The following is a 57,104-nucleotide window of genomic DNA, read 5'->3' as shown; positions in this document are numbered from 1 at the left end:
CCCGGCCCGGCGTGAGCGGGACCCGGCTCTGGTCGGAGCGCGAGAGGTCGAGCAGGTCGCCGACGAGGGCACCGAGGCGCTCGGACTGGGCCAGCGCGCGCTGCAGCGCGTCGTCGCCGGGGGCGATGACGCCGTCGACGAGGTTCTCCAGCAGCGCCTGCTGCCCGGCCAGCGGGGTGCGCAGCTCGTGCGCGACCGTCGCCACTAGCCGGCGTCGGTGCTCCTCGGCCGCCCGGATCTCCCCGGCCATCGCGGTGAAGGACCGAGCCAGCTCGCCGACCTCGTCCTGGCGGGTGGTCTCGAGCGCGATCTCGTACCGCCCATCGCTCATCGCCCGGGTCGCTCGCGTCATCTCGCGCAGGGGAGCGGTGATCCCCGTGGCGAGCCACCGCGTGACGACGAGGGCGAGCGCCACCGTCGCGGGCACCGCCAGCCACAGCGGCACCCCGGCGCTGGTTCCGACCGCGCCGACGACCGCAGCGAGCAGGACGCTGACCCCGACGAGCACGGCCAGCCGGGTCTTGATCGAGCCGAAGGCGCTCGACAGGGGCGCCTGCGCGCTCACCGAGGCTCACCCCCTTCGCCGTCGGCCAGGGCGTAGCCGACCCCGTGGACCGTCCGCACGCGGTGCCCGCCGACCTTGGCGCGCAACGACTTCACGTGCGAGTCCAGGGTGCGGCTGCCGAGGGACTCCTCCCAGCCCCACAGCTCGTGCACGATCCGCCCGCGGCGGACGACGGTGCCGGGGTCTGCGGCGAGCAGGGCGAGCAGCTCGAACTCGGTCGGGGTGAGATGGACCTCCTCCCCGTCGACGGTGCATCGGCGGGTGCGGGGATCCAGGCGCAGCCCGTCGTGCTCGACCGCCGCGCCGGTGGGCGGCGTGGCGGCCGCGAGCTCGTTCGCGCGGTCGACGCGTCGCAGCAGCGCCTCGACCCGGGCGGTCACCTCCCGCATCCGGAACGGCTTGGTGATGTAGTCGTCGGCGCCGACCCCGAGGCCGAGGACGATGTCGGCCTCCTCGTCACGGGCGGTGATCATGAGCACCGGCACGGGGTGCTGCGCCTGGATCCGTCGGCACACCTCAAGCCCGTCGAAGCCCGGCAGCATGAGGTCGAGCAGGACCACGTCGGGTTCGTGCTCCGCGAAGGCGGTAACCGCGCCGGGGCCGTCCCACGCCTGGTGCACCGCGTACCCGCAGGCCCGGAACCTCTCGGCGAGGGCGTCGTTGATGATCCGGTCGTCCTCGACGACGAGGACGGAGCGCGAAGGGGGATCGCCGGCGGTCGTGGTCATGCCAGCAGGCTATGGAGGGCGGTCTGCAGGCGGCGTGAGCGACGTGTGGAGATCCCCTGGAGATCTCCTTCGCTCGGTGGGCCGGGGGGTCTCCTGGCCCCGCACGCGGAAGGGACCGGGACCTAGACTCGGCACCGTCGGCCTCCTACGAAAGGGCGAGACAGTGAACATCGCGGAGCAGATCGTCTCTCAGCTGGTCGAGGCAGGGGTCTCGCGGATCTACGGGATCGTCGGCGACTCGCTCAACCCGGTGGTCGACGCCGTGCGCCGCACCGGCGGAGCAGCGAACGGCGGCATCGACTGGATCCACGTCCGGCACGAGGAGGCAGCCGCCTTCGCCGCGGCCGCCGAGGCGCAGCTCACCGGCAAGCTGGCGGTGTGCGCCGGCTCGTGCGGGCCGGGCAACCTCCACCTCATCAACGGGCTGTACGACGCGAACCGCAGCCATGCCCCGGTGCTGGCGATCGCCTCGCACATCCCCACCCCCCAGATCGGGATGGGCTACTTCCAGGAGACCCATCCCGACCGGTTGTTCCTCGAGTGCTCGGTGTTCTGCGAGATGGCCTCCGCAGCGGAGCAGGTGCCGCGTCTGGTCGGCTCGGCCATCCGGCACGCCGAGGCGCTACGGGGTGTCTCGGTGCTGACCCTTCCCGGCGATCTCGCCGACGGGGACGCCACTCAGCCCACGCCTCCTTACCTTGCCGTGGATCGCCCCACCCTCACCCCGGGGGATGACGTCGTCCGTCAGGTGGCCACCGCGATCAACCAGGCCTCGACGGTGGCGATCTTCGTCGGCGCCGGAGTCGAGGATGCACGCGAGGAGGTGCTTGCCCTGGCGGAGCGGGTCAAGGCGCCGGTCGGGCACTCGTTGCGCGCCAAGGACCTCATCCAGTACGACAACCCGTACGACGTCGGCATGACCGGCCTCCTCGGCTACGGCGCGGCCGCCGAGGGGATGAAGGGCGCGGACCTGCTGATCTTGTTGGGGACGGACTTCCCCTACGACCAGTTCCTCCCCGACGTCACCACCGTGCAGATCGACGCGCACGGGGAGGTGCTGGGTCGGCGCACCGAGGTCACGGTGCCGGTGCACGCCGATGTCGCGCCCACGCTGGCGGCGGTATTGCCGCTGGTCGAGGCGAAGTCTGGCACCTTCTTGGAGAAGACCCTCGAGCGGCACGACAAGCTCATGACCAAGGCGGTCGGGGCGTACACCAAGAACGTCGAGGACACCACGCCGATCCACCCCGAGTACGTCGCCTCGATCCTCGACGAGGTGGCCGCCGACGACGCCGTCTTCACCGCTGACACCGGCATGTGCAACGTCTGGACCGCGCGCTACGTGACCCCCAACGGTCGGCGCCGGTTGATCGGCTCCTTCCTCCACGGATCGATGGCCAACGCGCTCCCGCAGGCCATCGGCGCCTCCCTCTCACACCCCGGTCGCCAGGTGATCTCGGTATCCGGAGACGGAGGCCTGTCCATGCTCCTCGGTGAGCTGATCACCGCAGCGGCCTACGACCTGCCGATCACGATCGTCGTGTTCAACAACTCCACGCTCGGGATGGTCAAGCTCGAGATGCTTGTCGACGGGCTGCCGGACTTCGGTGTCGACGTCCCCGGCGTCGACTATGCCGGCATGGCGGCGGCGCTGGGCTTCCACACCGAACGCGTCGACCACCCCCGAGGGATCCGGGAGGCCCTCACGAGCGCGCTGGCGCACCAAGGGCCCGCACTCGTCGACGTCCGGACCGACCCGATGGCGCTGTCGATCCCGCCCGAGATCACCGGTGAGCAGGTGCTCGGCTTCGCGACGGCGATGAGCCGGGTCGTGCTCAACCGTGGAGCCGGCGAGGCGGTGGCCATGGCCCGCTCGAACCTGCGCAACATCCCCCGCTGACGCTCGCTGGTCAGACCGGCAGGGACCGGGAGACGAACTGGCGCAGCTGCTCGACGTTGCGACACTCGTGCATGTCGACGACCTCGCCGTACCGGCTCGCCACGGAGTCTCCGGTGTCCCATGCGCTGGACCGCTCCGGGTTGAGCCACACCACCTGCCGGGCGTGCTCGGTGATCGTGCGCAGGGCGGCCACCTTGGGGTCGCTGCCGTTGGTCCGGGCATCGCCCAGGACGAGGACGGTTGAGCGGGGACCGACCGCGCCGAGCCACCGGTCGACGAAGTCTTCGAGCGCGCTGCCGTAGTCGCTGCTGCCGTGCCAGCGCGCGATCGTCGCCTGCTCGGCGACCCGGGTGCGGATGTCCTCGCCCATCTCCGCGCCGACCACGAGGTCGGTGATGTCGTCGCAGATGTTGACGAAGCCGAAGAAGCGCACCCGGCGGAACTGGGTCGAGAGCGCCTGGAGGAGCAGCATCGTGAAGCGGGAGAAGCCGGACACCGACCCCGACATGTCGCACAGCAGGACGATGTCGGCCCGGGAGCGGTGCCGGTACTTGTACGCCGGCCGGATCGGGACGCCGCCGGTGGACATCGCCCGCCGCAGCGTCCGCCGCACATCCACCGCGCCCCGGGAGTGGCGGCGCTGCTTGGCCGAGAGGCGCGCCGCGAGCTTGCGCGCCAGAGGTCGGATGGCCGACTGCAGCTCGACGGCCTCCTCCCTGCCCGTCAGCAGGAAGTCCTTGCGCTCCAACGGGTCTCGCACCCCGTACCGGCTGATCCGCTCAGTGCCGCGCGCCTCGATGTTCCTCCGCGTCGCCTCTCGCTCCACCCTTCGCCGGAAGGCTGCCACTCGGCTGCGGATCTCGTCTCGGTCGAAGCGGTCGCTCAGCTCTTCCGCCCGCCAGGGCGACCCGGTGCCGTCGGCGCCGCCGCTTCCGGACCCGCTGCCGCCACCCCCTTCGCCGGACCCGGCAGGGGTATCTGCGCCGTCGCGCGCCCGTTGCAGCGCAGCCGCGATCGCCGTCTGCGGCGCCAGCCGGTCCAGGGTCTGACTGGCGGAGTAGCCGCCCATCGTGGAGTCGTTGGCCAGCGCGCCCAGCTCGGCCACCGCCCGTGCCGCGAGCCGGTCCAGCTCGCGCTCGTCGGCAGTCGCAAGCGCGGTGGCCAGATCGTCCCGGAGCTGCTCGGCGGCGGCGCGCACCTCGGCGCCGCCCGTCGCGGCGGTCACCTCGCCGACGGTTTGACGGTCACCGACGCCGGCCGGGAAGTAAATGTCGAAGAGCTGGTCGAAGATCTCGCGATCCCCTTCGCGGCGCAGCATCGCCGCCGCGATCCCGGCTCGGAGGCGCCCCCGGTCGCTCACCCCGAGTGCCGCGCAGGCCGCGGCGGCGTCGGCCGACTCCGAGGGGCCGACCGCGATGCCGTGCTGGCGCAGCGACCGGGAGAGGTCGACCAGGCGCCGCGTCAGGGCGTCGTCAGGCGAGCCCACGGGTCAGGTCCAGCTTCGCCGTCGCGGTGTCGATGTCCTCCTGGTGCTTGAGCAGCACGCCGAGCGTGCTCGAGACGAGCTCGGGGTCGAGCCGGTCCCCGCCGAGGGCGATGAGGGTGCGCGCCCAGTCGATCGTCTCGGCGACCGAGGGCGACTTGCGCAGCCGCATCTCGCGCAGCGCGCCGACGAGGCGGACGACCGACTCGCTGAGCGTGGCGTCGAGGTCAGGGACCTTGAGGCTGACGATGCGCTGCTCCAGCGCGGCCTCGGGGTAGTCGATGTGTAGGTAGAGGCAGCGGCGGCGCAGCGCCTCGGACAGCTCCCGGGTCGCGTTGGAGGTGAGGACGACGAAGGGGGTGTGCCTGGCCTGGATCGTGCCCAGCTCGGGGACGGTGACGGCGAAATCCGAGAGGACCTCGAGGAGCAGCCCCTCGATCTCGACGTCGGCCTTGTCGAGCTCGTCGATGAGCAGGACGGTGGGGTGGTCGGCCCGCACGGCCTTGAGCAGCGGCCGGTCGAGGAGGAACTCGTCGGTGAAGATGTCCTCCTTGACCCGGCCCCAGTCGGCCTCGTCGGCCCCGCTGCCCGGGTCGTGGTGCGCGCCGGCGGCGGTGATCCGCAGCAGTTGCTTCGCGTGGTTCCACTCGTAGAGCGCTCGTGCCTCGTCGACCCCTTCGTAGCACTGGAGGCGGATCAGCTCGGCGCCGGTCGCGGTCGCGACGGCCTTGCTCAGCTCGGTCTTGCCGACCCCGGCGGGGCCCTCGACGAGGAACGGCTTGCCCAGGGCGTCCGCGAGATAGACGGTGGTGGCGATCGGGTCGGAGGCGATGTACCCGGCCTGCTCGAGCGCGGAGCTGGCGGCCTCGACGGAGCTGAAGCGTGACGGCATGGCCCCCAGTCTGCCCGTACGCTCCGGGCATGCCGCGACGTGTCATCCATACCGCACAGGCCCTCGTCGACGTCGTCCTGCCGGTGCCGCACCTCCCGCGCCGCGGCGCGAACGTGATGGTCGGCGAGCACGAGCGCTACGCCGGGGGAGCGGTGACGACGCTGCTCGCGGCGGTCCGCTCGGGGGCGGTGTGCGTGCACGCAGGGGCGCACGGCGAAGGGCCGAACGGAGACCTCGTCCGGGAGGTCCTCACCGGCGATGGGGTCGAGCTGTCCAGCCCGATGGTCGAGGGCGTCGACACCGGGATGTGCCTGGTCCTGCTCGAGCCGAGCGCCGAGCGGACCTTCATCACGACGCAGGAGGCCGAGCGGCAGATCAGCGTGGAGTCGTTGCAGCGCAGCGCGTCCTGCAGCGGTGACATCGTCTGCGTCAGCGGGTACAGCCTCGTCGGACAGACCCAGGAGCCGATGCTCGCCTGGCTCGAGCAGCTGCCGGACGGCGTGGTCGTCGTCCTCGACCCCGGCGCCGTCTTCGCCGACCTGGACGGTGCCGTGCGGGAGCGGGCGCTGGCCCTGACCGACGTCTGGACGAGCAACGCCGAGGAGGCCGAGGCGCTCACCGGTGAAGGCGAGATGGCCGCGGCCGCGGCGGCCTCCCTTCGCCATCTGCCGCAGGGGGCGGTGGCCGTGGTCCGGGACGGGGCGAAGGGGTGTGCCGTCGCCCAGCCCGGCGAGCCGGTGGTCGTGGTCCCGGGCTATCCGGAGAAGGCGGTCGACACCAACGGGGCGGGGGACACCCACACCGGGGTTCTCGTCGCGGAGCGGTCAAAGGGCACGGGCTGGGTGGAGGCGTGCCGTCGGGCCAACGCCGCGGGCGCGATCACCGTGACCCGGCCCGGGCCGTCCACGGCACCGACCGCGGCCGAGATCGACGCCTACCTCTCCTCCCGCTGACCCCACCCCTTCGCAGATCCCCGGGGAACCTCAGACGAACGGCTCACCCCACCCCTTCGCAGATCCCCGGGGAACCTCAGACGAACGGCCACCTGTGGAAAACCCCGAAGGACGATCCCGCGGTCTTGCCAGGCTTCGACCATGAAGCCACGACTACGTCTCGACCTATCCACTCTTAGCGACATCCCCTACTTCAGCAGGGCGCAGGCGCGGGAGTGGGGCATCTCTGACCATGACCTGCGTCTGCTGATCGCGAGGGGGTTGATCGTGCGCCTGGACCGGGGGTGGTTCACCACTCGGGTAGGAGCGACCCCCGAGGAGCTCCACCTGCTGCGGACGATCGCCGCCCTCTCCATGCATCCGGGCGCCCTTGCAGCAGCGCGCCACTCGGCGGTGATCCTGCACGGACTTCCCCTGGCGCGAGCCGACCTGTCGCTGGTCGAGCTGGCCAGGCGGTCCGGCGGCCACGGCCGAAGTCGGGCAGCGGTGCGGGAGACCCAGATGGCTGCCGTCCCGGTGAGGCAGATCGAGCTGGATGATCCGAAGACACGCGTGCTGGTGACTGATCCCGCGCACAGCATCGTCGCGACCGCGATGACCAACAACCCGGTCTCTGCCGTGGTCGCCGGCGACGCCGCGTTGCGCGCACGGTTGGTGTCCGACGCTGATCTGCGTAGCGCCCTCGACACCTACAGCGGCTGCCCGGGGATCGAGGCCGCTCGCGCCGCCGTCGGGGTCATGGACCGGCGACACGAGTCGCCCGGCGAGACGTTGCTGGCCGACATCCTGCGCCAGCTCGGGTGGCTGGTGACGCCGCAGTTCCAGGTGCGGAGCGCTTCTGGACGCCGCTACCGGGTGGACTTCGTGCTGGAGGGGCACCGGGTGGTCATCGAGTTTGACGGCCAGATCAAGTACAAGACGCCTGGCGCGCGGGCAGCGCAGGAGCGAAGGGAGCTGGACATCCTGGCGACCGGGTGGGTGGTGGTGCGTATCGACTGGGGCGAGCTCGATCCGGCCGCCGTCGACGCGAAGGTGCGCGAGGGCATTCGACTGGCAACCCTGGCCGCGTGAACGACCGGTCGTCTGAGGTTCCCCGGGGATCTGCGGAGGGGGACGTGGGGCCGTTCGTCTGAGGTTCCCCGGGGATCTGCGAAGGGGAGGTGGGGCCGTATTCGCAGGGGTCGCTGACCATGCAATACGTTGGCTCTCACCACGACGAATGTGGCGTGGACCACCCCAGCGCGATCCGCGGGTGCGTCACCGCGCCAGCGAGAGGACGACGATGTTCGAGCTGAGCCAGGACCATGAGGACTTCCGCAAGGCGGTCCGTGACTTCGCCGCGAGCGAGATCGAGCCGCATGTCGCGCAGTGGGACAAGGAGAAGCACTTCCCGACCGAGCTGGTCGGGCGGATGGGTGAGCTGGGGCTCTTCGGGCTCGTCGTACCCGAGGAGTACGGGGGCAGTGCCGAGGTCGCGGACGGCACGGTCCAGTCCGACTTCACCGCGCTGTGCGTCGCGATCGAGGAGCTCGGCTACGTCGACCAGTCGATCGGCATCACCCTCTCTGCCGGGGTGGGACTCGGCATCAACCCGATCCTGTCCTTCGGCGACGAGGAGCAGAAGCAGACCTACCTGCCTGACCTCGTCGCCGGACGCGCCCTCGCCGGGTTCGGCCTGACCGAGCCAGAAGCCGGATCCGACGCCGGCGGCACCCGCACCAAGGCGGTCCGGGACGGCGACGACTGGGTCATCAACGGTGCCAAGTCCTTCATCACCAACTCGGGTACCGACATCACCTCGGTCGTCACGGTGACCGCCAAGACGAGCGAAGGGGAGGACGGTCGGCCTCAGATCAGCGCGATCATGGTGCCGAGCGGCACCGACGGATTCACGGTCGAGCCGCCGTACGACAAGCTCGGGTGGCACATCTCGGACACCCACGGCCTGACCTTCGAGGACTGCCGCGTCCCGGTCGGCAACCTCCTCGGCGAAGAGGGCAGCGGCTTCCGCCAGTTCCTCAAGACTCTCGACGACGGACGCATCGCGATCTCCGCGCTGGCGCTCGGGCTGACCCGCCGGATGCTCGACCTTGCCACCGACTACGCCTCGACCCGCGAAGCCTTCGGCCGCCCGATCGGCGCGAACCAGGGCGTGGCGTTCCAGGTCTCTGACCTCGCCGTGATGGCCGAGACCAGCCGGGTCCTCACCTACAAGGCGGCCTGGCTCAAGGACGAGCACGACCGCGGCCGTCGCAGCATGAAGGACGTCAAGCACGCCGCCGCGATCGCCAAGCTCTACACCTCGGAGGCGGCCGTGTCGGCGACCCGCATCGCCACCCAGATCTTCGGCGGCAACGGCTTCATGGAGGAGTACCCGGTCGCTCGCTTCTACCGCGACGCGAAGATCCTCGAGATCGGTGAGGGCACCTCCGAGGTGCAGCGGATGGTCATCGCCCGCCACCTGGGGCTCCCGTCGTGAGCTACCCGAGCGACCCGAAGGTCGCCGACGTCCGGGAGAGGTTGCACACCGCCTTCGCCGCCTCGTCCCGACCGAGCGACAAGGCCGCGGCCAAGCTCGAGAGCCAGGGCAAGCTCTACGTCCGAGACCGGATCGACCTGCTTGTCGACGAAGGGACCTTCGTCGAGGACGGCCGGTACGCCAACGCTCTCGCCGAGGGGCTGCCGGCCGACGGTGTGGTGACCGGGCGGGGCCTGGTCGACGGGCGGCCGGTGATCGTCATCGCCAACGACCCGACGGTCAAGGCCGGCTCGTGGGGCGCTCGCACGGTGGAGAAGATCGTGCGGGCCACCGAGATGGCTCTGCGTGAGGAGCTGCCGGTCTTCTGGTTCGTCGACTCGGCTGGCGCACGGATCACCGACCAGGTCGAGATGTTCCCCGGCCGGCGCGGAGCAGGGCGGATCTTCCACAACCAGGTGGCCCTGTCCGGCAAGGTCCCTCAGATCTGCTGCCTCTTCGGTCCGAGCGCGGCCGGCGGCGCGTACATCCCGTCCTTCACCGACCTCGTGATCATGGTCGACGGCAACGCCTCGATGTACCTCGGCAGCCCACGGATGGCCGAGATGGTCGTCGGCGAGAAGGTCAGCCTCGAGGACATGGGCGGGGCTCGGATGCACTGCACCGTCTCCGGGGTGGGCGACATCCTCGTGGCCGACGACGAGGAAGCGATCGAGACGGCCCGGTTGTGGTTCAGCTACCTGCCGCAGAGCTGGCACGCGCCGCTGCCGAGCTACCACCCCGAGGAGCCGGCCGAGCCGCTCACCGCTGGCGTGGTCCCCGAGCGGGAGAGCCAGCCCTTCGACATCCATGACGTCATCGAGGGGCTGGTCGACGACGACTCCTTCTTCGAGGTCAAGCCGCTCTTTGCCCCCGAGCTGGTCGTCGGGCTGGGCCGCATCGAGGGCGAGACGGTCGGCATCGTGGCCAACAACTCGATGGCCAAGGGCGGGGTGCTCTTCACCGACAGCGCCGACAAGGCGGCCCGCTTTATCTGGCTGTGCGACGCCTACTCCATCCCGTTGATCTATCTCGCCGACGTGCCCGGCTTCATGATCGGTTCCGAGGTCGAGCGGGGCGGGATCATCCGGCACGGGGCGAAGATGGTCTCGGCCGTCTCCTCGGCGACCGTCCCCCAGCTCTGCGTCGTCGTTCGCAAGGCGTACGGGGCCGGGCTGTACGCGATGGGTGGCCCGGGCTTCGGTCCGGACGCGACGATCGCGCTGCCGACGGCGCGGATCGCCGTCATGGGCCCGGAGGCCGCCGTCAACGCGGTGTACGCCAACAAGATCGCCGAGATCGAGGCGAGCGAAGGGGTGGAAGCCAGGGACGCCTTCGTCGAGGCTCGCCGGGCCGAGTACCTCGAGGACGTCGACCTCGAGCGGCTGGCGGCCGACCTCGTCATCGACCAGGTGGTCGAGCCCGAGCAGCTGCGCGAGGAGGTTCGGCGTCGCCTGCTCCACGCGCGGGGGCGGGACCGCAGATTCTCCGAGCGGCGGCGCGGGATACCGCCGGTCTGAGGTTCCCCGGGGATCTGCGAAGGGGTGGGGCGACCGTTCGTCTGAGGTTCCCCGGGGATCTGCGAAGGGGTGGGGCGACCGTTCGTCTGAGGTTCCCCGGGGATCTGCGAAGGGGCGGGCAGGTCAGCCGGGGGTGGGCGAGGAGGGGTCGGCGACCGTTCGTCTGAGGTTCCCCGGGGATCTGCGAAGGGGTGGGGCGACCGTTCGTCTGAGGTTCCCCGGGGATCTGCGAAGGGGCGGGCAGGTCAGCCGGGGGTGGGCGAGGAGGGGTCGGCGACCGACCACCACGGGACGTCGAGGGCGAGGAGCAGGCGGCGCAGGGCGGGCAGGCAGAGGCCGATGACGGTCCCGGGGTCTCCCTCGACCACCTCGACGAAGGGGGCGCCGAAGCCGTCGATGGTGAACCCGCCGGCGACGTGCAGCGGCTCTCCCGTCGCGACATAGGCGTCGATCTCGTCGTCGCTGACGTCGGCGAAGCGCAGCCGGCTGCTCGTCGCCTCGCTCACCGACCGGCCGGTCTCGGCATCGAGCAGCCAGTGCCCGGTGTGCAGCACCCCCGACCCGCCACGCATCGATTGCCAACGGGTGGTGGCCAGATCTGCGGACCCCGGCTTGCCGACCACCTCTGCGCCGACCTCGAGGACGGAGTCGCAGGCGAGGACGAGGTCGGCGGCTTCGCGCCCGTCCAGGGAGGAGGCGACGGCCTCCCCCTTCGCTCGTGCCAACGCGCCGACCAGCGCCTCGGGGGTGAGGTCGGGGTCGGTCTCCCGTGCGCGGCGCTCGACCTGTCGTTCGTCGACCGAGCTGGGCCGCACGACCGGCTCGACACCGCTGCGACGGAGCAGCTGCAGCCGGGCGGGTGATGCCGATGCGAGGACGAGGGGCCGAGTCACGGCACCACCCAACCACGGCATGCGGAGGGTGTCCGGCTTAGCTCGCCCGGGACTGGTGGCCCAGGGCGCGAACCTCCGGTGGAGTCCCAACGCCGCCCCGCTGCACCTCGGCGGCATGATCCCGAGCGCCGGCGAGGCGCTGCCGTGGCTCGGGGCCCGCTCCACCCCCTTCGCGCGGGTCAGGATGGACCCAGGACAGCGCTGCGCAGCGTGTCCAGACCGACCCCGCCGATGTCCAGGGCGCGGCGGTGGAAGGCCTTGAGATCGAAGGCTTCGCCCTCGCGGCGCGCCACCTCGTTGCGCAGCTCCACCCAGAGCCGCTCGCCGATCTTGTAGCTCGGTGCCTGCCCCGGCCAGCCGAGGTAGCGGTCGAGCTCGAAGCGCAGCTGCTCGGTGCCCTGGTTGGCGTGGGCATCGAGGAAGGCCCAGGCCTTCTCGTAGGTCCAGTCGCCACCGCCGACCTCGGCGGGAGCCTCGAAGCCGCAGTGCACGCCGATGTCGAGGACGACGCGCGCGGCGCGCAGCGACTGGCCGTCGAGCAGGCCCATCCGGTTGCCCGGGTCGTCCATGTAGCCCAGCTCGGCCATGAGCCACTCGGCGTACAGCGCCCATCCCTCGCCGTGCCCGGAGGTCCACGAGGCGAGGCGTCGCCACCGGTTGAGCAGCTCGCGACGGTAGACGGTCTGGGCGACCTGGAGGTGATGGCCGGGCACGCCCTCGTGGTAGACCGTCGTCAGCTCGCGCCAGGTGCCGAAGGTGGTCACGCCCTTGGGCACCGACCACCACATCCGGCCCGGCCGGGCGAAGTCGTCGCTCGGACCGGTGTAGTAGATGCCGCCGGTCTGGGTCGGGGCGATCCGGCACTCGATGGCGCGCACCGGGTCGGGGATGTCGAAGTGCTCACCGGCCAGCGCCGTGATCGCCTCGTCGGCCTTGTCCTGCATCCAGGCCTGGAGCGCGTCGGTGCCCTCGAGGCGGTAGGCAGGGTCGTCCTCGAGCGCGGCGATCGCCTCCTTGACGCTCGCGCCGGGGCGGACCTGCTGCGCGGTCTGCTCCATCTGCGCGGTGATCCGGGCCAGCTCCTCCTGACCCCAGGCGTAGGTCTCCTCGAGGTCGACGGTGCTGCCGAGGAACTGCCGGGAGTAGAGGGCGTAGCGCTCGCGACCGCAGCCCAGCTGCTCCGGCGCACGCTCGCCGAGATCGTCCAGTGCCGCGGCGAGGGCGAGGTAGCCCTCGCGGGCGGCCTGCGCGCTCGTCTCGAGGTCACGGCGAAGGGAGTCAGGCACCGGCCCCTGCGCGGTCCGGGCAGATTCCGGCAGGGCCGCGAGATAGGCGCCCTCGGCCGCCGTGTCGCGCGCCTGCTCGGCGCAGACCCGGAACTGGCGGCGTGAGGTGATCCGACCGCGGTCGGCGGCGTGCCGGAGGGACTGGACGTACTCCTCGAGAGCCTCCGGGATCGCGGCGACCCGGCGCCCGATCGTCGCCCACTGCTCCTCGGTGTCGCTCGGCATGAGGTCGAGCACGTCGCGCACAGACTGCATGGGCGAGGCGATGTTGTTCAGCTCCATCGCGTCCAGGCCGGCGTCGTGCATCTCCTCGGCCAGGCCGAGGCGCTCCCGCATCGCCTCCAGGGTCACGCGGTCGACCTCGTCGGCCGGCTCGGCCGCGTCGAGGGTGTCCAGGGTCCGGCGGCGCAGCCGTGACATCTCCTCGAGCCCGTCGGGGGAGAGGTCGTCGATCTCGTCCTCGCGGCCGGGTAGGCCGAGGTAGGTGGCGCTGAGCGGGCTGAGCGCGAGCTCCTCGTCGAGGTAGGTCTCGGCGATCCGGTCGATCTCGGTGCTGGGGCGGGCGTGGGTCTGCTCGTTCACCGGGCCGACGCTATCCCCCTTCGCCTCCGGTCGCCGCAGTACGTCCCGCTCGTCGGTGCATCGACTCGAGCTCGGCCTGGCCCACGTCGTGGAGCACCCGGGCGCGCAGGACCCGGTGCGCGGCATCGGCGTCGCCGAGGTAGGCGCGCAGCACGCTCGGCACGTCGACACCGCTGTGGGAGCGCTCCACGACGATCCCGTCCCCCGGGCGGATCTGGCCGGGCTCCTGCACCGCCAGATAGGCGCCGAGCCGGCCGCGCGCGGCGACCCGCTTGACCCAGCCGCGCTCACCCATCCGCGCCGCGAAGGTCGCGCACGGCACCCGAGGGCCGCTGACGCGGAGCACCGCGCTGCCCACCCGCCAGACGTCGCCCATCTCGGCCGCGTCGACGTCGAGCCCCGTGGTCGTGAGGTTCTCGCCGAACATCCCGTCGGGCAGCTCGCGCCCGAGCTCGCCACTCCACCAGTCCAGCTCCTCGCGCGCCATCGCGTACACCGCCTGCGCGCTGCCTCCGTGGTGCTTGCCATTGCCGACGAAGTCGCCAGCCACCCCCGAGACCGCGGCGCCGTCCTCGACCCGCTTCGGTCCGGGGTCGGCGACGGCGATCACCTCGACCGGCTGCTTGGCTATCCCGGTCGCTTTGCCCCTCGGGACCCGCTGCCGGCGCGGGGAGCCGACGTTGACCGAGCGCACTGATCCAGGCATGCGCTCAGCCTGCCATCGGTTCGAAGAGGATCCGTCACCTCGACGTGACGCAACCTCTTCGAATGAGCGGCAAAGCCTGCCACCGGCGGCAGGGGTCTGACGAGCGTAAGGCTCAGCGGGGGAGGCCGGAGGTGCGCCAGCCGCCGGGGGAGGGGTGGTGGGCGGGGCGCAGGCGCCGGGCGGGGTCGGACCACGGCGAAGGGGGAGCCGCCGCCTCCTCGGACGCCTCGCCACCGCCGGAGAGGACGGCGACGAGGGCCGCTACCTGCTCGGGGGTGGCCTCGCCGAGCACGCGGATCACCGGCGGCGACGGCTGGTCGCCGCCCGCCTGCTCGTCGGCGTCGGACTCTGGTGCGGGTGTCTCGGCCATGTCAGAGCGGGATGTTCCCGTGCTTCTTCGGCGGCAGCGCCTCGCGCTTGGAGCGCAGCGCCCGCAGGGCTCGGGAGACGTTCATCCGGGTGTTGCTCGGGGTGATGACGGTGTCGACGTAGCCGCGCTCGGCCGCCACGTAGGGGTTGGCCAGGGCCTCCTCGTACTCGGTGATGAACCGCTGCCGGGCGGCGTCGACGTCCTCGCCGCGCTCCTGCGCCTGCGCGATCTCCTTGCGGTAGAGGATGTTCACCGCGCCCTGGGCACCCATGACCGCGATCTGGGCGGTCGGCCAGGCGAGGTTGATGTCGGCGCCGAGGTGCTTGGAGCCCATGACGTCGTAGGCACCGCCGTACGCCTTGCGGGTGATGACGGTGACAAGCGGCACGGTGGCCTCCGCGTAGGCGTAGAGCAGCTTGGCCCCGCGCCGGATGATCCCGTCCCACTCCTGGTCGGTGCCGGGGAGGAAGCCGGGTACGTCGACGAAGGTGAGGACCGGGATGTTGAAGGCGTCGCAGGTCCGCACGAAGCGGGCTGCCTTCTCCGAGGCATCGATGTCGAGGGTCCCGGCCAGCTGCATCGGGTTGTTCGCGACGACGCCGACCGAGTGGCCCTCGACGCGCCCGAAGCCGCAGACGATGTTCGGCGCGAAAAGCGGCTGGACCTCGAGGAACTCCTCGTCGTCGAGCACCACCTGGATGACCCGCTGCATGTCGTAGGGCATGTTCGCCGAGTCGGGGATGATCGCGTCGAGCTCACGGTCGAGATCGGTCACCTCGAGCGCGTCGTCGCTGACCTCGCCGTCGAAGACGGGGGGCTCCTCGAGGTTGTTGCTCGGCAGGTAGGACAGCAGCGCCTTGACGTACTCGATGGCGTCGTCTTCGTCGCTGCCCATGTAGTGCGCGACCCCGGAGCGGGAGTTGTGCGTGCGCGCGCCGCCGAGCTCCTCGAAGCCGACGTCCTCGCCGGTCACGGTCTTGATCACGTCCGGGCCGGTGATGAACATGTGCGAGGTCTGGTCGACCATGACGGTGAAGTCGGTCAGCGCCGGCGAGTACACCGCGCCGCCGGCGCACGGTCCCATGACCAGGGAGATCTGCGGGATGACCCCGGAGGCGTGCACGTTGCGCCGGAAGATCTCGGCGTACAGCCCCAGGGCGACCACGCCCTCCTGGATCCGCGCGCCACCGGAGTCGTTCAGCCCGATGACCGGGCACCCGATCTTCATGGCGAAGTCCATGACCTTGGTGATCTTCTCGCCGAAGACCTCACCGAGCGATCCGCCGAAGACGGTGAAGTCCTGGGCGAAGACCGCCACCTGCCGGCCGTCGACCGTGCCGTAACCGGTGACCACGCCGTCGCCGTAGGGCCTCTTGCGCTCCTGCCCGAAGTTCGTCGAGCGGTGTCGCGCGTACTTGTCCAGCTCGACGAAGCTGCCCTCGTCGAGGAGCATCGCGATCCGCTCCCGGGCCGTCTTCTTGCCCTTGGCGTGCTGTTTCTCGACCGCCTTTTCCGAGCCGGCGTTCGCCACCTCGGAGACCCGCCGCTTGAGGTCCGCGAGCTTGCCCGCGGTGGTGCTCAGGTCGATGTCGTCGGGGACGTCGGTGCCGCCGATGCCCTGCTGATCCGTGGGGTTGCTGCCCTGGGTGACCTGCGTCATACCGCCCACCCTAGCCTTGCCCCATGACATCCTCACCCGCTGCCCAGGGGCTGCGTGCCGCCTTGCGCGGCGGCCGGGTGTGGGGCGACCTCGTCGTCGTCGACGAGGTCGGGTCGACCAACGTCGAGGTGACCCGGCTCGCCGAGCCGTGGTCGGTGGTGCTCGCCCGTCGCCAGACCGCGGGACGGGGCCGGCGGGGCCGGTCCTGGTCGGACAGCGAGGGCCTCGGGCTGGCCTGCTCGATGCTCGTGCCGGGGACACCGCCTGATGACCTGGGCTGGGTGCCGTTGGCGGTCGGGCTGGGCGTCCGGGACTGCCTGAGCGGCCTGGACCTTCCCACGTCGCTGAAGTGGCCTAACGACGTGCTGGCGGACATCGCGGGGGAGGAGCGCAAGGTGTGCGGGATCCTCTGCGAGGCCCGTCCGGGACGAGCGAAGGGGGGACCCGCGGCCTCTCCCGCGGCCGGCGCCACGGAGGTGGTCGTCGGCGTCGGGGTCAACCTCGACCACGACCGCGGCCAGCTCCCCGTCGAGACGGCCACCTCCCTCCGGCTGCTCGCCGAGGAGCACGCGGTGGCCCCACCGGACCGGGCCGAGATCGCCCCTTCGCTCCTCGACGCCGTCCGTGACCGCCTCGAGCAGGTGGGCTCGGACTCCCTTCGCTCGGACTACCGCGCCGCCTGCGCGACCATCGGGCGGCAGGTGGTCGTCCACCGACCGGATGGGTCCGTCCTGCACGGCGTCGGCGAGGACGTCGCACCCGACGGGCGGCTCGTCGTCCTGGCGGACGGCTCCTCGGCTACGGTGAGTGCGGGTGACGTGCAGCACGTTCGTCACCGCTAGCCGACCACGCCTCCTGGGGAGGGCCGCCCTCGACGATGACCGATGACGCCGCCCCCCGGCCGCTGACCGACGGCCCGGAGGACCCCACCCCGGCCGACCTCGAGCGTGCGCTGCTCGGTCGACCGGCCTCGATGGGCCGCCGCGAGGTCTCCCGCGGAGCCGGCGTGTCGGTCCGCTCGGCGCGGCGCTTCTGGCACGCCCTCGGGTTCCCGCTCGTGAGCGAGGGGGACGCGATGTTCACCGAGGCCGACCTCGTCGCGCTCCAGCAGGTCTCCGAGCTGGTCCGTACCGATCAGGCCGACGAGGACTTCGCGCTCGCGATGACCCGCGCGATGGCCCGCACGATGGACCGGCTCGCCGTCTGGCAGGCCCAGCTGGTCGCCGAGGAGGTCGCCGAGGAGATGACGGCGGCCGGGCAGCTGCGCACCCAGGACCTCGACGGTGACGACGCCGACCCGGTGGCCTCGCTCCCTGTGGCGGAGGAGGCTGCGCGACGGCTGGCGACGATGGCCGACGACCTCGAGCCGCTGCTGATCTACGTCTGGCGGCGTCAGCTCACCGCGGCGATCAACCGCAGCCTGACCGACGCGCCCGAGGCGCAGGGCATCGGGGTGCCCCGGGTCGTCGGCTTCGCCGATCTCGTGAACTTCACCGCCGTCGTCAGGCGGCTTGCCGAGAAGGACCTTGCGGCACTGGTGCAGCGCTTCGAGCTGCTCGCGACCGACATCATCACCGCGCACGGCGGCCGGGTGGTCAAGACCGTCGGCGACGAGGTCATGTTCCTCACCCCTGACGTCCTGCCCGCGGCCGCTATCGCGCTCGATCTGTGCGAGGCGATCACCGACGACGACCTGCTCCCCGAGGCGCGCGTCGGCATGGCATACGGCCCGGTGATCAACCGGCTCGGAGACGTCTTCGGTACCACCGTCAACCGCGCCAGCCGACTCACGGCGGCGGCGCCGCCGGATGCCGTCTTCGTCGACGACGCCCTCGCCCGGCTGCTCGCCCCGGTCAGCGGCTTCGCGACTGTGCAGGCCCGCCGGCGCACGCTGCGCGGGATCGGGACCGTGACACCGAGCCGGCTCCTGCGGGTCAAGGGCGTGCGCCAGCGCACCGACGTCACCGCGCACGTCTGACCCCCCCCTTCGCGCCGATCCGCATGCCAGGACGTGGACCGGTCCGTAGACTGCGCCCTCATGACCCGTGTGCTGCTGGCGGAGGACGACGCCGCGATCGCCGAGCCGCTGACGCGTGCGCTGCGGCGTGAGGGCTACGAGGTCGAGGCCTACGCCGACGGCAAGGAGGCGCTGGACGCGCTGCTGGCTGCCAAGCCCGATCTCGTCGTGCTCGACCTGGGGCTGCCGACGCTCGACGGGCTGGAGATCTGCCGCCAGCTGAGGGCGACCGGGTCGAGCGTCCCGGTGCTCATCCTCACCGCCCGCGGGGACGAGGTCGACACCGTCGTCGGGCTGGACGCCGGCGCCGACGACTACGTGACCAAGCCCTTCCGCCTTGCCGAGCTCATGGCGCGGGTGCGGGCTCTGCTGCGTCGCTCCCACCCCGACGCCGAGGGTGAGGAGTCGGTCATCCGGATCGACCCCGAGGCCAGGCGGGCCTGGTTCAAGGGGGAGGAGCTGGCCCTCACGGTCAAGGAGTTCGAGGTGCTCTCGGTCCTGGTCCGGGAGTGCGGACGCGTCGTCCCCCGCGACCGGATCATGGCCGAGGTGTGGGACACCGCGTGGTTCGGCTCGACCAAGACCCTCGACATGCACATCTCGGTGCTGCGCCGCAAGCTCGGTGACGATGCCTCGAACCCGCGGTACATCTCCACCGTCCGGGGGGTCGGCTTCCGCTTCGACGTCTGCTGATGCGCTCCCGTCTGCTCGCCGCCCTCACGGTGCCTGCGGGTATCGCGATCGTCCTGATCGTCCTCCCGCTGCTCCTCGCCCTAGCGCTGGTCACCTCCGACCCGGCGGTTGTCGACGACCCGCAATCGGTCGAGCAGTGGGCGCGTTGGGCGCTCGTGTGGCTGGTCCTCGCGTGCCTGGCCGTCGGGGCCGGCGCGGCGTGGTCGGTCGGTCGGCTCGCGGATCGAGTCGAGGATCAGCTGACCCAGATCACCGAGCGGGTCGCCGACCTCGGATCGGGAGGGCGCCCGGTGCGGCGCCAGGGCATCGAGGAGATCGACCGGCTCGCCCAGGCGGTGACCGAGCGCGACGTCGCGCTCACCCGGCAGGCCGCGACCGAGCGAGACCTCGCCTCCGACGTCGCCCACCAGCTGCGGACCCCGCTCACCGCGCTGCTCATGCGGCTGGAGGAGATCGCCGCACTCGAGGACGTGGAGAGCATCAGGGACGAGGCAGGCGTCGCGATCGAGCAGGTCGCGCGGCTCAACGATGTCGTCGCCACGCTGCGGTCCAGGACCAGCTCGGACGCACCGGAGCTACCCGTCATCTCGCTGGACTCGGTGCTCGCCTCGCTCCAGCGGGAGTACCAGCCCGCCTTCGCCGCCGCCCAACGCAGCGTCCGGGTCGGTGGGGACCGTGGCCTGATGGTGCGGGCCCGCCCGATGGACCTGGCGCAGATCGTCGGCACGCTCGTGGAGAACGGGCTGCGCCACGGCGACGGGACAGTCTCGGTCGTCCCCCGACGCCGCGGCCCGAGCGTCGTCGTCGAGATCTGCGACGAGGGACGCGGGATCCCCATGGCGATCGCGCCGCACATCTTCGAGCGGTCGGTGACCTCGCGCGGGACGGGCGTCGGCCTGGCGCTGGCCCGGGATCTCGCGGCGAAGGGTGGAGGCCGGCTCGAGCTGGTGCGCTCCAGCCCGGCCGTCTTCGAGCTCTACCTGCCGGAGGGGCGGGTCACCCGCTGATCCGGGGTGCTGCTCTCGCCTTCGGTCGCTTCGCGCTCGTCGGTCGCGTCACCCTCGTCCTCCGACCAGGGCGAGGTGTCGACGTCCATCGGCTCGTTGGCGAAGACCCAGCGCCGGTAGGCCCAGAAGCGGAAGAGGGTGCCCAGGCCGATGCCGAAGATCGTGCTGATGTTGTCGGCCAGGCGCGAGTCGAGCCCGAGCAGGTAGTGCGAGACGACGAGGCACAGCGTGGAGATGACCAGCGCGATCCCGTTGACGACGAAGAAGAGCGTGACCTCGTGAGAGACCGGTCGGCTCCGACGGTGCGCGAACGTCCAGCTCCGGTTGCCGACCCAGGCGAAGAGGGTCGCGGCGACCCCGCTGAGGATCCTCGCCGTCGTCGGCTTGCCCTCGAGCACCGTGTGGTAGAGCAGGTTGAACCCGCCGAGGTCGATGACGAAGGCCAGCAGCCCGATCAGGCCGAACTTCGCGATCTCGTGCCAGATCGTGTCCACCAGGCCGCGCAGGCCGTCATGGGAGCCCTCAGGGCTCTCGGGCGGCGAGGACGAAGGAGGCACTCGGGCAAGCCTAGTCGCCCGCGCCGATATCCTCCTGTCTCGTGACCTCACCGCGTCGTGCCCCAGGAGGATTCCCCGTCGTCGGCATCATCGGTGGCGGGCAGCTCGCGCGGATGTGCGCGGGTCCTGCGACCGAGCTGGGTGTCACCCTCAGCGTGCTCGCGGCCGACCCATGGGACAGCGCCGCGCTCGTGGTCCCGAGCAGCGTGATCGGGTCGCACACCGACGTCGATGCGGTGCGCGCCTTCGCCCGGGAGTGCGACGTCGTGACCTTCGACCACGAGCACGTCCCCGCTGAGGTCCTCACGGCGCTCGAGGCGGACGGCGTGGTGCTGCACCCCCGGCCCGATGCCCTTCGTCACGCGCAGGACAAGCTGGCGATGCGCCGACGACTCACGGCGGCGGCCGTGCCCTGCCCGGCCTGGGCCGAGGTGCGCGACTCGGCCGACCTCGAGCGGTTCGCCGACGCTCATGGCTGGCCGGTCGTGCTCAAGACGCCGACTGGGGGGTACGACGGCAAGGGCGTGCTCGTCGTCGACGACGTGGCGGGCGCGGGTGAGTGGTTGACGCGGGTGACGGGCGAAGGGGGCACCCTCCTCGTCGAGGAGAAGGTCACCTTCGAGCGCGAGCTGGCGGTGCTCGTGGCGCGCAGCCCGAGCGGTCAGGCCACCGTGTGGCCGGTGGTCGAGACCGTGCAGCGAGACGGGATCTGCACCGAGGTCCTCGCACCCGCCCCCGGGCTCTCCGAGGCGCTGGCACAGCGAGCCATCGATGTCGCCCTGACCATCGCCGCCACGCTCGACGTCACCGGGGTCTTCGCCGTCGAGATGTTCGAGCTGCCCGCAGGCGAGGTGGTCGTCAACGAGCTGGCGATGCGCCCGCACAACTCGGGGCACTGGAGCATGGACGGTGCGGTGACCGGCCAGTTCGAGCAGCACCTGCGGGCGGTCCTCGACCTGCCGCTGGGCTCTCCGGCGGCGCGATCGCCGTGGACCGTCATGGCCAACGTCCTCGGCGGCGACGACGAGGAGCTGTACAGCAGCTACCGCCACGTCATGGCACGAGACCCCGAGCTCAAGGTCCACCTGTACGGCAAGGCGGTCCGCCCGGGCCGCAAGATCGGCCACGTCACCGTGAGCGGAGAGGACCTCGGCGGCCTGCGCGCCCGGGCCCGGCACGCCGCGGACTACATCGAAGGAGCCATCCGTGAGTGAGACCACCCCCGTCGTCGGGATCGTCATGGGTAGCGACAGCGACTGGCCGGTCATGCGCGCGGCCGCCGAGGTGCTCGACGAGCTCGACGTGGCCTACGAGGCCGACGTGGTCTCCGCCCACCGGATGCCGACGGAGATGATCGAGTACGGGCGCTCCGCGGCCGAGCGCGGGCTGCGGGTCATCGTGGCCGGGGCAGGGGGCGCAGCGCACCTGCCCGGCATGCTCGCCGCGGTCACCCCGCTGCCCGTCGTCGGCGTGCCGGTGCCGCTGAAGCACCTCGACGGGCTGGACTCGCTGCTCTCCATCGTGCAGATGCCCGCAGGCATCCCGGTCGCCACGGTCGCCGTCGGCGGCGCGCGCAACGCCGGGCTGCTGGCCGCGCGGGTCCTCGCCGCCGGCGATGGGGAGGAGGCCGGTCGCCTGCGGCAGGCGCTCGTCGACCACGCCGAGGAGCTGCGCCAGACCGCCCACGCGAAGGGGGAGGCGCTGCGCCGCCAGCTCTGACCCCTTCGCCTGCCGAGGTGCGGGAGGGGCCTGCGCTCAGCGGTGCGAGCCCTCCGCCCGCAGCCGCCGCCACTCGATCTTGGGGCAGGTGTCCATGACGACGAGCAGCCCGGCCTCCCGCGCGCGCTCGGCGGCCGCGGCGTCGATCACCCCGCGCTGCATCCAGACCGCGTCGATGGTGAGCCGGTCCTTGTGCGCGATCGCCTCGTCCACGACCGCGCCGACCTGGTCGCTGCCGACGAAGCAGTCGACGACCTTGACGTCGGTCCCGTCCGGGATGTCGCCGATCGTGGCGTAGCCGGTGTCGCCGTCGACCTCCTCGGCGTCGGGGTGGACCGGGATGATCGTCTTGCCCATCTCGATCTTGAGCCAGCGGGCCACGTGGAAGGCGTCTCGCTCCCTGTTGTTCGACAGCCCCACGACGACCCACCTGCCGGGGTCGTTGATGAGCATGCGCATGACGTCGTCGTCGTTCTGGTGCGTCAGGGTCATGGCCCCAGTCAAGCCCCCTGGGCCTGTGATAGCAATGGCGCGTGACTACCAAGATCGCTGTGGTCGGGACCGGGTACGTGGGGCTGTCGATGGCGGTGCTGCTCTCGCAGGTGTGCGAGGTCGTCGGCTTCGACATCGACGAGGAGCGGGTGGCGATGCTCGAGCGGCGGCGCAGCCCGATCCAGGACGTGGACATCCAGGCCTTCCTCGACGAGCGTGAGCTGGACCTGCGGTTCACCCTGGACAAGCAGGACGCCTACGGCGATGCCCGCTTCGTCATCATCGCCACCCCGACCGACTACGACCCGCAGACCAACTACTTCAACACCTCGACCGTGGAGAGCGTGGTCGCCGACGTGCTGGCGATCAACCCCGACGCGACGATGGTCATCAAGTCGACCATCCCGGTCGGGTACACCGCGTCGCTGCGGGAGCGGACCGGCAGCGAGAACATCGTGTTCTCCCCGGAGTTCCTGCGCGAGGGCAAGGCGTTGCACGACAACCTCCACCCTTCCCGCATCGTCGTCGGTGAGATCAGCGACCGGGCGCAGCAGTTCGCCGACCTGCTGCTCTCGGCCAGCGAGGAGTCCGACGTGCCGGTCCTGCTGACCGACTCCACCGAGGCCGAGGCGATCAAGCTCTTCGCCAACACCTACCTCGCGATGCGGGTCGCGTACTTCAACGAGCTCGACACCTTCGCCGCGACCCACGGGCTGAACACGCGTCAGATCATCGAGGGGGTCGGTCTGGACCCGCGGATCGGGAAGCACTACAACAACCCCAGCTTCGGCTACGGCGGGTACTGCCTGCCCAAGGACACCAAGCAGATGCTGGCGAACTACCAGGACGTCCCGCAGAACCTCATGCAGGCGATCGTGGACTCCAACCGCACCCGCAAGGACTTCGTCGCCGAGGACATCCTGCGCCACCAGCCGCGGGTGGTGGGCATCCACCGGTTGATCATGAAGAGCGGCTCGGACAACTTCCGCGCCTCCTCGATCCAGGGGATCATGAAGCGGATCAAGGCGAAGGGGGTCGAGGTCGTCGTCTTCGAGCCCGAGCTGGAGGAGGAGACCTTCTTCGGGTCACGGGTGATCCGGGACCGGGAGGAGTTCAAGGCGCTCAGCGATCTCATCGTGGCCAACCGCCGGACCGATGACCTGGCCGACGTCGCCGACAAGGTCTACACCCGCGACCTCTTCGGCTCCGACTCCTGAGGTGCTTCTCGGACTCCTGGGGGCCTGAGGGCCGCTCGACGGGAGCGGGCCGTCCGGCCCGCAGGGAGCGGCTGAGGCGAAGGCCACACGCCCAGCCGGGTGGGGTGGCGACGGCCCGGACGTAGCATGCGAGTCGTGACCACCGAGGACCTTTTCCGCATCTCTGAGGACCACGAGGCGATCCGCGAGGCGGTGCGCGCCGTGGCGGAGGACAAGATCGTCCCCTTCGCCGCCGCCGTCGACGAGGAGAGCCGCTACCCGCAGGAGGCGCACGACGCGCTCGTCGCCGCCGACTTCCACGCGGCACACGTCGCGGAGGAGTACGACGGCGTGGGGGCCGACGCGCTCGCGGTGAGCATCATCATCGAGGAAGTCTCCCGCGCCTGCGCCAGCTCGGGTCTCATCCCGGCCGTGAACAAGCTCGGGTCGATGCCGGTGATCCTCGCCGGGAGCGAGGACCTCAAGGGCCGGTACCTCCCCGCTCTGGCCTCGGGTGCCAGCTTCTTCTCCTACGGGCTCTCCGAGCGCGAGGCCGGCTCGGACACCGCCGGCATGCGCTGCAAGGCGACCCGCGACGGCGAGGACTGGGTGCTCAAGGGGAGCAAGGCGTGGATCACCAACGCCGGCGTCTCTGACTTCTACACCGTGCTCGCCGTGACCGATCCCGACGGTGAGCGCGGACGCAACATCTCCGCCTTCGTCGTCGAGAAGTCCGACGAGGGCTTCACCTTCGGCGAGAAGGAGCGCAAGCTCGGCATCAAGGGCAGCCCGACCCGTGAGCTGCACTTCGACAACGTCCGCCTTCCTGGCGACCGGATGGTCGGCGCCGAGGGCGAGGGTCTGAAGATCGCCCTGCGCACCCTCGACCACACCCGGATCACGATCGGCGCCCAGGCGGTCGGGATCGCGCAGGGTGCCCTGGACCAGGCGGTGGCCTACGTCACGGAGCGTCAGCAGTTCGGCAAGGCCATCGCGCAGTTCCAGGGGATCCAGTTCATGCTCGCCGACATGGCCATGCAGCTCGAGGCGGCCCGGCAGATGGTGTACGTCGCCTCGGCGAAGTCGGAGCGGATGGACGAGGACCTGCCGTTCTTCGGCGCAGCCGCGAAGTGCTTCGCCTCGGATGTCGCGATGAAGATCACGACCGATGCCGTGCAGCTCCTCGGCGGTGCGGGATACACCCGCGACTTCCCGGTCGAGCGGATGATGCGAGACGCCAAGATCACCCAGATCTACGAGGGCACCAACGAGATCCAGCGGGTGGTCATGGCCCGTCAGCTGCTGGCCGGTCGAACCGGCGGGCGCTGACCCCCCTTCGCCTGCCAGCGCCCAGGCGCCGGTCAGCCGGCGAGCCGCTCCACGACGTCCTCGACCTCGGGGGCGCCGCGACGGTTGTAGGGCAGCCGGGACAGCAGGGCGCCCATGGCGCAGGTGTCGGTGAGTGCGGCGCCGGTCAGCCCGGTCCCGATGGCGCCGGCCACCCACTTGGCCCTCGGGGCGACCGTGCTCGCCAGCACCGAGGCGAGGACGATCCCTCCTGCGACGAGGCGGACCTGACGCTCGAGCTCCCACGCCGGGCGACCACGGGTGAGTGGCCCGCCTGCCATCTCCCAGGCGAGGATGCCGCCGTCGAGCACCCGGGCGCCGCTGTGGCTGCGCTCGAGGGTGTCCGAGGCCTGAGCAGCGCGGTTGCCGGAGCGGCAGACGAGGACGACGTCGTCGGCCAGCGCGTCGACGATCCGCTCAGGATGCGCCTGGAGCAGGTCGAGCGGGATGTGCACGGAGCCGGGGATGTGCGCGGTCTCGAACTCCGGCGCGGCACGCACGTCGACGATGACCGGCGCCTGCGCTCCGTCGAGGAGCTCGTGCAGGGCGGCTGCGTCGAGGGATCGGGGAGTGGTCGTGATGGTCATGGGTGAGGTTTCTCCTTCGTCAGGGGTCGGACGCCAGGTCCGGGTGGCTGCAGATGGGGCTGAGATGTCGAGGGGCAGGGGCGGCTCAGGGGGCTAGAGCAGGTCGGGGACGCTGGTCGCTGCGGTGACCAGGGCGACCACGAGCACGAGACCGGCGAAGGCCTGGTTCAGGCGCTGCGTGGGCAGGCGATCGGCGACCCGGCCGCCGGCGAGGGTGCCGAGCACCGTCATGCCGGTGAAGGTGAGCACCAGGGCCCAGTCCAGCTCGACTCCGGTGCCACCCGCCCGTGAGGCCAGTGCGGTCGCCGAGTTCACGGCGATGACGAGCAGCGAGGTGCCGACCGCGACCCGCATGTCGAACCCGAGGACGAGCACCAGGGCCGGCACGACGAGGAACCCACCGCCGACCCCGAAGAAGCCGGTCAGCAGCCCGATCACGCTCGCGAGGACGAGCAGCGCGCCGACCCTGGGCCAGGAGATCGTGAACGGCCGTCGCGTCACGATCGGACCCAGACCCCGGACCGGGCCGTCGCTCTCCGTGCGCCGCAGCATGAGCACGGCGACGACGGCCATGAGCGCCGCGAAGGCGGTCATGAGGACTGCGTCGTCGACAGCCGAAGAAAGGCGGGAGCCGACGAAGGAGCCGAGAGTGCCGAGTGCGCCGATCACCAGCGCCTGCGCCACCCGCACCCTCCCCGCCCGGGCGTGAGGGACCATGCCCACGAGGGAGGAGATGCCGACGACGAGGAGCGACGTGGTGGTCGCCGCGGTCGCGTCCTGGCCGAGCAGCAGGACCAGGGCCGGGACGGCGAGGATCGACCCGCCGCCGCCGAGCGCGCCGAGCGTGAGCCCGATAGCCAGCCCGACGGCTGCCGCGAGGAGCAGGGGCGCCACCGGGTCAGGCGGGCGAGGTGATCGACAGGCCGGCGGCCTTCGCCTCGTCGAAGGAGTCGTCGACGGCGACGACCGAGCGCCCCTGGGCGGCGAGGATCGAGGCGGCGATCGACGCCCGGTACCCGCCGGCGCAGTGCACCCAGACCTCTCCGGCGGGCACCTCATCGGCCCGGGCGACGATCTCGTGGAGCGGGACGTTCACCGCGCCCTCGATGTGTCCCCCTTCGTACTCGCCGCTCTGGCGCACGTCGAGCACGGTGACCGGGCGGTGGTGACGCACCTGGGCCAGGTCACCGAAGACGGCGCGCTCGAGCCGACCGAGCGGCTGGTCGGTCCAGTCGGCGGGGGAGCCGCTGGCTGCGGCCCGGACCTCGTCGAAGCCGATCAGGCTGAGCTCGCGCTGGCCCTCCTCGACCTGCTCCGGACTCTCGCCGAGCAGGGTGAGCGAGGAGCCCCAGGGCACGATCCAGCCGAGGTAGGTAGACATCTGCCCGTCCACGCCGAAGTTCACGCTGCCCTGGACGTGGCCGGCCGCGTAGGCGGTCCGGGTGCGCAGGTCGATCACCCACTCGCCGGCCTTGAGGGCAGCGGCGATGGTCTCTCGGTCCGCGAGCTTGGGCGGGGTGAGGTCGGCCGCGTCCGGTCCGGCGCTGTTCGACGGTCCCATGTGCGCGTAGTAGGCCGGGTAGGCGCCCAGTCCGTCGAGGACGGACTGCACCCAGGCGTCCTCCTCGTCGGTGAGCACGGGGTTGTGCTCCTGCTCCTTGCCGATGGTGGACTCGGTGGTGTCGCCGGTGGACCCGGCCGAGCAGAACGAGCCGAAGCCGTGGGTGGGAAGGACGTCGGCGGAGTCGGGGAGCTCGCGCGTGAGCCGGTGGGCGGAGGCGAACTGGTGGTGGGCCAGCTCCTCGGCGTGCTCAGCACCGAGCAGGTCAGGGCGTCCGGTTGCTCCGTAGAGCAGGGAGCCGCCGGTGAAGACGGCCACAGCGTCGATCTCGTCGCCGTCGACGCTCTCCAGCGCGTAGGAGAGGTGGGTGAAGGTGTGCCCGGGAGTGTGGATCGCCCGCACCCGCATGCCGGGGGAGACCTTGACCACCTCGCCGTCGCGGATCGGGGTGCGCTCGAAGGAGACCTCGTCGTCGGCGTTGACGTAGTAGCCGGCGCCGGTCTCCTTCGCCAGCGCAAGACCGCCGGTGACGTAGTCGTTGTGGATGTGGGTCTCGAAGACGTGCGTGATGCGCACCCCTTCGTCGCGGGCAAGGTGCAGGACGCGGTCGATGTCTCGCTGCGGGTCGACGACGACCGCGACCTCACCGTCATGGGCCAGGTACGAGCGGTCGCCGAGGCTGGCGGTCTCGATCGTGCGGATGACAGGGGCGTTCACGCCTTCTCCTTATACCTATGGGGGTATCTGTTGCTGAACACGATACCCCCCGAGGTATAGGTGTCAACCCGCTGGAGTGCGCCTCCACGCAACAGCCCACGCGCGGACCGTGGTCCGTGCGTGGGCTGTGCCGTTCGTCTGAGGTTCCCCGGGGATCTGCGAAGGGGTGGGGCCGTTCGTCTGAGGTTCCCCGGGGATCTGCGAAGGGGTGGGGCCGTTCGTCTGAGGTTCCCCGGGGATCTGCGAAGGAGGGGGCCGGTCAGGAGTAGTCGTAGAAGCCTTTGCCGCTCTTGCGGCCGAGGTGGCCCGCGGACACCATGCGGCGCAGCAGGGCCGGAGGGGCGTGCAGGGGCTCCTTGTACTCGGCGTACATCGACTCCGCCGCCGAGAGGCAGGTGTCCAGCCCGATGAGGTCGGCCAGGGCCAGCGGGCCCTGCGGGTGGGCGGCGCCGAGCACCATGCCCTTGTCGATGTCCTCGGCGGTCGCGAAGCCGCCCTCGTACATCCGCACGGCGCTGAGGATGAAGGGGATGAGCAGGCTGTTGACGACGAAGCCGGCGCGGTCCTGGCAGACGATCGCCTCCTTGCCGAGCGTCCCCTCGACGTACTCGCGTGCGCGCTCGAGCGTGGCGTCGGCGGTGGTGAGAGCCGGGACGAGCTCGACCAGCCGGAGCACCGGGACCGGGTTGAAGAAGTGCACCCCCATCACCTGCTGCGGCCGGCTCGTCGCCCCCGCGATGTTGACGATCGGGATCGAGCTGGTGTTCGACGCGAGGATCGCCTCGGGGTCGGTGACCACCTCGTCGAGGCGGGCGAAGAGGTCGACCTTGGCCTGCTCGTCCTCGACGATGGCCTCGATGACGAGCTGCCGGTCGGCGAGCGAAGCGATCTCGGTGACGACCTGGACCCGCTCCAGCACGGCGGCGGCGTCGTCGATCTTGCCGCGTTCCTGCGCGCGGGTCAGCGACTTCTCCAGGCGCGCGCGCCCGGCCTTCGCCCGCTCGTCGTCGGACTCGACGACGATGACGTCGCTGCCGGCCTTCGCGCACACCTCGGCGATGCCCGCGCCCATGAGGCCGCACCCGATGATCCCGATCCTGCTGATGGTCTCGCTCATGCAGCGCACGGTAGTCGGCGCGGTGCGGCCACCCCGCCACGGGGTGCCCGGCAGGCGGTCAGCTCGTGGGCTTCACCGACAGGGGGCGGTTCGTCCGCAGGTCCTCGAAGAGGGCCTGCGCCCGGGCCTGGTCCCACTCCACGGCCGTGCCCGCGGCCGTCGGCAGGTTGGCGTTGGCCACCGGCACGACGACCGAGTCGCCGTCCCCCTTCGCCACGGTCCTCATCGCCAGGAAGGCGCGCGCGGTCTCGAGCATCGAGTCGTCCTCCCCGACGGTCAGGGCTCCGGCGGAGTCCGATCCGATCGAGTGGATCCGCCACGGCTGAGCCACGGTGCTCGGCGTCGCGACCTGGCCCATGAGCGCGCCGAGGAACTGACGCTGGCGCTTGGCGCGACCGATGTCGCCCTCGGGGTCGGAGTATCGGGCTCGCACGTACCCCAGGGCGTTCTTGCCGTCCAGGGTCTGGCAGCCCTTCTTGAGATTGATGTGCGCCTTGGGGTCGTCCATGTCGCGCGGGACGCAGATGTCGACCCCGCCGACCGCGTCGACGACCTGGGCGAAGCCGCCGAAGCCGATCTCCATGTACCCGTCGACGCGCAGCCCGGTGCTCTGCTCGACGGTCTGGCCGAGCAGCTTCGCACCCCCGATCGAGTAGGCGGCGTTGATCTTGTTCATCCCGTGCCCGGGGATCTCCACGTAGGAGTCGCGGGGGATCGACATGAGCACCGGCCGGTCACCGCCGGTGTGCAGCAGGATGATCGAGTCGGTGCGCTGGCCGCCGAGGTCGTGGCCGGTGCCGAGTCGTTCGCGCTCCTCGCGGGTCATGTCCTCGCGGGCGTCGCTGCCGACGAGCAGGACGTTGCGCCCCTCGCTCTGCGCCCGCTCACCCTCTGGGGTGGCGTCGACCCGCTCGACCTTGCCCCAGGCCGAGCTGACCGCCCACATCGTCGCGCCGCCCCAGAGCAGCACGAGGCAGAGTAGGGCGATCCCGAGGGTGCGAAGGGGGTTGCGCCGCCGCCGCGGTGGTCGCGCGGCGGTGCGGGGAGGGCCGGACGAACGCGGCGGGCGGGCCCGGCCCGACGGGGCGGGCTCGGCGCGTCGCCGTGGCGCAGACGAGGCCGCCGGCATCGCCCGGGTCCGCGGCGCGCCGTCGCCGCGAGCTCCGGAGGAGGACGCTCCGGCCCGCTCGGGGCGGGCCGGTCGGCGCGGCTGCTCGGGCCGCGCGCGCGAGCCCGTGGGGATGGCGCGAGCGGTCTCGTCCGCCGACCGGCCAGGGGCGGGTCGGCGCGTCGATGAGGGCCTGCGTTGCCCGTCGGGACGCGGCCGGGCGCCACGGGGCCGCTCCTCGCCGCGCCCGCGACGCACGTCGAAGGTCAGGGCGTCGTCGTCGTCCCGGCGAGAGCTCCGTCGTCGGTCGTCTGGCATGGCGACACACTAAGGGCGTCGGCTGAGGGTCACCGGCAGCAAAACTCCAGACCCCCATACTTGTCTTCGTGAGGAGTGCGACGACCGACCTGCCCGACGTCAGCGTGGTGATGCCGGTCCTCGACGAGGAGGCCCACCTGCGTGACTCGGTCCGCCAGGTGCTCGACCAGGACTACGACGGTGCCCTCGAGGTGGTGCTCGCGCTCGGGCCGAGCGCCGATCGCACGCACGAGGTCGCCGCCGAGCTGACGCGCAGCGACCCCCGGGTCCGCACCGTCGACAATCCGAGCGGCCGCACCCCCGACGGCCTCAACGCGGCGATCGCCGCGACCCGCGGCGAGGTCGTGGCGCGGGTGGACGCCCACGCCGAGATCCCTCGCGACTACCTGAGCACCGCGGTGCGGGTGCTCCAGGAGACCGGAGCCGACAACGTCGGCGGGGTCATGGACGCCCAGGGGCGTACCCCCTTCGAGCGGGCCGTCGCCGTGGCGATGAAGAGCCCTCTCGGTGTCGGCGGGTCCCGGTTCCACGTCGGCGGGGCCGCCGGCGAGGTCGACACGGTCTACCTCGGCGTCTTCCGCCGTGCGGCCCTGGAGTCCGTCGGCGGCTACGACCCGCACTTCGCGCGCGCGCAGGACTGGGAGATGAACCACCGCCTCCGGGGGGCCGGCGGGCGGGTCTGGTTCACCCCGGAGCTCGTCGTCACCTACCGCCCGCGCAGCTCGGCGGCCCGGCTCTTCGACCAGTACCTCAACTACGGCCGGTGGCGCAGGGTCGTCGCCCGTCGCCACCCGGGGACCGCGAACGCCCGCTACCTCGCTGCCCCCGCGATGGTGGCCGCGTCGACCGCCGCGGCGGTGATCGGCGTGCGGTGGCGCCCGGCGCTGGTGGTCCCGCTCGGGTACCTCGGCGCGGTCGTCGCCGGCGGCTGGTATATCTCCGCGGGGGAACCGGCGCGAGTGCGCGCGCGGGTCCCGGTGGTGCTCGCGACGATGCACTGGTCATGGGGGATCGGCTTCCTCACCAGCCCGGCCAGCCTGGCCCGGGCGGGCGAGCGTCCCTGAGCGAAGCGAAGGGGGGTGAGCTCACCCCCCTTCGCCCGGTTGCCTCAGCCCAGCTCGAAGGTGACGGGCACCCCGGTCCGCTCGCGCACCTCGTCCTCGGTGACGCCGGGGGAGAGCTCACGCACGACCACCCCGGGAACCTCGGTGCTGCCGTCGTGACCGCCACGGATGTCGAGGACCGCGAGGTCGGTGATGATCCGCTGGACCACGCCCTTGCCGGTCAGCGGCAGGGTGCAGTCAGGGACGATCTTGTGCGAGCCGTCCTTGGCGACGTGCTCCATGAGGACGATCACCTTGCGCGCCCCGTGGACGAGGTCCATCGCCCCGCCCATGCCCTTGACCATCTTGCCGGGGATCATCCAGTTCGCGATGTCGCCGTTGGCTGCGACCTGCATCGCGCCGAGGATCGCGGCGTCGACCTTGTTGCCGCGGATCATCGCGAACGACGTGGCGGAGTCGAAGATGCTCGCCCCCCTGCGCAGGGTGACCGTCTCCTTGCCAGCGTTGATGAGGTCGGGGTCGACCGCGTCCTCGCTCGGGTACGGGCCCACCCCGAGGATCCCGTTCTCGGACTGCAGCACGATCTCGACGTCGTCGGGCACGTAGTTGGGCACGAGCGTCGGCAGGCCGATCCCGAGGTTGACGTAGTCGCCGTCCTGCAGCTCGTCGGCGGCGCGGGCCGCCATCTCCTCACGGGTGAGCGCCATCTCAGGCCTCCTTGGTCTCGGTCGGGGTGACGGTGCGCTTCTCGACGCGCTTGTCCGCGGCCTGCTCGTCGGTGAGCTCCACGACCCGGGTGACGTAGATGCCGGGCAGGTGGATCTCGTCGGGGTCGAGCTCGCCGGGCTCGACGAGCTCCTCGACCTCGGCGATCGTCACCCGACCGGCCATCGCGCACAACGGGTTGAAGTTGCGCGAGGTGGTGCGGAAGACGAGGTTGCCGTGCCGGTCCCCCTTCCACGCCCGGACCAGGGCGAAGTCGGTGCTGATCGCCTCCTCGAGGACGAACTCGTGCTCGGCGCTCACCGCATCGCCGTCGGGGCCGACCTCGGTGACCTCGAAGGTCCGGGTCTCCTTGGGCGGTGAGGCCAGGGCGACCTCGCCGTTGGCGTCGTAGCGCCAGGGAAGCCCGCCGTCGGCGATCTGGGTGCCGACGCCGGTCCGGGTGTAGAAGGCGGCGATGCCGGAGCCGCCCGCGCGGAGCTTCTCGGCCAGGGTGCCCTGGGGGGTGAGCTCCACCTCGAGCTCGCCGGAGAGGTACTGGCGGGCGAACTCCTTGTTCTCACCGACGTACGAGGACTGCATCCGCGCGATCTGCCCGCCCCCGAGGAGCTGGCCGAGGCCCCAGTCGTCGACCCCGCAGTTGTTGCTCACGCAGCGCAGCCCGCTCACCCCCGACTGCTTCAGCTCGGCGATGAGCACGCTCGGGATGCCGCAGAGCCCGAACCCGCCCACGGCCAGGGATGCGCCGTCACCGATGTCGGCGACGGCCTCGGCTGCGGTGGAGACGACCTTGTCCATGCGCGCAGCGTAACGGCGAGCGTGAGCCGGGACACATCGAGTGAGGAGCCGAGCCCCTGGTCCGCCCCCGCTGGACGCTCCGCAGCTTCCTGGATGCGCGCTGGAAGGAACAACAGGGACGTAATTAGTCCGCTGGGTCTGGCGTGCCTCATGTGACGTGTGGAAACTGTGAGGACGGTGATCCTGCAGTGACGAAAGTGACTGCAGGCGTCGCCGCGCGCCGGCTGCCCCCGGGCCGTCGCATCTACGTGCCACCTATAAGGAGACGGTGTGTCTCGATCCGTTCGGGTCTTCTCTGCCCTGCTCGCCCCCGCCGTGACCGTGCCCGTGCTGGCCCAGGCCGGCTCCGCCGTCGACGTCCCGGCCCCGCCGAGCAACCCCGGCCTGCCCGGCGCGCTCGACATCGCGTCGTCGTACCACCCGCAGACCGTCTGCGACCCCGCCGCCAAGCCCGGGGTGACGGCCTTCGCGAGGCTCATGTCACGCCACTACGCGGAGCCGAACTACGGCATCAGCCGGAACTGCAACTCGGGCCTCACCGAGCACTCCGAGGGCCGCGCGCTGGACTGGATGCTCGACATCAACAATGCGCAGGAGCGCGCGGTCGCGAACTCCGTGGTGGCCTGGCTCGTCGCCCCCGACAGCCAGGGTCGCCCGGGCGCGATGGCGCGCCGCTTCGGCATCATGTACATCATCTGGAACCGCCAGATCTGGGGCGCGTACAGCATGGACAAGGGGTGGCGGGCGTACAGCGGAGCGAGCCCGCACACCGACCACATCCACTTCAGCTTCAGCTGGGACGGTGCCCTGCAGAAGACGTCCTGGTGGACCGGGAAGGCGTTGACCTCGGAGACCACGTCGCCTGGGTCGGGCGCGGGGCCGATCACCGTCCCCACGAGCTACACGACGCTGCAGCAGGGCGACCACGGCACCGACGTCATGCTCGTCCAGCGGGCCGTCGGGGTGTCCGCTGACGGGGTCTTCGGTCCGGCGACGGCGGCGGCGGTGCGGGCCTGGCAGTCCCGCCACGGACTTCCCGCAAGTGGGACGGTGACCGCGGCGATGTGGGACAAGCTCATCGCGCAGGGCAAGGCGCCCTCACGAGACACCTCCACGACGACTCCGGACGCTCCGAGCGGCGTGCTCGCGGACTACTTCTCGCAGACCCTGCGCCTCGGCTCGACCGGAGCGGCGGTCGAGGCGCTGCAAAAGGCGCTGGGGATCACGGTCGACGGGGTCTTCGGCGAGCAGACCGCGGCGGCGGTCTCGGCCTTCCAGAAGAGCAAGAAGCTCGGCATCGACGGTGTCGTCGGACCGAACACCTGGCGCGCCCTCGACGGCTCCGTCGTGGCCGACAAGGACAAGGACACGGCCGACAAGGACAAGGACAAGGACGACAAGGGCAAGGACTCCGACTCGGGGTCGGGTGCTGATCTGGGGCGGTGGTCCTCGACGGTGCTGGCGCAGGGTGCGCGCAGCGAGGCGGTCCGGGCGGTGCAGAAGGCGCTGGGGATCGAGGTCGACGGGGTCTTCGGGTCGGGGACGGCTGCTGCGGTGCGGGCCTTCCAGGAGGAGAAGAAGCTGTGGGTCGACGGTGTCGTCGGGCCGAGCACGTGGAAGGCGCTGTCCGGGTCCGCTGGCTCCAGCGGGAGCGGTTCGAGCGACAAGGACAAGGACGACAAGGGCAAGGACTCCGACTCGGGGTCGGGTGCTGATCTGGGGCGGTGGTCCTCGACGGTGCTGGCGCAGGGTGCGCGCAGCGAGGCGGTCCGGGCGGTGCAGAAGGCGCTGGGGATCGAGGTCGACGGGGTCTTCGGGTCGGGGACGGCTGCTGCGGTGCGGGCCTTCCAGGAGGAGAAGAAGCTGTGGGTCGACGGTGTCGTCGGGCCGAGCACGTGGAAGGCGCTGTCCGGGTCCGCTGGCTCCAGCGGGAGCGGTTCGAGCGACAAGGACAAGTACGAGAAGGACAAGGACGCCGGCTCGGGGTCTGGTGCTGATCTGGGGCGGTGGTCCTCGACGGTGCTGGCGCAGGGTGCGCGCAGCGAGGCGGTCCGGGCGGTGCAGAAGGCGCTGGGGATCGAGGTCGACGGGGTCTTCGGGTCCAAGACGGCTGCTGCGGTGCGGGCCTTCCAGGAGGAGAAGAAGCTGTGGGTCGACGGTGTCGTCGGGCCGAGCACATGGAAGGCGCTGTCCGGGTCCGCTGGCTCGAGCACGGCTGCCAGTCGATCGGCCGGCCGCACGGGGGCGCCGGGCGTGTCCACGGTGTCCAGCACGACCGATCTCTCGCGGTGGAAGTCCACGGTCCTGGCGAAGGGTTCTCGCGGAGCCTCGGTGAAGGCGCTGCAGCGCGCGCTCGGCGGGCTGGCCGTCGACGGGGTCTACGGTTCCGCGACCGAGCAGGCGGTCAAGCGGTTCCAGCAGATGCACGACCTCAAGGTGACCGGCGTCGCCGACGAGCGCACCTGGGACGAGCTCGAGAGCGCCGCTCACCCGCTGCTTGCCTACCGGAGCACGGTGCTGCGCGAGGGCTCGACCGGACCGGCCGTGCGGATGCTGCAGCGGTCGCTGGGCATCACCGCCGACGGGGTCTTCGGTCCCGCGACGCAGAGCGCGGTCCGCGCCCTCCAGCAGCGTCACCACCTGTCCCGCAACGGCGTGGTCGGGTCGTTGACCTGGCAGGCCCTCGAGCGCGACCAGGTCAAGCGCGCGGGCTGACGCCCGGTACCGCGGCGAAGGGGGACCGGACGCTAGAGCCTGGCGTCCACCCCTTCGCTGCGGGCGCGGCCGGACCGGACCTGCGGGTCGGTCTCACCGAGGTGGACGACGACCGAGCCGGACACCGACCAGGTCGCGACGACGGCGGTGAGCAGATCGTGGGTCGAGGCGGGGGCGAGGTCGAGCCGCGCCCCCCGGTGCAACCCTGGCCACTGCTGGGAGCTGACCGTCACCAGGTCGAGGTAGCGGGCCGCCAGGCGCGGTGAGACCAGGGCCTCGTGGTCGTCATCGGGGGTCTCCCACGGGTCGAGGTGGTCGCCGTATCCCGACAGCTCCGCAGCCTCATCGACCACACCCGGGGCAAGGGCGATGTCGGCCGTACGAGCCAGCGATGCGCGGGTGAGGTAGACCACGGCGGCGCCGGCGTCCGCCGGTGGCTGGTCGTCGGTGACGATGAGGTCGACGTCGTCGGCATCGGCGGAGCCGTCGACGAGGAGGGTGGCCCCGATGCGCCACACGCCGAGCGCCCAGTAGACCGAGCGCCAGTGGGGGGCGGCCCGCAGCGCGACCCGGCTGCCGGGGCCGATGTCCCACTCCTCCTGCAGGGCGTTGCCGACCTTCGCGACCCACTTGTCCAGCACGGCGGCCGACAGCTCGACCCGCTCGCCGGCCGTCGGTCCGGGCAGGTCGTCGTAGCAGGTGATCCTCGGGCGGCCCGGGTCGGCCGAGAGGAGCGAAGGGAGGAGCTCGGCGGGAGTGGTCGTCGTCACGGGTCCACGGTGCCACGGACGGTCCGACGGCCCGGCACGGATACCGTGTCGCCGTGACCTCCCCGCTCGTGACCCCTGGCGATGGGGGCGACGTCGATGGCGGTGCCTCGCGGTCGGGCGCGGTGCTGACCCGCACGGTGCTCGTCGGCGCCCTGTGGCTCGTCGTCGTCGGCTTCGCGGGCTCGGTGGTCGCCCTCCTCGGGGCCTGGACCCCGGTCGTCGGGTGGGTCCTCGCGCTGGTGGCCCTCGCCCTGGCGGTCCGGCTCACCCGTCGCCTGCCCCACGTGCCGATAACCCGCGGGTCAGCCGCGATGCTCGTCCTGGCGGTGCTCGCCGTCACCGTCTGGACGGCCCTCACAAGCAGCGAGCAGGTGCTGCCCAGACGCGACTCGGCGAGCTACTTCCAGGCCACGGTCCAGCTGGCCCAGACCGGCCAGCGTCCTGTCCCGGTCGATCCGAGCGAGGTCGGCGGGTCGCAGACGCTGGAGGTGGGCGGCCTCACCCTCGAGTCGCCGGCCTTCTACGAGATCGGGTCGAGCGAGGACCCGTCCGTGCAGCCTCAGTTCATGCCCGGCCCGGCCCTGGTGTACTCCCTGCCCTGGTGGCTGGGCGGGGCGCGAGCGGCGATGGTCGCCCCGGCTCTGGTCGGGGGATTGGCGCTGCTCGGCCTCGGTCTGCTCGTCGCCGCGGCCGTCGGTCGGTGGTGGGCGGCGCCGGCCGTGGTGCTCATCGGCGCGTGCTTCCCCTGGTTGCACACCGCGCGCAGCACCTACTCCGAGCCGCTTGCCGGTCTCACCCTGGCCGGGGGCCTCCTCGCCCTGGCTCTCGCGACCGCGCGGTCGGAGCACCGGAGGGCCGCAGTGGCCGTCTCGGAGCTCGCCGAGCGGAGATCGCGGGCAGCCCGCACTGCGCTGCTCGCCGGTGTGCTCGTCGGCGGCACCACCATCGTGCGCATCGACGCACTGCGCGAGACCATGCTGCTCGTACCGGTCGCGGCGCTGCTCCTCGCCCGCGGTCGTAGCTGGGGGCGGGAGCTCATCGTCGCGGCCGGGGCGTCCACCGCTGTCGGCTTCGCCGTGGCCGGGGTGATGAGCTGGCGCTACCTCGGCGAGATCGCCGGCTCGCTCGTCCCGCTCGTCGGTCTGGTCCTGCTCATGTCGCTCCTGTGCTGGTGGCTCCTGCGACGCGCCCAGGGCGGGTGGCGCCTGCCCGATCGACTCTCCAGGGCCCTGCCGGTGGGCCTGGCCGTCTCCGTCCTCGCGGTCGGAGCGGTGCTGGCGGCCCGGCCGCTCTTCATGACGGTCCGGCAGGACCCGCGCGACCCCGGCGCGATGTACGTCGCACGGATGCAGGCGGAGCAGGGCCTGCCGGTCGACGGAGGTCGCACCTACGCCGAGCACTCGGTGGAGTGGCTGTCCTGGTGGGTCGGCGTCGTGCCGTTGGTGGTGGCGATCGTCGGCCTGGCCGTCCTCGCGTACCGCCTGGGTCGGGTGTGGACGAGCGGTGCGGCGACGGCGATCCCGGTCTGGGCCGCGCCGTTGCTCGTCGCCACCGGGTCGAGCCTGCTGACGCTGTGGCGTCCCGGGATCACCCCGGACCACCCGTGGGCCGACCGTCGGCTGCTCATCGTGCTCCCGCTCGTCCTCGTGCTCGTCGTCGCCGCTGCGGCCTGGCTCTGGCGCGAACGCACCCGCACCCCGGCGGGCAGGGTCCAGGCGGGCCTGGCGGTGCTCGCCGTCATCACCTTCGCCGCCGCCGGGGTCGGTGAGTCGACCTGGCCCCACCGGGCGGAGCGGGTCGAGGTGGGGAGCCTGGCTGCCGTCGACGAGTACTGCGAGGAGATCGAGCGCCGAGACGCCACCCTGGTGGTGGCCGTGGACGACTGGGCGCTCAACCAGTGGCCTCAGGTCACCCGCGGCATGTGCGGGGTGCCGGCGCTGGCCGTCGAGGGGTCGCTGCGGGAGCGTCCCGACAAGCTGCGCGCAGCCCTGGACGAGCTGGCGGGCCGGGTGCGCGCCGACGGTGGGTCGGTGCTGCTCGTCGCCGCCCGGGGGCAGTCCTCCCTCGACGTCGTCGACGCGGAGGCCATCGACCTCGCGGTCGACGTCACGGTGTCCGAGGACATGCGCATCCTCACCGAGCGTCCCGATGGCACCACCGAGCTGGCGATCCAGGTCTGGACCGGTCTGGTCCCGGCGCGCTGAGGCCGCAGCGGATGCGGCCGGCCGCGCTCACGGGGGATACCCTCACTCACGAGATGAGCGAGCCCACCCAGCCCCCGCACCAGGCGACCGGTTCACCCGGGACGCCGCAGCCGACGACGGGATCGGTCACGCCCCGGGAGGAGTACCCGGTGACGTCTGCGGTGGGCGGTGACCGCCGCCACCGTCACCCGGCGGTGGAGCACGTCGGCGTCCGGGAGCCGATCGACCGCAGACCGGGCGACCCACAGGTGACCATCGTGCTCCCCTGCTACAACGAGGGGGAGCACGTCCTCCTCGAGCTCGAGCGGATCAGCGCGGTGATGGACGACAGCGAGTTCGAGTACGAGCTGCTGTGCATCGACGACGCCTCCACCGACGACACCCTGGCGGTGCTGACCAGCGCCGCTGCGACCTACCCGCAGATGCGCATCCTCGCCTTCCGCCGCAACGGCGGGTCGGGGACGGCGCGGCGTATCGGCACCCAGGAGGCGCGCGGCGAGATCGTCGTGTGGACCGACGCCGACATGACCTACGAGAACGAGCGCATCCCCGAGCTGGTGCGCACGCTCGTCGAGGACGACTCCTATGACCAGGTCGTGGGCGCGCGGACCACCGAGCAGGGCACGCACAAGTGGGCGCGGGTGCCCGCCAAGTTCGTCATCCGCAAGATCGCCGAGTGGTTGAGCCGTCAGCGCATCCCGGACCTGAACTCCGGGCTGCGAGCCTTCCGCCGCTCGGTCTCGCTCCCGTACCTCCGGCTGCTGCCACCGGGGTTCTCCTGCGTCACGACGATCACGCTGGCCTTCCTGATGAACCAGCACGACATCAAGTACGTCGAGACCGAGTACTTCAAGCGTGCGGGCAAGAGCAAGTTCAAGTTCTTCGGCGACGCGTACCGGTACATCCTCCAGGTGCTGCGCATGGTGATGTACTTCGACCCGCTACGGGTCCTCATGCCCCCGGCGTTGTGGCTGGTCCTCATCGGTGCGGTGAAGTTCGTCGTCGACATGGTGCGCCACCCCTTCTACTTCCCGGCCAGCACCATCTTGCTCATCGTCAGCGGGATCCTCATCGGCTCGTTGGCGCTGATGGCGGACCTGCTCGTGCGCTCGCGCGACTCGTCCTAGGCGCGATGAGTCAGCAGGCCCTGCGGGTCGCCGTCGTCGGCCCGACGCATCCGTACAAGGGTGGTGTGGCGAGCCACACCACCACCCTGGCCCACGAGCTCGCCGCGGCGGGCCACGACGTGCGGCTCGTCTCGTGGACCCATCTCTACCCGAGCCTGCTCTACCCGGGGGAGCAGTCCGTGCCGGGTGGAGGCCCCGACGTCGAGCCCTTCCCGGGCACCGAGCACCGGCTCTCCTGGGCTCGACCGGACACCCTGGTGCGGGCCGGGCGTGAGCTGCAGGGGGCCGACGTCATCGTCGTCGTCCACGTGATCCCACCCGTGGTGCCTCTGCACCTGCTCCTCCTGCGCGCCGCGGGGGCGGGGCGCACGTCCAGCACCGGGCACGGCCCGCGCAGCGTCGTCATCGCCCACAACGTGCTGCCGCACGAGCCGCATCCCGGTGACTCGCGGCTGATGCGCGCGTTCTTCCGTCGGGTCGACGCCGTCATCGTGCACTCCGCAGACCAGGCCCGTCTGGCCCGTGAGCTCGACGCCGCACACGTCGTCGTCACCGACCTGCCCGCCCACCTGCCCGGCGGGGCACCGGTCCGGCGCGAGCGCCATGAGGGTCCGGCCCGGCTGCTCGCGCTGGGGCTGGTGCGCGGCTACAAGGGCATCGACGTGCTCATGCGGGCGATGACCAATGTCCCGGAGGTGTCGTTGACCGTCGCCGGGGAGATGTGGGGTGACGCCGGCACGACGATCCGTGAGCTGGCGGCCGACCCCCGCCTGCGAGACCGCGTCGAGATCCATCCGGGCTACGTCCCGGCCGAGCGGATCGCCGAGCTGCTCGCCCGGCACGACGTCCTTGCTCTCACCTACCGCAGCGCCACCGCCTCGCAGAACGTCCTCCTGGCGCACCGGCACGGTCTGCCCGTCCTCGCCTCGCGTGTCGGCACCTTCGCCGACCAGGTGCGCGACGGGGTCGACGGTCTGCTCGTCCCCCCGGGGGACGAGGACGCGATCGAGGCGGCCCTGCGCACGCTGGCCGATCCCGGCGCGGTCGAGCGGCTGCGCGCGGGTGTCCGGGAGCCAGACCTCAGCGGCCCCTGGGCGCGGTACGTCGGCACCCTCGAGGCGGTCGCCGACCACGGAGCCGTCGCGGTCCCCCAGCCCGGCGAAGGGGTGACCACCTCACCGTCGAGCCTGGGGAGGCGCGCGGCGCGCGCGGTGAAGGATCTCGGCCGGGCCTCGGTTCGCCGCAGGGTCCCGGTGCTCGAGCTGACGCCGAGGGACTTCCCCGACTGGGTGCGCCCGACCGATGTCCTCGCCGCGGACGAGCAGGCGACCCGCGCCCGCGACCTCGCCCGGCGTCTCGACCTGCCAGGGCGCCCGGATCCGGTCGCGGCCTGGGCGGCGCTGGGGGCGTTGGAGACGTTGGTCGCCGTGCACGGCGACCGGCGCCGCTCCGCCACGGTCCTCGACCTCTCCGGCCCGGGATCCCCCTTCGCCCGCTGGGCTCGGACGCTGGGGTACGCGCCGGTCGAGGTCGAGCACGCAGGGTCGCGCTCCAGCATCGACGTCGTCGACCTGGACACCGCCAGCCTCGACGTCATCGTGGCCCTGCACCCAGGGGGTGCCGACGGCTCCGACCTCGACGAGATCGTCACCCAGGCCTCCTGGGCGTTGCGCTCACGTGGCGTCCTGTCGCTGACCGTCGCGGTCGGTGGCGACCACGCGGACTCCGTCAGTCCCGCGGACCTGCGCGCGGTGCTCGCCCGGTCGGACAACGCCGGACTGGCCCTCGTCGGTGACCTGGACGGAGACATCACCGAGCAGATCCGGCACGCGGCCGATGCGACGGCCGCCGACCGGGAGTCCAGCGACGCCTACGCCGTGGTCCGACTGACGTTGCGACGCCGATGACCTCCGCTCGGCCGTCAAGGTCGGCGGAGCGCTCCCCGCGCAAACGGCTGATGGACGCGGTCCGCATGGCCTTCCTCGTCCTCGTGACCCTTGCGGTGGCGTGGGCGCTGATTCGCAACTGGGACGAGGTGTCCGGCTCCTTCCGCCAGATCGGTGTGGGGACCCTCGCCCTGGCGCTGCTGCTCGCGATGATCTCCCCGGTCCTCACGGTCCTCGGGTGGCGGGTCCTCCTGGCCGACCTCGGATCCAGGCTGCACCTTGCCCCCGCGTCCGGAGTGTTCTTCGTCGGCCAGCTGGGCAAGTACCTCCCCGGGTCGGTGTGGTCGGTCGTGGTCCAGGCCGACATGGCGCACAAGCTCGGCATTCCCCGGCGGCGGACCGCCGTCGTCGGCCTGATCACCATCGCCCTGTCAGCCCTCTGCGGGATGGTTGCCGGGCTGCCGGCGCTGCCCGCCCTGGTCACCCGAGGGGAGGCGCAGCTGCCCGGGTGGTTCCTCGCCGCGGTGATCGGGGGGCTGCTCCTCGCGCTCTGGCCACCAGTGCTCAACCGCGCGATCCGGCTGCTCTTCCGGATGCTGCGCCGTGAACCGCTCGGGCAGGACCTCACGCTGCCGGCGATCGGTCTCTCGACGCTGTGGTTCACCCTCTCCTGGCTCGCCGGGGGCGCCTCGGTCTGGGTCCTGGCCCAGTCGGTGGCCGACGCCGACGCCGACGCGGCCCACCTGGTCCTGATCAGCGTGAGCGGGTATCTCCTCGCGGCGGGCATCGGCATGTTCACCGTCATCATGCCGGCCGGGGTCGGCGTGCGCGACGGGGTGATGATCGTCCTGCTCGCGACGGCGATGCCGTTCGCCGCGGCGACCGCAGTGGTCGTCGTCGCGCGCTTCTACACCGTCGTCGCCGATGTCGCCTGGGCCGCGATCGGATGGCTCTGGGCACGAGCACATCACCTGCTGCCAGAACGTACAGTTGACCCTCATGGCTAGGACACCGCCTCACCCCGCCGGCCGCGAGCCCCAGGTGGCCGCTCCTCCCGGCGGCGCCGCGCTGGCCGCGGCGAAACGGATCGCGGAACGAGTGCTCTGGGGACGGGTCGCGGCCCAGCGCCGGCTCGAGGCGGGCAAGGGCGTCGGCGGCGGCCGGCCGGCACCGACAGCCGTGCCCCCGACCGCGGTCCTGCAGGACACTGCGACGTGGCGCGCGGCGGTGGCCGAGGCCAAGCGCCTGCGGCTCCCGCTGCACCGGGACCTGCCGAAGAACTGGGACGCCCTCGGTGCGGTCGGGGCGGTGCTCTCGCTCGCAGACGACGGCTCACGCACGGCCAAGGTCATGGATGCCGGCAGCGCCCGGTACTCGCCGGTGCTGCCCTGGCTGCGGCTCTACGGGCTCGGCTCGCTCCCAGGGTCGTTGCTCGGCATCAACCTCGAGTTCGGTCGAGTGGTGACGCGGGACGGTGTCGTCTTCCGCCACGGCGACGTCACTGACACCGGCCTGCCAGACGCCCACCTCGACGCCATCACCTGCATGTCGGTGATCGAGCACGGGGTCCCGCTCGAAGCCTTCGTGCGCGAGTCGGCGCGCATCCTGCGCCCCGGGGGGGTCCTCGTCGTCTCGACCGACTACGACGAGTCGCCCCCGGACACGACCGGCAAGCAGATCTACGGCTCGCCGGTGCACATCTTCTCGCCGTCCGAGGTCGGCGAGCTCGTCACCCTGGCCGATCGCTACGAGCTCGATCTCGTCGGCGAGCTCGACGACGCGGCGCTGCGCCACCCCGAGCGCCCGGTGCACTGGAAGCGGGTCGACCTCGACTACACCTTCATCCTGCTCACCTTCCGCAAGAGGTGACGTGGAGCTCACCCGTCGGCACCAGCCGGCCGGCCTGAGCGACCCGGTCGACCTCGACCGCGTACTGGGCCCGTTCCGCCGCGGCGCCGGCGACCCGACCTCTGCTCGCCGACCCGACGGATGGTGGCTGGCCTGGACCACGCCGTCAGGCCCGGTCACGGCCCGCCTTGCCTCCCGCCAGCAGGTCGAGGCGAGCGCGTGGGGGCCTGGCGCCGAGTGGTTCCTCGAGGCTCTGCCCGACCTCCTTGGTGGGCGGGACGACCCAGCCGGGTTCACCCCTTCGCACGACCTCGTCGCCCGCGCCTGGCCGTCCTGGTCGGGGTACCGCGTCCCCGCCTCACGCCTGGTCCTCCAGGCGCTCGTGTGTGCTGCGCTGGAGCAGCGGGTGACCGGGCGCGAGGCCTTCGCGTCCTACCGGCAGCTGGTCCGACGCTACGGGTGCCCGGCACCCGGGCCGGGCGAGCGCCTCGGGCTGGTCTGCCCACCCGACGCCCGCGGCTGGGCTCTCGTCCCGTCGTGGGCGTGGCTGCGCGCCGGGGTCGACTCGGCCCGCAGCCGGGTCGTGGTCACGGTGGCGCGGGCCGCCGGGCGGGTCGAGGAGTGCGCCGACCTCGCTCCCGTCGACGCCCGCCGACGGCTACGGGCACTGCCTGGTGTCGGGGTGTGGACGGCGGCGGAGGTGGCGCAGCGGGCGCTCGGCGACGCCGACGCGGTGAGCTTCGGCGACTACCACCTCGCCCGGAACGTCACCCTGGCGCTCACCGGAGAGATCGGCGACGACGACGACCTCGCGCGGCTGCTCGTGCCCTACGCCGGTCACCGGCACCGGGCGTGCCGCATCGTCACGGCCGCCGGCGGCCAGGTTCCCCGGCGCGGTCCGCGGCGCACGCTCCCGACGCACCTGCCGACGCGCTTCTAGCGGGGGTCGGCGCTCAGGGTCGCGCCCCGAGGGCCTCCACGGCCGCTCGGGCCACCTCCCTCGGATCGGCGGAGGTAGCCCGGACCGACCGCAGCGACGGGGGGAGATCGTCGGCGTCCTCGCTCGTGACCCAGACGTCCGCGATGTCCCGGTAGAGGCGGGCGGCGCCAGCGGGGCCGTCGGGCAGATCCGCCACGGAGAGCCCGGGCGTGGGGCCGAGCAGCTCCGGACCGAGCACGACGACCGGTGCGCCGGTCCCGCGCAGCGCATCGCGGACACCCGGCACGCCGAGGACGGCACCCAGGTCGAGCAACGGGTCGGCGGGGGCCAGCACGACCGCGTCCGCCCCGCGGATGCTGTCCAGCACCCCCGGCGCGGGCGCGGCCTGGTCCAGGCCGGCGACGACCACTCGTGCCGGCTCGGGTCGCTGGCCGAGTCGTTCGCGCCACTCCCTCAGGTGCACCGCGGCCTGGGGGGCGTCCCCGTCGCCGCTGTCGAGGACCACGTGCGTCTCGACCGGGCTCTCGGTCGCGGGGAGCAGCCGCACCGTCGCAGGCACGCCAGCGCCGTGGGCGAGCCGGGCGAGCACCTCGCTCGGCGGGACCGAGCGGGCGAGCCAGGTGCTGCGGGCGAGGTGCACCCCGACCCGGGAGTCCGGCAGGTCGACCCAGCTCGTCAGGTCCAGCTGGGCGAGGGTTCCGTCCACGCTCGCCCCGTGCGGGCCCGCGCGTCCCACGAGGGAGTCGATGACCGTGTCGGCCGTCGGCGAGATCCGCAACCCCAGATGGGTCAGCTCGTCGCCCGTGCCGACGACCACCGTCGGCTCGAGCACGTCGGGCTCGTGGACCAGGGCGGTGACGAAGGGGGCGCAGCGGTGTCCTGCGGCGAGCACGGTGAGGCGCATCGGGCCAGTCTCGCAGGCGCGAGCGGGCGACCGTTCGCCGCTTCCGGCTTGACGGATCGCGGATCACACGCGTGTAATTCCGGTGATGTCTCTCCCGCCTCGTGCGGGGTGAACAGGCATCAGAGGCGCGAGAGATCGCGCGGGTCGAGTGCGAGACATCGAGGAGGGTCAATGCACGACCTGATCAAGCTCACCCCGGTCGGGGATGACGAAGAAGAGCTCTCGTGGCAGGAGCGCTCGCTGTGCGCCCAGACCGATCCGGAGGCGTTCTTCCCGGAGAAGGGCGGGTCGACGCGCGAGGCGAAGAAGGTCTGCGTGGGCTGCGAGGTCCGGCAGGAATGCCTCGAGTACGCCCTCGCGAACGACGAGCGCTTCGGTATCTGGGGGGGTCTGTCCGAGCGCGAGCGACGCAAGCTGAAGAAGCGCGCCGTCTGACCAGTTCTTCGTGAGCCCCGCCCCGACGGACCTGGCGACCTCGCGCCCTTCGTCCTCACCATCGCGCCGTGCGGCCGAGACCTCGCCGGTGGTGTCCGCGATCCTCCTCGCGCGGACCCGACCCGGGACCGAGCTCGCCGTAGCCGCGCTCGCCGCGCAGGTCGAGCCGCCCGAGCGCCTCGTCGTCGTCGACGTCTCCGAGCAGGGCCTCGACGAGCTCGACGAGCTCTACCGGCCCGCGGTCGCGGCGGGGATCTCCGTCCAGAGCTCCCGGGGCAGCGGCTCGGCCGATCCGCGGCGAAGCCTTCAAGCGGTGGTCGAGGACCTGCGTGAGCACACGGGTCGGCGCGACCTCCTCTGGTTCCTCAGCTCGCGGTGCGTGCCCGAGCCCGAGGCGCTGCGCGAGCTGCTGGCGGTGATGGGGCGCGGCGTGGCGATGGCGACGCCCAAGCTCGTCGACGTCGAGGACCGCGCCGTCCTCGTCCGCCAGGGCCTGCAGGTGACCCGGGCCGGCGTACTCGTGCCGACCCCGCAGCTCGGCGAGCGTGACCAAGGGCAGCACGACGGCATGGTCGACGCCGTCGCCGGTCCGCTCGAGGGTCTGCTCGTGGACCGTGACTCCTACCTCGCCCTGGGCGGGCACGACCTGCGCCTCGGCGACCTCGGAGCCGACCTCGACCTCGGGTGGCGTGCCCAGCGGACGGGCCGCCGAGTGGTCGTCGCCCCTCGGGCTCGGATCGGGGTGGCGCCCTCGCCCGACGAGGTCCGCCCCGGGCTCGCTCACCGCGCCCAGGCGCGTCGCACGGCGCTCGCACGAGGCCCCTGGTGGGCCTACCCCTTCCGAGCGGTCGGCGGGGCGGTCCTCGGGCTCCTCGCCGCGCTGTCGTTGCTGCTGCTCAAGCGCCCCCGGGAGAGTCGGGAGCGGCTCGCCCTCGTCCGCGGGTCGCTGGACCCGCGCACGGTCCGCTCCCTTCGCCACCGAGGTGGCACGGCGCTGGTCGACCGCGCGGACCTGGACTCCCTCTTCGTGACCCGCGGCGCGGCGTGGCAGCGCTCCTTCGACGACCTGCGCGGGCACGACTCACGCAGCGCAGTGGGAGCACGCGAGCTCGAGCCCGACCGAGCCTCGGCCCTGCTCAGCCCCGTGCCCTACCTCGTGATCGCTGCCGTGGGGATGGCGGCCTGGGCGGGCCGGAACATCACCGGCGAGCTACGTCACCGCTTCGACGCCGGGCTGGTCGGTGGCGAGCTGCTCGGGGGGCGGGCGACGTCGACGTCGCTGCTCGCGATGTGGCGCGACGCATGGAACGGCGGCGGGGTCGGCGCCGCCACCGAGCGCAGCCCGGCCTATCTGATCCTCGCGGGGCTGACCTGGCTCGTCGAGCACGTGCCCGGACTCGGTCGGCTCGACTCGCCGGCCGGGGTAGCGCTGGCCATGGTGGTCCTGTGCGCCCTTCCCCTGGCCGCGGTCGTCGCCTACCGCGCCGCACGCGTGGTCACCGGGTCGCGATGGGTGCGCTTCGTGCTCGCCCTGGGGTGGGTCTCGACACCGGTCGCGGCCGCGGCGGCGGGCCAGGGCCGGGTCGGGCCGCTCGTCGCGCTCATCCTGCTGCCGCGCATCGGCGCGGGGCTGGCCCGGGCGTGCCGGGCGTCGGGCACCTTCAGCGACAGCGTCCGCACCGCCCTCTGGGCGGCGGTCCTCGCCTCCTTGATGCCGATGCTGGCTGTTCCGGTGCTGCTCGTCGGGCTCGGTCTGCTGCTCCTCGGCTCGGCCCCACGACGGCTCCGCGGCGCGGCGCTGCTCCTTCTCCCGCCGATCCTCGTCGGGCCCTGGCTGCTCACCCTGCGCGACGACCCGGCCCGGCTGCTCACCGGATGGGGTGCCCTGCGGGTCGGCGAGAGCCCGCAGGCATGGCGGCTCGCGGCAGCGGCGCCCGGTGGACCGGGCGAGATCCCGCTCTACTGGTACCTGCCGGTCGCGGTGCTCGCCGTGCTCGGTCTGCTCTGGGCGAGGCGCCCGCTGGCGTGGGGTGCGGGACTTGCCGTCCTCGTGGGGACCGCTATGGCCGTCGGGTCCCCCTTCGTCGGCCTCGGGGAGGTCCCTCCCGGTGCGCCCGAGGCCGGGATGCCGATGCACCCGTGGCCGGGCCTGGGCGGGCTTGTCCTCGCGCTCGGGGTGCTCACCCTCGCCGGGCTGAGCGTCTCAGCGTGGCCGGCCGCGAGGTCGCGGATCTGGTCGGTGGTTCGCACCGTCCCGTCGCTGGTCCTCGCGGTCGGGGTCGCGGCGTCGGTGGTCCTCGTCGCGCAGCAGAGCTTCGGCGAGGAGCTGACGACCTGGCGCGAGCCGCGACCGCAGGTGGCCGTCGCGGACGCCGAGAGCCTGCGGTCGGGGCGCTCGCTCGTCCTCGACAGCCGTCCCGGCGAGATCTCCTACCAGCTCGTGGGTCGCGAGCCGTCCGACCTCGTCCGCGACCTGCCCACCGCGCCGTCGGACGAAGGGGTAGCACAGATCGTCGCGGCGCTGCTCGGCGTGGGGCCCGAGCTCGACCAGCCCGTGGACCAGGCGCTCGGAGCGTGGGGGGTCGGCTACGTCGTCGCCCAGGAGCCCACGGCCGAGGACGCGGCTGCCCTTGACGCGGCGCCGGGGTTGCGGCGCCTGGGCGCCAGCGCCGGCAACGTGACCTGGGCGGTCCGTCCCACGGCGGCGCAGGACTCGACACCTTCTCGCGCCCGGCTCGTCGGAGAGGACGGTGAGGTCTTCCTCGCCGGGCTCGGCGATCACAGCGACGCAGCGTCCGTCGAGCTGCCCGCCGTGCCCGCCGACAGCCAGCTGGTCATCGCGGAGAGCCTGGACTGGACCGAGCACGCGCTCGTCGAGGCTGACGGTGAGCCGCTGGTCCTCGACACCCGCAGCTCGATGCCCACCTACGCGGTGCCCGAGGGGACCGAGTCCGTGAGCGTCGACCTCGGCGACGGGCACCGGATATGGAAGCTCGTCCAGCTGGTGGTCCTGCTGCTGGCGCTCTACCTGGCGCTCCCGACCGAACGGCGAGCGGAGCCGGTGGTGTCCCGATGAGGTGGCGGCGCGCCGCCGTCCTCGTGGCGACGGCAGCGGTGGTCGGGGGTGGCACCGCGGCGCACCGCCCGGCTGACGAGCAGCAGCCGGGCGTGTCCACCGGTGTGGCCGTGGCGGAGCAGGCAGAGCTGGTGTGCCCCGGTGATCCGCTCGCGGGGGTCGATGGGCTCGAGGACGTGAAGACCCGGGTCGGCACGTCGGCGCGTGCCCTGGACCGGTCGGTCGTGGAAGAGCTGATCCGCCCTCCTGCCGATGAGGGTGAGCTCGTGCTGGCGCCGATGCAGGACGGGTCCACCACGACGGGCGAGTCGGGCCGGGCAGAGGACGATCGCCGTCACCCGGACGGCGCCCGGGTCACCGCTACCGGTCAGCAGGCGCCGGGGCTGGTGGCTGCGCAGCTCTCGAGCGCGGACTCCGACGACGTCGCCGGCCTGGCCACGACACCGTGCCTCACCGCGGCAGCCGAGCACTGGCTGGTCGCCGGCGGCGGGCAGGCCGGACGGCAGGAGCGACTGCTGCTCGTCAACCCGGGCGACAACGCGGTCTCGGTCGACCTGGAGGTCGTCGGGGCCGAGGGTGAGGACGAGCAGAGTGAACCCGCTGCGGGGCAGGACATCGTCGTCCCCGCCTCGGGACGGCAGGCGGTGCTGCTCGACGGCATCACCTCGACCTCGTCAGAAGCACAGGTGGTGCGGGTGCGCGCGTCCGGGGGGACGGTCGGTGCCTGGGTGGCCGACCGGTGGGTCGACGGGCTGAGCCCGTCCGGGCTCGAGGTGGTCCCGCCGACGGCCGACCCGAGCTCGAGCGTCGTCCTCGCCGGAGTTCCGAAGGGGGAGAAGGCGCGCCTCGTCGTCGCCGCACCGGGTCGTCGAGACGCCATCGTCACGGTGCGCTCGGTGGAGTCGGAGACGGCGCGCTCGGTCGGGGTGGAGACCATCCCGGCGGGCAGCTTCCGGAGCGTCGAGCTGCCCGATGGGCCGGAGGTGAGGGCGGTGCAGCTGACGAGCGATGAACCGGTCGTTGCTGCGGCGGAGGTGCTCGGCCCGGTCGAGGACGACCGTCGTGACCTCGCGTGGACCGTGGCCGCACCGGCCGCCGCAGACCTGGTCGGTGCCTCGCTGCCCGAGCTCGACACCGCGGGCCGACGGTTGGTGCTGACCGCTCCGGGAGAGGCGGCGGAGGTGTCGGTGACCACCGCCGAAGGGGGAGAGGCGAGCACGCGTCAGGTGAGCGTCGACGCCGAGCGGAGCACCGAGATCTCGCTCGACGGTGCCGAGGCGGTCTGGCTCCGCCAAGAGTCTGACGCCGCGGTCCACGCCGCGGTCACGGCGATCCCCGACGGGGATACGGCCGCCCTCTCGAGCGCGCCGCTGCTCCCCGCCCGGGTCACCGAGCGCAGCGTCGACGTCGTGCCGCGGCCCTGAGATGCGCACAAGCGACGACTAGCCGAGCTCGGGGTCGATGTCCTCCACGTCGACGCCGAGGATCGCCGCGACGTGCTGGGCCATGAGCAGGTCCAGCACGGCGACGAGGTCGTCCTGGCGAGCGGCGAGCGACTCCACCGGTCGCCGGTAGACGACGATCCGGTGCGGGAGTCCCCCTTCGGCCGGGAACAGGCGGGCCACTGCCGGGCCGTCCTCCCAGGGTGCGGGATCACCAGGTGGTACTTCCTCGACGGCTACCTCGACGTGGTCCCAGAGGCGCCCCAGCGTGGGGCGGTACCGGCGCAGGGCATCGACGACGTGGCCGTCGAACTGCTCCGAGCGGGTGAGCATCAGCGGGAGGGCCGGCCAGGCGACCGGGCCACGCCGCCCCCGACCGTGCCGGTCCCGCGTCGCGCCCATCGCACCAGGGTCGCAGTGCGGGCAGGGTCGGGGCGAGCGGCGCGCCGGTGCGCCATCTGGGCCCGGCCCCCACTAACCTGGCCGCCGTGAGTGTCTCCCGTCTGTGTTCCCGAGCGGCCTGCCCGCACAGCGCGTCGGCGACTCTGACCTACGTCTACTCCGACTCCACGGTCGTCCTCGGTCCGCTCGCCACCTACGCGGAGCCGCACGCCTACGACCTGTGCGACGACCACGCCGACCGGCTGACCGTCCCGCGCGGCTGGGAGGTCGTCCGGCTCGACCGGGGCGCGCCCGCCCCGAGCTCGCACGACGACCTTGTGGCGCTCGCCGAGGTCGTCCGTCGCCGCCCCGACGACGCCCGCCGACCGGCGCCGGTCTCCCGGGAGGACGAGGAGTCCAGCGGGGTGCGCGAGGAGGGTCGCCGCGGGCACCTCCGGGTCCTGCGGGACCCCAGCTGACCCGGCAACTACCCTTGAGCGCGTGCAGGTCGACCTCTCTCCCTTCGTCAAGGCCTATGACGTCCGTGGGCTCGTCCCGGACCAGCTCGACGCGGACGTCGTCCGTGCGCTCGGGGCTGCCTTCGCGCAGGTGGTGGCCGAGGCCGAGGGCGCTCCGTCGGTCGTCGTGGGCCACGACATGCGTCCCTCGTCGCCGGAGCTCGTCTCGGCCCTGACCGAGGGGATCACCTCCCGGGGCGTCGACGTCGTGCGGATCGGGCTGGCGAGCACCGACGGTCTCTATTTCGCCAGCGGCCTCCTCGGGGCTCCTGGTGCGATGTTTACCGCCAGCCACAACCCGGCGCAGTACAACGGCATCAAGTTCTGCCGGGCCGGTGCGCGTCCGGTCGGTCAGGACTCGGGTCTGAGTCGGATCAGAGAGATCGCCGAGGCTCACCTCGAGCGGGGCGGCGCAGGCGAAGGGGGTGAGCCCGGCTCGGTCAGCGACCGGGACCTCACGGGCGAGTACGCGCGTTTCATGCGCGAGCTGGTCGACCTCAGGGCGAGCCGGCCCCTGCGGGTCGTCGTCGACGCCGCGAACGGCATGGCCGGACTGACCGTGCCCGCAGTACTGGGCGCCGCGGGTGGGCTGGAGCCGCTGCCGCTCGAGATCGACGAGATGTACTTCGAGCTCGACGGCACCTTCCCCAACCACGAGGCGAACCCGCTCGACCCGAAGAACCTCGTCGACCTCCAGGCCCGCGTGCGGGAGACCGGAGCCGACATCGGCATCGCCTTCGACGGCGACGCCGACCGGTGCTTCGTCGTCGACGAGCGCGGCGAGCCGGTCAGCGCCAGCGCAATCACCGCAATGATCGCCACCCGTGAGATCGCCCGCGAGGTCGAGCGTGGGCGGGAGCCGGCGCAGGTGCGGATCGTGCACAACGCGATCACCTCCGCCGCGGTGCCCGAGATCGTGGCCGAGGCCGGTGCCACCCCGGTGCGGACCCGTGTCGGTCACTCCTTCGTCAAGGCGGTCATGAGCGAGAGCGACGCCGTCTTCGGCGGTGAGCACTCCGCGCACTACTACTTCCGCGACTTCTGGTTCGCCGACACCGGCATGCTGGCAGCCATGCATGTGCTCGCCGCGCTGGGGGAGGGCGAGGCGCCCCTGTCGCAGGTCATGGCGCCCTACGACCGGTACGCCGCGAGCGGCGAGATCAACTCGACCGTCGACGACGCCGCCGGCGTGACCGCCCGCGTCCGGGAGTGGGCCACCGGCCGGTACCCGGACGCGGTCGTCGACGAGCTGGACGGCATGACGATCACCCACCGCCCGGACGCCGGACCGATGTGGTGGTTCAACCTCCGGCCGAGCAACACCGAGCCGCTGCTGCGGCTCAACGTCGAGGCGGCCGATGCTGAGACGATGGAACAGGTCCGTGACGCCGTCCTCGCGCAGGTGCGCGGCTGAGGGACCGGGTGGCCCGGCCGACGAAGGGGTGAGCTCTCACCCCTTCGCCCGTGACGAAGGAGAGACAAAGATGAGCACAGCGATCGAGCCGTGGCTGCGGGAGATCCTCCGCTGCCCGGCGTGCCGGGCGACCCTGCGCGACGATGAGGGCCCCGCCGGCCCGGAGCTGGTCTGCACGAGCGAGCAGTGTGCCCTGGCCTATCGCGTCGACGACGGCATCCCCGTGCTCCTCGTCGACGAAGCCCGCCCGACCCGTTAGGAGCACCGGCGCCCGTGCCTCATCACGACATCGTCATCATCGGGTCCGGCTCCGGCAACTCCCTCGTCACCGAGGAGCTCGCCGACCGGGACATCGCCGTCATCGAGGGCGGACCGCACTTCGGCGGGACCTGCCTGAACGTCGGGTGCATCCCGACGAAGATGTTCGTCCTGCCCGCCGACCGAGCCGTCGAGGCCCGGAGCAACGCCCGCCTCGGCATCGACACCCGCTTCGAGGGGGCCGACTGGCCGGCGATCCGCGACCGGATCTTCGGGCGGATCGACCCGATCGCGGCTGACGGCGAGCGCTACCGGCGCGAGGGGGAGGAGACCACCCTCTACCGCGGGCACGCCCGGTTCACCGGCCCCCGGACGCTGGTCGTCGACGTCGACGGGGAGCAGGTGGAGGTCACCGCCGACACCATCGTCGTCGCCGCCGGTGCCCACGCGGTCATCCCGCCCGTCATCGCCGAGTCCGGGGTGCGCTTCCACACCTCCGACACGATCATGCGCCTGCCGGACCTGCCCGCCCGGCTGCTCGTCGTCGGCGGCGGCTTCATCGCCGCAGAGATGTCTCACGTCTTCGCCGGGCTGGGCAGCGAGGTCACGGTCGTCGTCCGTGACTCCCGGATGCTCACGAGCAACGAAGGGCTGGTCAGCGAGCTCTTCACCGAGGCCGCGGCCCGCCAGTGGGACCTTCGGACCCGGGCCGAGGTCACCTCCCTTCGCCAGGACGAAGGGGGGATCACGGCCATGCTGAGCGACGGCTCGCAGGTGCGGGCCGACGAGGTCCTCGTCGCCACCGGCCGCGCGCCGAGCACGCCCGGCCTGGACTGCGACCGGGCCGGGATCGAGGTCGGCGACGACGGGAGCGTCGTCGTCGACGAGTTCGGGCGGACGAGCGCCGAGGGGGTCTGGGCGCTGGGCGACGTGAGCTCGCCGTACATGCTCAAGCATGTCGCCAACCACGAGGCCCGAGTGGTCGCCCACAACCTCGCGCACCCGGAGGACCTGCTCCCGTTCGATCACGACGCCGTGCCGGCAGCGGTCTTCAGCCACCCGCAGATCGCGAGCGTGGGCCTGACGAGCGAGCAGGCCAGGGCTGCCGGTCACGACGTGTGCACCCACGTCCAGGAGTACGGCTCGACGGCCTACGGTTGGGCGATGGAGGACACCTCCAGTCGGTGCGTCCTCGTCGGCGACCGCTCCACCTCGAGCCTGCTCGGTGCCCACCTCATTGGCCCGGAGGCCTCGGTGCTCATCCAGCCGCTCATCCAGGCGATGGCTCTGGGCACGCCGCTGGTCGACGTCGCCCGCGGCCAGTACTGGATCCACCCCGCGCTGACCGAGGTGGTGGAGAACGCGCTCCTCGGTCTGCTGGAGCACATGAGGGTCGCCGAGACGGTCACCGAGAGCACGGGCACCCCGGGCTGACCGCAGGGCCGGCCGTCTGCCGGTAACCTGCACCCGTGCCTGCTGACCTCTTCGCCTCTGCTGTGAGGGTCCGCTCGTGAGCGGCGGTCTCTTCGCGCTTCTCGACGACATCGCCGCGATGGCCCGCCTCGCGGCCGCGAGCGTCGACGACGTCGCCGCCGCTGCCGGACGTGCGAGCGCGAAGTCGGCAGGCGTCGTCGTCGACGACACCGCGGTCACCCCGCAGTACCTCGAGGGGGTCGACCCCAGCCGCGAGCTGCCGATGATCAAGAAGATCGCGATCGGGAGCATCCGCAACAAGCTGATCTTCATCCTGCCCGCGGCGCTGCTGCTCAGCCAGTTCGTGCCCGGGCTGATCAGCCCCATCCTCATGCTCGGCGGCTCCTACCTGTGCTTCGAGGGTGCGGAGAAGATCTGGGGCAAGATCTCCGGGCACGACGAGGGGCACGCCGAGCCGGTCGCGTCGAAGGGGGATGCATCGGCCCAGGAGGACGAGGTGACCTCCAACGCGATCCGCACCGACTTCATCCTCTCGGCCGAGATCATGATCATCGCGCTCAAGGAGGTCGCCGACGAGGGTTTCGTCTCGCGCGCGGTCATCCTCGCCGTGGTCGCGGTGCTCATCACCCTGGCCGTCTACGGGGTGGTCGCGCTCATCGTGAAGATGGACGACGTCGGGCTGCACCTCGCCCAGAAAGAGTTGACCGAGACGCTCGGTCAGGGGATGGTCAAGGCGATGCCGAAGGTGCTCGCCGCCATCGGCGTCATCGGCACCGTCGCGATGCTCTGGGTCGGTGGGCACATCATCCTCGTCGGCCTCGAGGAGACCCATTGGCTGCCGCAGCCCTACGAGTGGGTGCACCACCTCGAGGAGCAGGTCGCCGGGGCCACCGGTGCGCTCGGCGGGGTGCTGGGCTGGCTGACCAACACCTTCTTCTCCTTCCTCCTTGGCCTCGCCTGGGGCGCCGTCCTCGTCGCGATCTGGCACGTCCTCCCCTTCGGCAAGGACAAGCACGGGGTGAGCGCCGAGGCCAGGGCCGAGGGTGCGAGCTCGCACTGACCGACCTGACCCTCCTCTAGACTGGTCCGCGGCCGGTGCCGGTGATGACCGAGGAGACCCAGACGGGGCGCGCCGGGCCCACCGAACCGACTCAGGAGAACCACCCTTGTCTTTCGACTTCAAGGTCGCCGACCTCAGCCTGGCCGCCACCGGCCGGCACCAGATCCGTCTCGCCGAGCACGAGATGCCGGGCCTGATGAGCCTGCGTGAGGAGTTCGGGGAGAGCCAGCCGCTCGCCGGCGCGAAGATCGCCGGCTCGCTGCACATGACCGTGCAGACCGCGGTCCTCATCGAGACCCTCGTCGCCCTCGGCGCGCAGGTGCGCTGGGCGAGCTGCAACATCTTCTCCACCCAGGACGAGGCCGCCGCGGCCGTCGTGGTCGGCTCCGGCACCGAGGAGGACCCCAAGGGGGTCCCGGTCTTCGCCTGGAAGGGCGAGAGCCTGCAGGAGTACTGGGACTGCACGGAGCAGATCCTCACCTGGCCCGCCGAGGACGGCGAGCAGGGTCCGAACATGATCCTCGACGACGGCGGCGATGCGACGATGCTCGTGCTCAAGGGGCGCGAGTGGGAGCAGGCCGGCCAGGTCCCGCCGGACAGCGAGGACGACTCCGAGGAGTTCGGTGTCTTCAAGGCGCTCGTGCGCCGGAGGATGGAGGCCGACCCGCAGAAGTGGACCACGATCAGCGAGCGGATCAAGGGGGTCACCGAGGAGACCACCACCGGGGTGCACCGCCTCTACCAGCTCGCCGAGGCCGGTGAGCTGATCTTCCCCGCGATCAACGTCAACGACTCGGTGACCAAGTCCAAGTTCGACAACAAGTACGGCTGCCGGCACAGCCTGGTCGATGGGCTCAACCGGGCCACCGACGTCCTCATCGGCGGCAAGGTGGCCGTGGTCTGTGGCTACGGCGACGTCGGCAAGGGTTGCGCCGAGTCGCTGCGCGGCCAGGGTGCCCGCGTGGTCGTCACCGAGGTCGACCCGATCTGCGCGCTGCAGGCGGCGATGGAGGGCTACCAGGTGGCGCGGCTGGAGTCCGTGGTCGACGAGGGCGACATCTTCGTCACGACCACCGGGTGCTTCGACGTCATCACCGCCGAGCACATGGCGCGGATGAAGGACAAGGCGATCGTGGCCAACATCGGTCACTTCGACAACGAGCTCGACATGGCCGGTCTCGCCCGCACGGAGGGCGTGATCAAGACCGAGATCAAGCCGCAGGTGCACGAGTGGACCTTCCCGAACGGCCGCTCGATCATCGTCCTGTCCGAGGGGCGGCTGATGAACCTCGGCAACGCGACCGGCCACCCGAGCTTCGTCATGAGCAACTCCTTCGCCAACCAGACGATCGCCCAGATCGAGCTCTTCACCAAGACCGGTGACTACGAGAACGCCGTCTACACCCTGCCCAAGCACCTCGACGAGAAGGTCGCCCGACTGCACCTGGACGCTCTCGGCGTCGAGCTGACCGAGCTGACCAAGGCCCAGGCCGAGTACCTCGGCGTCGATGTCGCGGGCCCGTACAAGCCGGAGCACTACCGCTACTGAGGATCAGGCGGGACGACCTCCGGACGCACCGGTCACGGGGCGGGCTGCCATGGGTGGCCCGCCCCTTGT

51 protein-coding genes (1 of these 51 running past the window's edge) are annotated in these 57,104 nt (G+C 71.9%); 30 read left to right on the top strand and 21 right to left on the bottom strand.

The genetic code is table 11. From position 1 onward, the window contains the following. Positions 1 to 565, bottom strand: the start of a protein-coding gene (locus FB557_RS04850) for a DUF4153 domain-containing protein (protein WP_144856200.1). It extends 2,000 nt beyond the left edge of the window; the window shows 565 of its 2,565 coding nt (coding positions 1-565); the start codon lies at positions 563 to 565; the stop codon falls past the left edge of the window. Next, positions 562 to 1,293 (bottom strand): response regulator transcription factor, encoded by a 732-nt coding sequence (locus FB557_RS04845; protein ID WP_144856198.1) that lies wholly within the window; start codon positions 1,291 to 1,293, stop codon positions 562 to 564. Before FB557_RS04845 ends, FB557_RS04850 begins: the two co-directional genes overlap by 4 nt. A gap of 163 nt (positions 1,294 to 1,456) precedes the next feature. Between FB557_RS04845 and FB557_RS04840 the strand changes: the two genes are divergently transcribed. After that, complete coding sequence (locus FB557_RS04840) at positions 1,457 to 3,193, top strand: pyruvate dehydrogenase (RefSeq protein ID WP_246074457.1); 1,737 nt, start codon at positions 1,457 to 1,459, stop codon at positions 3,191 to 3,193. Between the two features lie 10 nt (positions 3,194 to 3,203). Here FB557_RS04840 and FB557_RS04835 read toward each other — a convergent pair whose 3' ends face one another. Both FB557_RS04835 and FB557_RS04830 read right to left on the bottom strand, forming a co-directional pair. Then, positions 3,204 to 4,679: a VWA domain-containing protein gene (locus FB557_RS04835; RefSeq protein ID WP_144856194.1), complete on the bottom strand. Its 1,476-nt coding sequence runs from the start codon at positions 4,677 to 4,679 to the stop codon at positions 3,204 to 3,206. After that, complete coding sequence (locus tag FB557_RS04830; RefSeq protein ID WP_144856192.1) at positions 4,666 to 5,568, bottom strand: AAA family ATPase; 903 nt, start codon at positions 5,566 to 5,568, stop codon at positions 4,666 to 4,668. Before FB557_RS04830 ends, FB557_RS04835 begins: the two co-directional genes overlap by 14 nt. 29 nt (positions 5,569 to 5,597) lie before the next feature. On the opposite strand from FB557_RS04830, the gene FB557_RS04825 reads away from it, so the two are divergent. The 4 genes from FB557_RS04825 to FB557_RS04810 all read left to right on the top strand — a co-directional run bounded on the left by FB557_RS04825 (position 5,598) and on the right by FB557_RS04810 (position 10,556). Beyond that, entirely contained in the window at positions 5,598 to 6,521 is a 924-nt protein-coding gene (locus FB557_RS04825; RefSeq protein WP_144856190.1) for a PfkB family carbohydrate kinase, read from the top strand. Between the two features lie 501 nt (positions 6,522 to 7,022). Further along, positions 7,023 to 7,592 carry an endonuclease domain-containing protein gene (locus FB557_RS14120; RefSeq protein WP_170236194.1) on the top strand — a complete coding sequence of 190 codons (570 nt, stop codon included), beginning with the start codon at positions 7,023 to 7,025 and terminating at the stop codon, positions 7,590 to 7,592. 211 nt (positions 7,593 to 7,803) lie between these two features. Next, positions 7,804 to 9,000: an acyl-CoA dehydrogenase family protein gene (locus FB557_RS04815; protein WP_144856186.1), complete on the top strand. Its 1,197-nt coding sequence runs from the start codon at positions 7,804 to 7,806 to the stop codon at positions 8,998 to 9,000. Then, the gene (locus FB557_RS04810) at positions 8,997 to 10,556 is read left to right on the top strand and encodes an acyl-CoA carboxylase subunit beta (RefSeq protein WP_144856184.1); all 1,560 of its coding nucleotides are present in this window, start codon (positions 8,997 to 8,999) and stop codon (positions 10,554 to 10,556) included. The genes FB557_RS04815 and FB557_RS04810 overlap by 4 nt, the downstream gene beginning before the upstream one ends. 245 nt (positions 10,557 to 10,801) lie before the next feature. Here the strand turns inward: FB557_RS04810 and FB557_RS04805 are convergent, their stop codons facing one another. From FB557_RS04805 to FB557_RS04785, 5 genes are all read right to left on the bottom strand, one after another. Further along, entirely contained in the window at positions 10,802 to 11,449 is a 648-nt protein-coding gene (locus tag FB557_RS04805) for a Maf family protein (RefSeq protein WP_144856182.1), read from the bottom strand. Between the two features lie 179 nt (positions 11,450 to 11,628). After that, on the bottom strand, positions 11,629 to 13,317 hold the full coding sequence (locus tag FB557_RS04800; protein WP_246074456.1) for a DUF885 domain-containing protein: 1,689 nt from the start codon (positions 13,315 to 13,317) through the stop codon (positions 11,629 to 11,631). A gap of 10 nt (positions 13,318 to 13,327) precedes the next feature. Then, positions 13,328 to 14,023, bottom strand: coding sequence for an MOSC domain-containing protein (locus FB557_RS04795; RefSeq protein WP_144856179.1), 696 nt, complete (start codon positions 14,021 to 14,023; stop codon positions 13,328 to 13,330). Positions 14,024 to 14,135: 112 nt separating this feature from the next. Continuing rightward, positions 14,136 to 14,393, bottom strand: a complete 258-nt coding sequence (locus FB557_RS04790; RefSeq protein WP_144856177.1) for an acyl-CoA carboxylase subunit epsilon — start codon at positions 14,391 to 14,393, stop codon at positions 14,136 to 14,138. A 1-nt stretch (position 14,394) separates the two neighbouring features. Then, positions 14,395 to 16,053: an acyl-CoA carboxylase subunit beta gene (locus tag FB557_RS04785; protein ID WP_144856175.1), complete on the bottom strand. Its 1,659-nt coding sequence runs from the start codon at positions 16,051 to 16,053 to the stop codon at positions 14,395 to 14,397. Between the two features lie 23 nt (positions 16,054 to 16,076). Here FB557_RS04785 and FB557_RS04780 point away from each other — a divergent pair, with 23 nt between their 5' ends. From FB557_RS04780 to FB557_RS04765, 4 genes are read left to right on the top strand one after another with little or no spacing between them, the layout of a single operon-like run. After that, the gene (locus tag FB557_RS04780) at positions 16,077 to 16,895 is read left to right on the top strand and encodes a biotin--[acetyl-CoA-carboxylase] ligase (protein WP_144856173.1); all 819 of its coding nucleotides are present in this window, start codon (positions 16,077 to 16,079) and stop codon (positions 16,893 to 16,895) included. Between the two features lie 35 nt (positions 16,896 to 16,930). After that, complete coding sequence (locus FB557_RS04775; RefSeq protein WP_144856171.1) at positions 16,931 to 18,031, top strand: adenylate/guanylate cyclase domain-containing protein; 1,101 nt, start codon at positions 16,931 to 16,933, stop codon at positions 18,029 to 18,031. A 60-nt stretch (positions 18,032 to 18,091) separates the two neighbouring features. Further along, complete coding sequence (locus FB557_RS04770) at positions 18,092 to 18,763, top strand: response regulator transcription factor (protein ID WP_144856169.1); 672 nt, start codon at positions 18,092 to 18,094, stop codon at positions 18,761 to 18,763. After that, entirely contained in the window at positions 18,763 to 19,770 is a 1,008-nt protein-coding gene (locus FB557_RS04765; RefSeq protein WP_144856167.1) for a sensor histidine kinase, read from the top strand. The genes FB557_RS04770 and FB557_RS04765 overlap by 1 nt, the downstream gene beginning before the upstream one ends. On the opposite strand, the gene FB557_RS04760 is transcribed toward FB557_RS04765, so the two are convergent. Continuing rightward, positions 19,740 to 20,327, bottom strand: coding sequence for a GtrA family protein (locus FB557_RS04760; protein ID WP_246074455.1), 588 nt, complete (start codon positions 20,325 to 20,327; stop codon positions 19,740 to 19,742). The genes FB557_RS04765 and FB557_RS04760 overlap by 31 nt on opposite strands. Before the next feature lie 41 nt (positions 20,328 to 20,368). Between FB557_RS04760 and FB557_RS04755 the strand changes: the two genes are divergently transcribed. Together FB557_RS04755 and purE are read left to right on the top strand one after the other, a co-directional pair. Continuing rightward, a complete protein-coding gene (locus tag FB557_RS04755; protein ID WP_144856165.1) occupies positions 20,369 to 21,541 on the top strand; it encodes a 5-(carboxyamino)imidazole ribonucleotide synthase in 1,173 nt (390 codons plus the stop codon). 25 nt (positions 21,542 to 21,566) lie between these two features. Next, a complete protein-coding gene (gene purE / locus FB557_RS04750; RefSeq protein WP_144857085.1) occupies positions 21,567 to 22,046 on the top strand; it encodes a 5-(carboxyamino)imidazole ribonucleotide mutase in 480 nt (159 codons plus the stop codon). Positions 22,047 to 22,082: 36 nt separating this feature from the next. Here the strand turns inward: purE and FB557_RS04745 are convergent, their stop codons facing one another. Next, positions 22,083 to 22,538 carry a CoA-binding protein gene (locus FB557_RS04745; RefSeq protein WP_144856163.1) on the bottom strand — a complete coding sequence of 152 codons (456 nt, stop codon included), beginning with the start codon at positions 22,536 to 22,538 and terminating at the stop codon, positions 22,083 to 22,085. 41 nt (positions 22,539 to 22,579) lie between these two features. Between FB557_RS04745 and FB557_RS04740 the strand changes: the two genes are divergently transcribed. Together FB557_RS04740 and FB557_RS04735 are read left to right on the top strand one after the other, a co-directional pair. Beyond that, positions 22,580 to 23,755 (top strand): nucleotide sugar dehydrogenase, encoded by a 1,176-nt coding sequence (locus FB557_RS04740; protein ID WP_211356491.1) that lies wholly within the window; start codon positions 22,580 to 22,582, stop codon positions 23,753 to 23,755. Positions 23,756 to 23,890: 135 nt separating this feature from the next. After that, positions 23,891 to 25,063, top strand: coding sequence for an acyl-CoA dehydrogenase family protein (locus FB557_RS04735; protein ID WP_144856161.1), 1,173 nt, complete (start codon positions 23,891 to 23,893; stop codon positions 25,061 to 25,063). Between the two features lie 32 nt (positions 25,064 to 25,095). Here the strand turns inward: FB557_RS04735 and FB557_RS04730 are convergent, their stop codons facing one another. The 5 genes from FB557_RS04730 to FB557_RS14505 form a co-directional block, all read right to left on the bottom strand. Beyond that, positions 25,096 to 25,668, bottom strand: a complete 573-nt coding sequence (locus tag FB557_RS04730; RefSeq protein ID WP_144856159.1) for a rhodanese-like domain-containing protein — start codon at positions 25,666 to 25,668, stop codon at positions 25,096 to 25,098. Between the two features lie 93 nt (positions 25,669 to 25,761). Continuing rightward, complete coding sequence (locus tag FB557_RS04725; protein WP_170236193.1) at positions 25,762 to 26,562, bottom strand: sulfite exporter TauE/SafE family protein; 801 nt, start codon at positions 26,560 to 26,562, stop codon at positions 25,762 to 25,764. A gap of 4 nt (positions 26,563 to 26,566) precedes the next feature. Further along, a complete protein-coding gene (locus FB557_RS04720; RefSeq protein WP_144856157.1) occupies positions 26,567 to 27,946 on the bottom strand; it encodes an MBL fold metallo-hydrolase in 1,380 nt (459 codons plus the stop codon). A 259-nt stretch (positions 27,947 to 28,205) separates the two neighbouring features. Then, positions 28,206 to 29,063 (bottom strand): 3-hydroxybutyryl-CoA dehydrogenase, encoded by an 858-nt coding sequence (locus FB557_RS04715; RefSeq protein WP_144856156.1) that lies wholly within the window; start codon positions 29,061 to 29,063, stop codon positions 28,206 to 28,208. 58 nt (positions 29,064 to 29,121) lie between these two features. Further along, positions 29,122 to 30,489 carry an LCP family protein gene (locus tag FB557_RS14505; protein ID WP_246074453.1) on the bottom strand — a complete coding sequence of 456 codons (1,368 nt, stop codon included), beginning with the start codon at positions 30,487 to 30,489 and terminating at the stop codon, positions 29,122 to 29,124. 68 nt (positions 30,490 to 30,557) lie between these two features. Here FB557_RS14505 and FB557_RS04705 point away from each other — a divergent pair, with 68 nt between their 5' ends. Next, positions 30,558 to 31,553: a glycosyltransferase family 2 protein gene (locus tag FB557_RS04705; RefSeq protein WP_281290043.1), complete on the top strand. Its 996-nt coding sequence runs from the start codon at positions 30,558 to 30,560 to the stop codon at positions 31,551 to 31,553. Positions 31,554 to 31,597: 44 nt separating this feature from the next. On the opposite strand, the gene FB557_RS04700 is transcribed toward FB557_RS04705, so the two are convergent. Together FB557_RS04700 and FB557_RS04695 are read right to left on the bottom strand one after the other, a co-directional pair. Then, positions 31,598 to 32,260 (bottom strand): 3-oxoacid CoA-transferase subunit B, encoded by a 663-nt coding sequence (locus tag FB557_RS04700; protein WP_144856154.1) that lies wholly within the window; start codon positions 32,258 to 32,260, stop codon positions 31,598 to 31,600. A gap of 1 nt (position 32,261) precedes the next feature. Further along, positions 32,262 to 33,074: a CoA transferase subunit A gene (locus FB557_RS04695; protein ID WP_144856152.1), complete on the bottom strand. Its 813-nt coding sequence runs from the start codon at positions 33,072 to 33,074 to the stop codon at positions 32,262 to 32,264. A gap of 270 nt (positions 33,075 to 33,344) precedes the next feature. Here FB557_RS04695 and FB557_RS14500 point away from each other — a divergent pair, with 270 nt between their 5' ends. Beyond that, positions 33,345 to 35,789 (top strand): peptidoglycan-binding domain-containing protein, encoded by a 2,445-nt coding sequence (locus FB557_RS14500; RefSeq protein WP_144856150.1) that lies wholly within the window; start codon positions 33,345 to 33,347, stop codon positions 35,787 to 35,789. 32 nt (positions 35,790 to 35,821) lie between these two features. On the opposite strand, the gene FB557_RS04685 is transcribed toward FB557_RS14500, so the two are convergent. After that, positions 35,822 to 36,559: a TIGR03089 family protein gene (locus tag FB557_RS04685; protein ID WP_170236192.1), complete on the bottom strand. Its 738-nt coding sequence runs from the start codon at positions 36,557 to 36,559 to the stop codon at positions 35,822 to 35,824. A gap of 53 nt (positions 36,560 to 36,612) precedes the next feature. Here FB557_RS04685 and FB557_RS04680 point away from each other — a divergent pair, with 53 nt between their 5' ends. Genes FB557_RS04680 through FB557_RS04655 form a run of 6 tightly spaced genes read left to right on the top strand, consistent with a single transcriptional unit; the run spans position 36,613 to position 44,564 of the window. Next, entirely contained in the window at positions 36,613 to 38,763 is a 2,151-nt protein-coding gene (locus FB557_RS04680) for a hypothetical protein (RefSeq protein WP_144856146.1), read from the top strand. A gap of 53 nt (positions 38,764 to 38,816) precedes the next feature. Further along, positions 38,817 to 39,890: a glycosyltransferase family 2 protein gene (locus tag FB557_RS04675; protein ID WP_144856144.1), complete on the top strand. Its 1,074-nt coding sequence runs from the start codon at positions 38,817 to 38,819 to the stop codon at positions 39,888 to 39,890. Positions 39,891 to 39,895: 5 nt separating this feature from the next. Beyond that, positions 39,896 to 41,797, top strand: a complete 1,902-nt coding sequence (locus FB557_RS04670; protein WP_144856143.1) for a glycosyltransferase family 4 protein — start codon at positions 39,896 to 39,898, stop codon at positions 41,795 to 41,797. 50 nt (positions 41,798 to 41,847) lie between these two features. Beyond that, positions 41,848 to 42,783: a lysylphosphatidylglycerol synthase domain-containing protein gene (locus FB557_RS04665; protein WP_246074451.1), complete on the top strand. Its 936-nt coding sequence runs from the start codon at positions 41,848 to 41,850 to the stop codon at positions 42,781 to 42,783. Next, positions 42,776 to 43,645, top strand: a complete 870-nt coding sequence (locus FB557_RS04660; protein WP_170236191.1) for a class I SAM-dependent methyltransferase — start codon at positions 42,776 to 42,778, stop codon at positions 43,643 to 43,645. Before FB557_RS04665 ends, FB557_RS04660 begins: the two co-directional genes overlap by 8 nt. A 1-nt stretch (position 43,646) precedes the next feature. Continuing rightward, complete coding sequence (locus tag FB557_RS04655; RefSeq protein WP_246074449.1) at positions 43,647 to 44,564, top strand: DNA-3-methyladenine glycosylase family protein; 918 nt, start codon at positions 43,647 to 43,649, stop codon at positions 44,562 to 44,564. Between the two features lie 13 nt (positions 44,565 to 44,577). Here FB557_RS04655 and FB557_RS04650 read toward each other — a convergent pair whose 3' ends face one another. Beyond that, entirely contained in the window at positions 44,578 to 45,468 is an 891-nt protein-coding gene (locus FB557_RS04650) for a 2-phospho-L-lactate transferase CofD family protein (protein WP_144856137.1), read from the bottom strand. A 171-nt stretch (positions 45,469 to 45,639) separates the two neighbouring features. Between FB557_RS04650 and FB557_RS04645 the strand changes: the two genes are divergently transcribed. Genes FB557_RS04645 through FB557_RS04635 form a run of 3 tightly spaced genes read left to right on the top strand, consistent with a single transcriptional unit; the run spans position 45,640 to position 50,403 of the window. Next, complete coding sequence (locus FB557_RS04645) at positions 45,640 to 45,903, top strand: WhiB family transcriptional regulator (protein ID WP_144856135.1); 264 nt, start codon at positions 45,640 to 45,642, stop codon at positions 45,901 to 45,903. Positions 45,904 to 45,913: 10 nt separating this feature from the next. Then, positions 45,914 to 48,979, top strand: a complete 3,066-nt coding sequence (locus tag FB557_RS04640) for a glycosyltransferase (RefSeq protein WP_144856133.1) — start codon at positions 45,914 to 45,916, stop codon at positions 48,977 to 48,979. Then, complete coding sequence (locus FB557_RS04635) at positions 48,976 to 50,403, top strand: DUF5719 family protein (RefSeq protein ID WP_144856131.1); 1,428 nt, start codon at positions 48,976 to 48,978, stop codon at positions 50,401 to 50,403. The genes FB557_RS04640 and FB557_RS04635 overlap by 4 nt, the downstream gene beginning before the upstream one ends. Before the next feature lie 18 nt (positions 50,404 to 50,421). Here the strand turns inward: FB557_RS04635 and FB557_RS04630 are convergent, their stop codons facing one another. Then, positions 50,422 to 50,823: a metallopeptidase family protein gene (locus tag FB557_RS04630; protein ID WP_246074448.1), complete on the bottom strand. Its 402-nt coding sequence runs from the start codon at positions 50,821 to 50,823 to the stop codon at positions 50,422 to 50,424. Positions 50,824 to 50,909: 86 nt separating this feature from the next. On the opposite strand from FB557_RS04630, the gene FB557_RS04625 reads away from it, so the two are divergent. The 6 genes from FB557_RS04625 to ahcY all read left to right on the top strand — a co-directional run bounded on the left by FB557_RS04625 (position 50,910) and on the right by ahcY (position 57,035). Beyond that, positions 50,910 to 51,281 carry a DUF3499 domain-containing protein gene (locus FB557_RS04625; RefSeq protein WP_144856129.1) on the top strand — a complete coding sequence of 124 codons (372 nt, stop codon included), beginning with the start codon at positions 50,910 to 50,912 and terminating at the stop codon, positions 51,279 to 51,281. Between the two features lie 22 nt (positions 51,282 to 51,303). Continuing rightward, a complete protein-coding gene (locus FB557_RS04620; protein WP_144856127.1) occupies positions 51,304 to 52,734 on the top strand; it encodes a phosphomannomutase/phosphoglucomutase in 1,431 nt (476 codons plus the stop codon). 70 nt (positions 52,735 to 52,804) lie between these two features. Continuing rightward, positions 52,805 to 52,993: a Trm112 family protein gene (locus tag FB557_RS04615; RefSeq protein ID WP_144856125.1), complete on the top strand. Its 189-nt coding sequence runs from the start codon at positions 52,805 to 52,807 to the stop codon at positions 52,991 to 52,993. A 14-nt stretch (positions 52,994 to 53,007) separates the two neighbouring features. Continuing rightward, complete coding sequence (locus FB557_RS04610; protein WP_144856123.1) at positions 53,008 to 54,426, top strand: mycothione reductase; 1,419 nt, start codon at positions 53,008 to 53,010, stop codon at positions 54,424 to 54,426. Between the two features lie 76 nt (positions 54,427 to 54,502). Continuing rightward, positions 54,503 to 55,486, top strand: a complete 984-nt coding sequence (locus FB557_RS04605; protein WP_144856121.1) for a DUF808 domain-containing protein — start codon at positions 54,503 to 54,505, stop codon at positions 55,484 to 55,486. A gap of 106 nt (positions 55,487 to 55,592) precedes the next feature. Beyond that, entirely contained in the window at positions 55,593 to 57,035 is a 1,443-nt protein-coding gene (ahcY, locus tag FB557_RS04600) for an adenosylhomocysteinase (protein ID WP_144856119.1), read from the top strand. The last annotated feature ends 69 nt before the right edge of the window (positions 57,036 to 57,104 follow it).

The sequence above is a fragment of the Marihabitans asiaticum genome, from assembly GCF_007828725.1.
In the GTDB taxonomy this organism is placed as follows: domain Bacteria; phylum Actinomycetota; class Actinomycetes; order Actinomycetales; family Dermatophilaceae; genus Marihabitans; species Marihabitans asiaticum.
The sequence above is the reverse complement of the archived record's forward strand: the minus strand, read 5'-3'. Positions and strand labels throughout refer to the sequence as shown.

What these genes read in the sequence shown, in the direction of transcription:
- FB557_RS04845 (WP_144856198.1), bottom strand. Translation starts at nt 1,293, where the DNA reads ATGACCACGACCGCCGGCGATCCCCCTTCGCGCTCCGTCCTCGTCGTC.
- FB557_RS04830 (WP_144856192.1), bottom strand. Translation starts at nt 5,568, where the DNA reads ATGCCGTCACGCTTCAGCTCCGTCGAGGCCGCCAGCTCCGCGCTCGAG.
- FB557_RS04825 (WP_144856190.1), top strand. Translation starts at nt 5,598, where the DNA reads ATGCCGCGACGTGTCATCCATACCGCACAGGCCCTCGTCGACGTCGTC.
- FB557_RS14120 (WP_170236194.1), top strand. Translation starts at nt 7,023, where the DNA reads ATGGCTGCCGTCCCGGTGAGGCAGATCGAGCTGGATGATCCGAAGACA.
- FB557_RS04815 (WP_144856186.1), top strand. Translation starts at nt 7,804, where the DNA reads ATGTTCGAGCTGAGCCAGGACCATGAGGACTTCCGCAAGGCGGTCCGT.
- FB557_RS04795 (WP_144856179.1), bottom strand. Translation starts at nt 14,023, where the DNA reads ATGCCTGGATCAGTGCGCTCGGTCAACGTCGGCTCCCCGCGCCGGCAG.
- FB557_RS04790 (WP_144856177.1), bottom strand. Translation starts at nt 14,393, where the DNA reads ATGGCCGAGACACCCGCACCAGAGTCCGACGCCGACGAGCAGGCGGGC.
- FB557_RS04785 (WP_144856175.1), bottom strand. Translation starts at nt 16,053, where the DNA reads ATGACGCAGGTCACCCAGGGCAGCAACCCCACGGATCAGCAGGGCATC.
- FB557_RS04780 (WP_144856173.1), top strand. Translation starts at nt 16,077, where the DNA reads ATGACATCCTCACCCGCTGCCCAGGGGCTGCGTGCCGCCTTGCGCGGC.
- FB557_RS04775 (WP_144856171.1), top strand. Translation starts at nt 16,931, where the DNA reads ATGACCGATGACGCCGCCCCCCGGCCGCTGACCGACGGCCCGGAGGAC.
- FB557_RS04770 (WP_144856169.1), top strand. Translation starts at nt 18,092, where the DNA reads ATGACCCGTGTGCTGCTGGCGGAGGACGACGCCGCGATCGCCGAGCCG.
- FB557_RS04765 (WP_144856167.1), top strand. Translation starts at nt 18,763, where the DNA reads ATGCGCTCCCGTCTGCTCGCCGCCCTCACGGTGCCTGCGGGTATCGCG.
- purE (WP_144857085.1), top strand. Translation starts at nt 21,567, where the DNA reads ATGGGTAGCGACAGCGACTGGCCGGTCATGCGCGCGGCCGCCGAGGTG.
- FB557_RS04745 (WP_144856163.1), bottom strand. Translation starts at nt 22,538, where the DNA reads ATGACCCTGACGCACCAGAACGACGACGACGTCATGCGCATGCTCATC.
- FB557_RS04730 (WP_144856159.1), bottom strand. Translation starts at nt 25,668, where the DNA reads ATGACCATCACGACCACTCCCCGATCCCTCGACGCAGCCGCCCTGCAC.
- FB557_RS04715 (WP_144856156.1), bottom strand. Translation starts at nt 29,063, where the DNA reads ATGAGCGAGACCATCAGCAGGATCGGGATCATCGGGTGCGGCCTCATG.
- FB557_RS14505 (WP_246074453.1), bottom strand. Translation starts at nt 30,489, where the DNA reads ATGCCAGACGACCGACGACGGAGCTCTCGCCGGGACGACGACGACGCC.
- FB557_RS04700 (WP_144856154.1), bottom strand. Translation starts at nt 32,260, where the DNA reads ATGGCGCTCACCCGTGAGGAGATGGCGGCCCGCGCCGCCGACGAGCTG.
- FB557_RS04695 (WP_144856152.1), bottom strand. Translation starts at nt 33,074, where the DNA reads ATGGACAAGGTCGTCTCCACCGCAGCCGAGGCCGTCGCCGACATCGGT.
- FB557_RS04675 (WP_144856144.1), top strand. Translation starts at nt 38,817, where the DNA reads ATGAGCGAGCCCACCCAGCCCCCGCACCAGGCGACCGGTTCACCCGGG.
- FB557_RS04670 (WP_144856143.1), top strand. Translation starts at nt 39,896, where the DNA reads ATGAGTCAGCAGGCCCTGCGGGTCGCCGTCGTCGGCCCGACGCATCCG.
- FB557_RS04665 (WP_246074451.1), top strand. Translation starts at nt 41,848, where the DNA reads ATGGACGCGGTCCGCATGGCCTTCCTCGTCCTCGTGACCCTTGCGGTG.
- FB557_RS04660 (WP_170236191.1), top strand. Translation starts at nt 42,776, where the DNA reads ATGGCTAGGACACCGCCTCACCCCGCCGGCCGCGAGCCCCAGGTGGCC.
- FB557_RS04650 (WP_144856137.1), bottom strand. Translation starts at nt 45,468, where the DNA reads ATGCGCCTCACCGTGCTCGCCGCAGGACACCGCTGCGCCCCCTTCGTC.
- FB557_RS04645 (WP_144856135.1), top strand. Translation starts at nt 45,640, where the DNA reads ATGCACGACCTGATCAAGCTCACCCCGGTCGGGGATGACGAAGAAGAG.
- FB557_RS04635 (WP_144856131.1), top strand. Translation starts at nt 48,976, where the DNA reads ATGAGGTGGCGGCGCGCCGCCGTCCTCGTGGCGACGGCAGCGGTGGTC.
- FB557_RS04630 (WP_246074448.1), bottom strand. Translation starts at nt 50,823, where the DNA reads ATGGGCGCGACGCGGGACCGGCACGGTCGGGGGCGGCGTGGCCCGGTC.
- FB557_RS04615 (WP_144856125.1), top strand. Translation starts at nt 52,805, where the DNA reads ATGAGCACAGCGATCGAGCCGTGGCTGCGGGAGATCCTCCGCTGCCCG.